The following is a 57,671-nucleotide window of genomic DNA, read 5'->3' as shown; positions in this document are numbered from 1 at the left end:
CGACAGCTTCAATACCAACCCCAACGTCTATGAAGGGAATCTTCTTTTCTTCTAACTTATCGACGATTAACTTTTTACTTTCCCCCTTGTCTACGCATATAAAAACAAAATCCATTCCCGATAATTCTTCAGAAACTTCGGCGGTAAGGTGGTACTCATGAGGCGTAATATATTTATGCATCTTTGAGTAAACGCCATGCAGATAAGCCACTTTCTTTGGTTGCAATTCTAACGTTTCGATCGCAGGCGCTCCGGGAGCGCGAAAAGCATTGTGAGAGAGGAAGCCGTCTTGATCAAAAATATGGATTTCCTTAACTGGCGTCTTAGAGACAAAATCCAATACATATGAACCCGTACCCCCTAAACCGATGATGGCTATCTTAAGGTTCTGAAGTTTAGAAGTGATGTTCTGAATTTCTGCCCTACTTGAATTTGAATCCAAATAATTAAAAACCTCATCCGGATCATTATCTGTCCTCACCGGCCTAAATACCTTGGCCGTAACGGAGTGATCAATTGATTCAGCGGGTGCAGAAATTATTTTTGCGTAGGTGGCTATTTTTTCATAGTAATCTGGATAGCCATCGGTCGGCTTATTAGAGAAAGAGTGGTCAACTTCGACTCCTTCTACCAGAGTTTTCTTTTCGCTCGAATGTTGGATCCCTTTTATAACCAGTCCTTCTTTATCACAAGGATGTTCGCCATGAAAATGGATCACGTGATCTTGTGGCTTGGTCGTTTTATCCCCAGCTAGATCGCCAAGCGGGGTGACAAGAACCCCGAAAGCGATCTCCTTTTTCGAATTGACATATGGAATATGATGAGCCAAAAGATGCCCGTTCTTTACCTCGATATCATACCCTTCACTTCTGAGCCTTAATAGGTCAGAATTACGATTTATTAGTCTGTGTGACATTGAATATCATACCTTTCTTAACTTTAACAACGTCCCCCCTTACCATCGACCCTTCGTGATGAGGATTTTCGCCCTTTGAGAATGTCACAGTATAAACAACATTCTCGTCATTGGAATACGAACCGAAGGCTAGTACGATGACCTCCTCGTACGATATCTCCTTCTTATTCCAGACCTTCTCCCTGGCGTTTACAATAATGATTGTGTCCTTATTGTCGCCCCCGTCGTGTTTTTTGTCTTCGCTCATGGCTTTAGTCCTGTGCTTTGCACGCATTGCGGCTTGGCATCGGGGCTGATTAGTTTGTATACTTGAATTCTACACCTAGAGTTGATACCATATCAAGGGAATTAGATGTACCAGATGTTACCTGAGATAACATAATGGGTACAATTAATAACAATCGGTATAATCTATAACAAGTTACCAACATCAGCCTATTAAAGATGCAAAAGAAAAAAGATATAATTAATCCTAAGGACGCCACAGACGCTGAAATCAAGGCAGATATTGCCAAGAGAGTACGCGAGATGCGCAAGAAGTTGAATTTGAGTGCATCACAAATAGCTAAGAAGCTTGGCATCTCCCGCGAAGCGGTGACTCATATTGAAACAGGAAGAAATAACATATCGGCTGTATCTTTATGGAAACTTGCGACATTATTTCATTGCGATATAAAAGATTTCTTTCCTGCTATACCGGATGGTTTTGCATTAACTAAGGTCGACCTCCATAAAGTAGCTCAGGAGGACAAAAATGCAGCCAAATGGGCAGCAATACTTTTTAAAGATTGAAAATAATATTATGATTTTAGAAAAAATTGAGTCAGAAGTTGAAAAGATACTGAGCGATTTAGAAAGTAAAACATTACCAATTCCCGTAGAAGATATCGCTACGCGACACGGAATAAAGATAAGTCGTGCACCAAGTAAAGATTTCTCGGGACTACTCATCAGAAAAAATGGACACGCTTTGATTGGAGTAAATAGTAATGAAGCTCCAGTAAGACAGAGGTTCACTATTGCCCATGAGTTGGGGCACTATTTTTTGCATCCAAGGAAAGATGCTTTTGTTGATTATAGAGACAATAAAAAAGAAATAATGAGGACACCCACCGAAAGACATGCAAACATGTTTGCGGCAGCACTACTTATGCCTCAAAGCTTACTATCTAAAGATTTTATAAATATTGCCAAAGATGGTTTTACTGAGGTTGAACTAGAAAAGCTAGCTGAGAAATATCAAGTGAGTGAAAATGCAATGAGATTTAGATTAATCAACCTAAATCTTCGAAAGTAAAAGCTATAATAAGGTTCCTCTAACCTTATTCTCCTTAACCCTAGCAAGCTCACAGATCTCTTCGATGGAGGCACTATTTTGCTTTAGGCTATAGAAGTGATTTTCCCCCAAAAGAATGTACGCCCATTCGCGTTCTGACCTATCTTTTGCGTCTAGAGAATTAATACGTTTTATCCAATCAAGAGTAGCCAGCTGTTTTTGTTTAACATTTTCATCATTAATATCTTTCTCGGCCTTAGTTTCAATCACGTATAGCTTGTCCTTAGTTTTAACTATAAAATCCGGAGAATACGTTGCCATGAGACCATCAGTTCGTATATATAGAACTGTTGCAAATGAGTGATAGTATTCATTGACCTTCATAATGCTTTCAACGGCAGTATCTCCATCGATATACTCCATAAAATCTTTCTCAAAACCGCCACGATTTGATGGATATGGCAGACGCTCATAGATAGTTTTTACAATTGGTAGCGAAAAGTTTTCGCGCATTCTCAACTCACTAATTCCTGAGAAATAATTATGGTTCACTTTTGCCTCAGTTGGCTGGACAGACTGTTGCATCTCAAAAATTGCTTTGCCAATTTCTTTTACGATATGGTTAGTGATGAGACCATTTTTTAGAAGCAGTATTTTCCAATTATTATCAACGAATGGGTCAAATGGCTCACCGAAAAGTCTTTCTCTTATATACCTGTCTATTGTTTTGGCGATAAGGACGTTATTAATCTGCATCGCCGGAAACACCTTATTTTTTCTCTGGCTTATTCTTGCCATTCTATTCACTACGCAATCGACTATTTTCTGAAGATATTCATTATAGCTCTGTGATTTAAAAAGATTGGCATCAACCACATACTCACCAAAACGAGTTTTGACGGTCATCTCCTCGGAAATAAATTGCTCCCCATCTTTACTGAAAAACTTCTTTAAGTCTTTTGTTTCGTAGGCAGTAAACTTTTCTAATTTATTTATATCAATTTCAGACTCAACTAGTTCTTCGTCGGCATCCTTAATAATCACCGGCCAAGACAAATCGTAGTCTTTGTAGTTTGATTTAAGGCCAACTCTGATAATATCGCCGAGGACTTGTCCTCCTTTGGGATCATGCTCCAACTCACCAAGAAGACCTTCCTTGAGTAATTCGTCATAAAATTGGATAAAGGCTGGATGCTCAATAATGGTGAGTAGGTCAATATAGCTATTTGGTTCTTTTTTCTCGACAAGAAGTCTTCTCCTGTTCTCTGATTTTATTTCCTCAAACTCTGGTTCACGCCACATAATACGCAAACCTCTACCAATAGTTTGTTCAAGCAAAATAGGTGCGGATGAAGAACGTAGAGGTACAATTACGCAAATATTATTTACATCAAATCCCTCACGCAACATAAGGACCGAGACAATAACTTTAGGTCTCGAGTGTTTATCTATATTAAATAAGCGTTGTTTAATTTCAAACCATTCCTCTTCTGATACTTCGCCTTTTCTATTAGAATCAACTCGCATCACATCTTCCTCACTAAGACCTTCACTTCTCAAAAAATCCTCAATGAATGGAGTAACTGACGTATCCTCACTCATAACAAGCATCTTGGGGTGTTTATTAGAAACCCCATTCTTATCAGCCGTAAAATCCACAAAGCTCTTTTCTAGAATACGCAACTTACTTAGTCCTGCTCGCAACATCATTTTCTGACCGTCAGACAATCCAATAACTTCTCCGTTTTCTCTTATGGCGTTAAATTCCAACGGCAAATCCGTGAGCTCTTTTCTCTTATCAATAGCTATCGTCTTAACGAGACCGGAACGTATCGCTGTTTTCAAGTCAAAATCCACAATTATATGTGGGAAATAATGCTTAACTCGATTTTGTCCGCTACCAGTTACATCATACGGGGTAGCAGAAAAATCCACTTGGATAAATTTGGAGCCCTTATTTTTTGCTATAGAATTAAGACTCTTCTGCCATTCAACTTCCTTTACCTCTCCATATGATTTATTTTCGTGGATGTGATGAGCTTCATCATTAAACGCAACCAGATCCGGCAAACTTGCAAGATATTCAATTTCTCTACCGCTTAAATACTGAGCATCCAAAGAATCTATAGAGTTACCTCCAGACACACCAGGTCTTATTGGAAAAACATCCTTTATGATGCCACTTACATCATCTAGTGGCGTGCTACTTTCTTCATGCTCCTCTTCTTCCATAAACAGATGCCAGTTGGCAATTGCAATGATACCGGCCCCAGTAACCTTGCTACCAATTTCTTGCTTGCGAGCCACATTATTTTGGATGAATCCAAAAATATCTTCACGGAAACTTAGTGGTGCGAATAAGTCTCGAAAGTTGTATATATCAGAAGTCTCAAATGCTCGCTCCCCGTTCTCGTCTTCTTTACCAAGGTATGCGTCAAGAAGTCGCTCATACACAATAAGCCCAGGTGCGACCAGCAAGAAATTTTTAGAATATCTCCCCGATGGCTGTTCTTCATATTTTGCATTCAAATATTGCCAAATCAAAAGAGCGTTCATAACTAACGTTTTCCCAGTACCCGTGGCCATTTTTATTCCATATTTTGGAATTTCATACTTTGGCTTCTTGAATTCAGTCATATCGAGCTCCGAGAGAAGCTCAAACTCTATATTTTCATAGATATCTTTGACTGCTTTAACACCCACAATCTCGTGCAGATAGATCGTATTTAGTATGGCTTGCCGTTGCCCTTGGTGAAAATTTATATTTCTAGTTTCAACATGAGACTCACTAAACCAAAAAGTCAGTAACTCTCTTGTTACTGGTGTAACTTTGGATAATATTTCTCCGCTCGCCCATGCTTCATTAACTTTTTCCGTCAGTACTTTGGCAAGGCGGAGAGGGACATCGCGTGTCCCAATGTTAAGTGGTGTTGGCATAGCTAAATTTCTTTTATAACAACACTTTCAAAACCAAAAACATCGACGGCTTTAACCGCTATGGTTCGTTTTGATTTTTTAGGCACAATAATTCTGGCTTCTCGGATAACATGAAGCTCATCTCTATCATTCTCTATATTGCCACGATAATCTTGCCATCTACTACGAAAAGTTTCGCCATCGTAATCAGGATCTACGCTCCAATACTCGATGAGAGCTAGTGGATCTTTGGCAATGATTCCCGATAGCTTCTCTCTATCTTTGTCATCAAGTGGTACATTATCTGGCGATAAAAGCACGTAGGTATCCAATGGAACTATAATCTGCTCTTCGTTTTCTTTGGTAGTATTTTCTTTTCTGATTGGCTTGAGAGACAAGTATTGTAGTGAGGAAAAACGCACCTTTCCACTATCTACAAGATTTTTATAACTAGCTTTTGTTTTCAATTTATCTAATAGATCTGGAGGGATGACCAAAACTTCTAATTTATCGTCATTAAGTGATTGGATTGCTTCTGTAATATCGTAAGTGAAATTCCAACCCAGAACTACCACTTTTTGCCAACCACCCATAAACGAATTGCGTAATTCTTGTGCACGTTTTAAGGTTGCGAGACCCGTCATCTTGTTTGGAGAATCTACTAAAATTAATGTTTTACTCTCCTTAATGTAGCCGAGATTCCTTTGGTGTTGCTCTACGTCAGCAAAAGGTATTGCACCAAATAACTGGAGAACAACATGGGATAAATCCCCAACTCTTCGATACATTTTCGAGCTTGAGAAAACCTCCTTTTGGTAGTCTCCGATGGCTTGGTATAAAAATGGCTTTGAGTTCTGGTCAATTAACCGTTTCCTCATAATCATTGCCGCTGGCTTGCCAAGATCAGAAATAATCCAATTACGATTAAGTTTTTCTGCTGCTGCGGCAGTAGTGCCAGATCCACCAAAAAAGTCGGCAACCACATCGCCTTCATTCGATGAAGATTTGATTAATATTTCCAACAAAGCTTCGGGTTTCTGGGTATCGTAACCTATGCGCTCAGAATTGGTAGATGCCATAGTTGGGACATGAGAGATAACGTCGTTAATCTTTTTACCATCCTCATTTGGGTAAGTTTTTCCATAGTATATAGACCCGTCAGTTCTAACTCTTTTTATTTCTGCGTATCTCTTCCCCTCCTCATCGATTTTATTATATCTTCCCAAACTTTCATCTTTGTATGGTTGCCCTTGCTGATTCCATATATAATCTTGAGATTTCCCATAAAAGAAGATCGAATCGTGGGAATGTTGAAAAATTTTCTTGGATTCAGTGCCTCTGAAACCTTTATTCCAAATAATCTCGTTTATAAGATTACTTTTCCCGAAGACATCATCTAATAATGCCCTAACATAACACCCAACATGCCAGTCAATGTGCACATAGATTGTTCCCTTATCAGACAAAAGTTCCCGCATTAATACAAGTCGAGGATAGAGCATCTTTAAGTATGACACTGTGCCGTCTTTCCAAGTGTCAGCATATGCAAATTGCTCGATAACCGTCGGCTTCTGCTCTAAATCAACACCAGGAAGAGTCACTTTCGTGCGATAGTCAGCCTTTGAATCAAATGGTGGATCTATATAAATCAAATCAATCTTGCCTCGCATACTAGGAAGTCCACTGGATGGATCGCCTGCAAGCAATGCTTGCATAGCTAAAAGATTATCTCCGTAGATAAGTCGGTTCATCCATTCTTTTTCATTTACTTCGGTTACTTGTCCTTGGAAAAGTCCAGCTGTATCTTTAGCGGGCAGAACAAGCTCATTTGTTTGAAGCCCGAGTTTACTGGTACTTGAAAGCCGTTCGAGAATCTCCTCAACCTCTTTTCTGCCATCAGCAACAATTTTAGGTAGTTCTTCTATGAGAGATTTCTTCATTAATACTAGTTTAGCTTAATTTCTCTGTTAGATAAAGGGCCTTTATGGCTGGAAATCCCATTCGATAATAATGAGTGCGGACAATGGAATGCCGCAAGTTATTACGCCTTGGATAAACTTTTCCTGTGCTTTGGTAAGACGGTCCTTTTTGGATCGTTTGGCTTCGCAAAATAGGATTTTGTCATCTTGCCAAACAACTACATCGAAACAAGCTTTCGTTTTACCGGCCATCCAGATTCTCTTAAGTAGTTTTTCTTTTTCTTCAGGTATAGAAATATGTTCTGGTTTAAGTGACCAGCTGGTGGGCATAGAATTTAAAAAATGAGTACCGCCATATGCTTCAACCCAAACACCCTGCCAGCCATTTTTCAAAAACATTCGTAATATTGCGAGCTCGGCAAAACAACCTTCGCCATCAAAATCAATAATCGGCTTTCGACCAAAATCAAAAACGGGCTTATCGCCCTGCCATGCTTTAAACTTGAGGATATATTTCTTTACCTCGACTGAACTCCCAGAAGGTAAAATAATTGTCTCCTTATCGGATGGATAAGAATCAAGAAACCCAAGAGCGTCGCCCTTGGGTTGAATATTGTTATGCATGCACTCTAGCGGGTTTTAAGTGCAAGACAGAGAGTCTGGACGCAAAAGACTCCCCGCCCGTTGCGATGAAACCTTTCGGCTTCACCCACATCCCTTTCGAGACGTGACCCGCTAGAGCGACTCCGGACGAGGAGTCTTTTATTCTCTAGCGGGATTTTTGACCATATCCTGAGACGAATCTTAGGGGTTAGGTCTGAATTGTTAAGGGTATTTTAGCAGTTTGAGAGCTAAATGACCACCCTCCCTTCTACCTTAGTATTGAGGGGTTGCGAAGGGGCCTTACCAACAGTGGCCCAATTTACGTTATTGACAGTATTTACACATGTGGTCTTATCCACAGTTAGGTATTGCTCATCTTTTGGGTGGATATATAATGAGGATAATTCTTAAGCAGACTCCCTAAATTGTATTGAGCGATCTGGTCGATCTCGCTCTATTCAATTGGGAGTCTTCTCTTTTTGAAGACCTAAACTGATACCTAAACGGACATATAAAATAACAACCTATGTACCGTCATGTCACAACTCAAGATAGTTTACGTACCGTTAGCATCGCTTCGTCACCCAGAAAAAAATCCAAGACGCTGGACGAAAGAAGCCACCGAACAACTTCAGGAAAGTATCAATCGTCATGGAATAATTGATCCACTGATTGTAAATGATGCCCCCCAATCGAAAGAACATTATTATTGGTGGTAACTTTAGAGCAAAAGTATTGAAAGAGATGGGAATCAAAGACGTTCCTGTTGTCTACATTACTGTATCAGACCTCAAAAAGGAATCTGAGATTATAATCCGACTAAACAAAAATGTTGGGGAGTTTGATCTTGACCTCTTAAAAGATTTTGACGAGGCATTTCTCGCTGATATCGGATTTGATAGCCAAAGCCTCGACAACATATTTGCCGTTGACCCCACTCCCGAGCAATTCAACATCAAGAAAGAATTAGAAAAGCTCAATATCATGGAGGTCAAAATACAAAAGGGCGACATCTATGAATTGGATGGCAGTCGGCTTGGGTGTGGAGATAGTACTGTAGAATCCGAGATGCTTAAACTGATGGGTAAAGACAAAGCAGACCTATGTCTAACTGATCCTCCTTACATTTTAAACTACCTCAAAGGCAAGACGAAAAATGGAAAGCCTGTGGAAGGCTTTGGGTTAAAGAAAAACCGTAAGTACTTAGAGACAGATACTCTGCCGGATAACTTCACTGAACTTTGGATGGCTGGTATAGCTAAAATACAGAAGCCTGATTTCTCCATTATCATCTTTGAGAATCCGAAGAATCTTCGAACTATCTGGAATGAATTGGAAAAGCATTGGCGCTATCGCAACACCATTATTTGGCATGTCCCTAATAGGGTTCAAGGCTTTAGTGCTAAGTATAAGTTCTTCAACAAAAGCGACATCGCTGTGGTGGGTACTTCTGGAGATGTTCCCCTGAATACCGAACCGGAAACAGATGAACTCTTCCAAAGCGAATACGAGACAGCCCTCTATGCCACTGCGGGCAAACCGCACTGGGAGGGGTACAAAAAAGGCGAACAGATTTGTCCGACTGACTTCATTGAGCATATCGCCGCCGATGAAAAGTCATCAGGGCAAGGTATCATCTTCGGTACCAAGCCACTTGAAGTTCTCATTCCTTATCTCAAGGTACTTACTAAGCGTGGCGACCTCGTGGTAGAGCCGTTTGGCGGCTCAGGCAGTACGCTGATTGCATCAATCAAACTTGGTCGTCGATGCTACCTCATGGAGAAGTCTCCGACCTATGCCGAGGTTATTAAGGCACGTTGGGAAAAACTAACTGGCAAAGTAGCTACAAAAATTAATTAACCTATTTATCCTATGGGTAAGAAACAAAAATCTACCAAAACGGATAAAAAAGCTGAAACCATTGCCGCTCGAATACTAAAACAAAAACAGGAACTAGTTATAGAGCTACGCAAACAACCCGTTCTCCAGATTGCGTGTACTCGTATCGGTGTAAGCCGATCAACGGCATACCGTTGGATTAAAGATGATGCTATCTTTGCAGATGTCTTTCAGGAATCTCGCAGAGAAGGTAAAGACTTCATTTCTGATATGGCTGAGAGCCAGATCATCAAGAAGATTGGTGATGGTAATCTTGTGGCTAGTATTTTTTGGCTTAAGACTCATAGGAAAGAAGAGTTCACCGAACACATGAAGCACGACCACGGCATCAGCGTTGATAATACATGGCATGACCTTACACCTGAAGAAGATAAGCAACGAGCCGCGGCTTTGATTCATATGTTCGCTCCGATGTTCTCCTTCAAGATGACTCCCAAAGACCTTAAAGAAGCCATTCGGAGAGAACACGAGAGGATAGATCGAAGGGTCAAAGAGTCCGAAGCACATAAAGAACGAGTACGGAAAGCCTTAGAGAGTGATCTTGAGGGTAAGTAATCTTAACTTAGTTATATTAAAACAAAAGAGCCCCGCACAGAAGATCGTACATTTCTGTACGGGATCTCTCTTGCGGGGCTAAGCCCCCTTACTGGTGGTTGCGAACCACTGCTGTGCCTGCGTGAGGTAGGACGACATCTTGATGATGTCGAGGTCGTCCGTCTCCTTGTCGCGCAGTTGACCTTCCGCATCGATGTTCAGATCAGGAAAGTCATCCAGCAACGGATTGAGCAACGCCATGGTGTCTGGGCCGAGACCGCCAGCGACGCCGAGATTGATGTCGAACCCTCGGCTGGCAATCTCTTTCAGGTAGCTGAGTGCTTTCTCGGCGTCGAAGGGCTGGCCCTTGCCGCCGCTCGGATCGATGAGAACGTCGTTGATCACTCTGACCGAACCGCCGTAGTGACTGATCATGTCAGCGAGCTTCTTTGGGTCGTGGTCGACTTTCTCCAGCGCATGACCACCGACCTGCAAGACGAGACGCTGTTCCCAGTGAGTCGACGCGTGGAACTTCTCGATCTCGCTCACGTGCGGCCACGCGACGTTGAGCTGGAAGCCGTCGAGATTCGGACCATACATGTGCGCGAGTTTGATGAGTTGTTCAGACAGCGTCTTCGGCTCATCCGTGTTGTAGTGAATGAGGTTGACCGCGCATTCGTGTCGCTGGAAGACCTTGTACGCGTCGAGCTTCTGTTTCTCGAACAGCTCGGTAATCCTGCTGTCGACTTTCGGATAACGGCCAGGCCACTTGTTGATCTTGCCGACGAGCGTCTTGGAACTGACGAGCACACCCACCATGAGCTTGCGGTCTGACGATGCCTCAAAGCACCGCAGGCCGGCACGGACTTCTTGTGGGGTCATAAACCCCGTCACACCGATATACAATGGAGCTCTCACGAATCACCTCTTTGAAAAAGGGCTACTATTGTTGAGATTTTAACAAATTTAGCCAACCTTGTCAATCGTAAAAAGATATGTTAATATATAGGTACGGTAGCCAACAGTGTCATGGAAGCACGGCTGTTCTACGGAGATTGAGGCCCCGCCTCTTCGTTTCGACGAAGGGAAGGCGGGATATGACCCCTTAACTGGGGACTGGAGAATTAAATGCCCTCCACGCTCAATTTCTAAGTTAGTATGGGTTCAATTCCCATTTGACTACTGCACATATGCCCGTGAAAGACCCACACAATCGTGCAAGTCTTCGCGGGCTCTTTCTTTACAATAAAACTTACCAACTCAGGTCTGGACGATAGAACAAGGTCGCGTCATCAATGTTGGTATGGAAAACACACAACAAGGCAATTTAGGGACTTATGGGGAGTCTTTGCGGTACTGTCTATATGCCCGCAAGTCGAGTGAATCGGACGAGCGACAGACGATGAGTATAGATAGCCAGATTAAGGAGATGCTCCAACTGGCTCAAAAGGATGGCTTGCAAGTGACAGATGTAAGACAAGAATCCCATTCTGCCAAAGCGGCCGGACAACGGCCTGAGTTTAATAGACTGATTCAGGATATTAAGAACGATAAATTCAATGCCATCCTTTCTTGGGCACCAGACCGCCTCAGCCGTAACGCTGGAGACTTGGGTTCAATAGTCGACTTACTGGATCAAAAGCTTCTAATAGAAATTCGGACATACGGCCAGAGATTCACAAATAGCCCGAGTGAGAAGTTCCTATTCATGATTCTCGGGGCACAAGGCAAACTAGAAAACGATCAGAAGGGTGTAAATGTAAAAAGGGGCTTGCGGGCTAAGTGTGAGATGGGCCTCTGGCCTTGTCCTGCTCCGACTGGATATCTTAATGAAATGAGAACGGACCGTAAGGGTTACATAATACCCGATCCTGAGCGTGCTCCGATTATCACACAGATGTTCGAAAAGGTTGGCAATGACGGTTGGAGTGGTCGAAAAGTATACCGATGGTTGCGAGAAATAAATTTCCAGACAATACATAACAAACCGATCTGGGTTTCTAGTGTTCAAAAAATATTGAGTACTTCTCTTTATATGGGTGAATTCCAATACCCTGCCGGTAGCGGTACTTGGTACAAAGGTCAGCACGAACCCCTTATCAGTAAAGAGTTGTACTTGCGCACCCGCGAGGCAATGAAGCGGGAAAGTGAGTTCCGCTACCTATCTAAGGACTTCGCATTTACCAGACTCATGCGATGCGGACATTGTAGCTCGGGAGTTACGGCCCAAGAAAAACATAAGAAACTCGCTGGCGGTGGCATAGCCACTTATATCTACTACGGCTGTACTCGGACGAAAGATATTAATTGCCCCATCACCTATCTTCGCGAAGAAGATCTTATTCTTCAACTCATTGGTCTGATTGATACGATGAGTCTGGATGAGTTGGGACTCCGAAATCATCTCAAAGAAGATATCGAACGGCATCAAAACTTTCAGGCAATGCTAGGCATTGAGAGGCAAGAATTTAAACTACAAGATTTTGATATAAAAAATTACGCCAAACACGTATTAAAATCCGGAGCAACAGATGAGAAGCGTCAAATACTCTCTCATCTTAAGAACCGGATAGTCCTTAAAGACAAGGTGCTAACGATAGAGTAATCTTAAAATTGGGGATGGGTTTTCTTGTGAACCCCTACCATACTGGGGTATTTTTCTACCATTTCTTGTTCCGAATAATATCTTTCAATATGACCATTCGGATGAGCTATAAAAATATCTTGAGTATTTGTTCCGTCAGGCTTTTTATAAAGCAAGCCTAGCCCCAGAGGTTTGTTCTCTTGTGTCGCCCAATTTTCTTTGTCATAAACAAAGTAGCTTGCCGCAAGATAATCATGGTCAGGCGAACGCTGATTTATTCCATTCTTCTTCAACAGTTCAACTAACTGGTTCGTCGCTTCATGGTCCGAAATCTTCCCGCCATACATGGCATCAGTGATAGCTTTCCATTCATCGTAAGGCATAGACATCGGGAATCATTTTAAATATTTTTCTATATTACTCAAATGCTCTTCGTATGTCTCCGCACAGTGGATTATTCCCGACTCTTCGTGGAGATAATATAGACACTTTGTCTCAGTTGAATTCAGCGTAGCGTTAATAGCGTCTATGCCAGGATTTGAAATCGGATGAGGCGGTAATCCTTTATTCAAATAGGTATTATATGCTGATTGGATCTGTTTATCTGCTGGTTTAATCGGTGTCCACCAACCCTGAGCAGTTTTTCCACGAGCATACTGTACCGTCGCATCCACTTCCAATTTCATACCTTTGAGTAAGCGATTCCAAAGTACCCCAGCAATTAATGACATGTCGTCTTTGCCCGCGGCTTCTCTTTGAACAATCGAAGCAAGTTTAAGGGCAGTATCCCATTTAATATTTTGTTTCAAAGCTTCTTGAGCAAATGGTGCAAACTTTTCTTCAAAGTGAGCTCGGAGACGATTTGCTACCTGAAGCGGTGTCTCATTGATGGGGATGAGATAAGTATCGGGGAAGTAGACTCCTTCCATATAATCATACTCCATTGCCGTATACGTGGTAATCCATTTAAGCTTATCCTCATCGCTCCACTTAAGAGTCATTGCGAGAATATCGGCTATCTCTTCTTTTCGTAGCCCTTCAGGAATCGTAACCCATTTCAAAGTCGGCTCTCCGTTTAATATCTTGGCAATCTCCCAAACATTCATAGATTTGGAAATCTGATATGCACCAGATCGAATTTCTTTATTCCCACGCAAAGCAAAAGCTATCTGGAACCCCAAAGAACTCTTAACAAAGCCTTTGTATTCCAAACTTTGAGCGACATTACCTTTGCTTGATAGATCAGCCTCAACCGAAAATATTTCTAAGCCAGTGTTATTTTGGGGTGCAGTAAATAAGGCCACATAGGAAATAAGGGCTAGAATAATTACTCCTACAGACAGGGCAGCATAAAATCCCTGTTTTCTAGTTAGACCAAGCGAGGTTAGTAAGTCGTTTAATTTTTGATTGATAACCTTAAAATTCATAAGTAATTATTATCATTATGACAGAAAGTGAGCAAATATAAAACCGCCGATATCGGCGGTTTTAGGTCTTGAATGCGGCGCTCAGCCAGTATGCCTCAATGGAATAGCAAGTGAGGCGAATATCGACGCACATAGGGCACCTCGATACTCCCAACCTTGGCTGCCGAGCTACGATTCGAACTAATTATAGATGGGTCGTTAAGTTACTTTCTTTTTGCTAAATATTGCACAAATAAACTTTTATCATCCTTGACTATCATCTCAATTCTTTTATCTATACTGCCTGCACTATATTTTGATTACGATCATTTAAATCCCAACTTTAGTTGAATTCTTTCTGATCTCAGGGATAACATATTTTTTAAAATAATCCGAAAGTATCTTACTTTTTACAGAGCCAGCTATATACCATTCGGCAGGATAGCCCATAACAAGCTCGTACCATTTTTGTCCAACCATATCACTATTGTCCCTAAATCGAAGTGAAAAATTATGTAATTTCAATTCTCCATCTACAACTCTTTTTACATCATCCTCGGCTATGGGACCCCTTTCGGTCGGTTTTGGAGTAAGAATTCCTGCCCCACCGAATAAACCCATGCTTTCGGCGTAATCGGTTTTATTTTTTCTAGTAGGCCCAAAAATATAACGATAGCCCGGCACGGCATGACCCCTCTCTAACATAAAGCGTGGATGCTCATCGTCTATAAGAGTATCTTTACCGGAATAATAATTAATATCATCACCGTGCGGAAATTCTGTTTTATTTGGCCCATCTACGTCATCCGGCCAGAATTGTTTCAAGGCTCTTAAAATATCATCATCGGTTCGCTCGCTAATTGGCTTTGCGTCACCGGGACTTACGCGTGGCTTTGTTTCATTGTAGAAATTAAGGGTTATTCTAATAAGATCTTTGGTTTTTCTTATGAGGCCATAAAGCATGAACGAGTCGCTGGCTACGCCCAGGCCAAATGATTCTATAATCGCTTTTACAATCTGGGGATTGCGCTCAAGTTCTTCGTCTAGCCCCTGGAGTCTGTCTTTGGGAAGAGTGGTTTTTTCTTGTGCCATTTCTTCGGCGATACGGCTATGCACGATTTTAGTAAAATCACCTAGTTGTTCTGGCAAAATTTCTCCCTTTAATCTCTTGTTTTCTATAACATTAACCAGCAAGCCATCTCTGTTTTCCTGCTTTGGAATAAGATTATCAATCGTTTCTGGTTTTTTCTCTAATATTGGTTCTGGCTGTTTGTTTGGAATTTCATTAGTCATAATAAGATGAATTATACACTATTTCTAAATTAAATATAACCATTTAGGCTACCCAGGTGCCTCCAACCCCAGTCATTCATCTCGAACCATAACGATTGGGTCGTCTATAGATCAATTCGATTATCAACAGTATAAGTTGTATTTGTAATACAAACGTAATACAATCGGCTTAATAACACCTAATCACTACCCATGGAAGACACAAACAAGGACTACATTATCAATCTTCGCGTATCTCGTGCTACCTACGAGAAGATAAAGCACAAGGCCAAAGAGAATAGCGAGAGCATCTCGACTCTTATTCGCAAGGCTATTAGCGACAGTGCTGAAATTATAGATGATTTATCGGGAGAACTATTTCAAAAGCAAGACAAGTTTAAAGATATTATCGGCTATCACCGCTTTAAAACGGCTCAAGAGTTGGAATGCTCTCAATGCCAATCGAAAATACCTGCCGGAGAAACAGCCACTGTTGGTGAAACTGAAAAATCTAAGAAGTATTTCTTCTGCAAGAATTGCAGGCCCTAGCATGGAAAAAATTCGTCGTTCATTGCAGATCTCATCCACGAGTATTAAATACTTAGCGCTGTATAAACTTACTAAGCATCGAAACAAGACCCTCGGTACTCGGCTTCGTCTTGCCTGTGAAGAATTAGGATTTGTATTTATCAAGATCGGTCAAATTTTGAGTACCCGTTACGAATTATTGTCTCGTGAAGATTGCACTGAGTTGCAAAAACTTCTAGATTCAGTTCCGCCTATTCCGTATGAGCAAGTGGAGAAAATCTTCCTTGAAGATTTTAAAGTCACTCCAGAGACCATATTCCAAAACTGGAACCCTATCCCCATAGCCTCGGCCTCTGTCGCCCAAGTTTATAAGGCGCATACTCTAAAATATGGAGATGTGGCCGTGAAAGTTCGTCGGCCTAGTGTAGAGAAAAATATACGATCTGATTTGGCGATACTTAAACGACTCGGCAAGATTGCTCAGATATTTTCAAAAAATCTGCGACGAATCAATCTAAACGAGATCTTCAACCAAGTTGAATCATGGCTGTTGGCTGAGATTGATTTCAGAAATGAAGCCAATAATCTAGATCGGATATCAAATCAGTATCATGGCAAGATGAGAGAAACTATTGGGGAATATGCCGATAGCATGATCTTCGCAAAAGTTTATCGTGATCTTTCGTCCGATCAGATTATCACGATGGAATTTATTGAAGGCATTCCAGTTAGGAATTTTAAATCAATCGAAAACAATCCTCTCTATAACATTAAGGGTTCGATTAAGTCATCTATGGGGGCAATTATGCGGACGTGGCTTAATGGCGACGAATTTGCCTTTCATGGAGACCCTCATCCTTCAAATTTACTCATTCTTCCTCATGGAAAATTGGCCTTCTTAGATTTCGGTCTTTTAGGTTATCTCAGCAAAAAAGACACTCGGGAGACTAGAGATCTTCTATTGGCTATTTATGCTCAAGATTTAGAGGCAACTATTCGGACTGCCCTGAAAATGTGTGGAGCATCATACGAGAAATACAGACCGAGAATTAGGGAAGACGTAAAAGAATACCTAGAGACCACGAAAGACAGTGCCATGGGATTCTGGTTCACCGGTATTGCTCGAATATTTATTAAACACAGGATTCCATTCGCATACCATGTCATTCTCATTGGTCGAATGCAGGCCATCGTCGAAGGCCTATTTGAAACCGTCATACCCGGGACCACCACGATTGATGCTTTCGGCGATGAGATGAAAAGAGGTCTTCGACAACAGATCTTCAATAATCTTCTAGAGACTGACCTGGGCCCCATTTTCTATGCTCTGAGTGAGCAGACCAAAAAAAGTCCGAAGTTAATCGCCGGATTGATTGATACGTATTTTAATGACCCAGCTCGAGCTCTGCGAGATTTTAAAACTATAATTAGAGCTTAGTATCCATTTCATCCATCTCCGCTATGATAGAGGCGTAAAGCTCGGTCTTTCCTTCATTATCGGCTTGAGTAGCGGCGGCACTTAAGCTGTCATAGGCTTCATCGATATATCCGGCCACAAAGAATAATCTGCCACGGCGGATATTCATCTCAATTCTCGAAACAGATTCCGGATTTTCATTAAATTCGCGCTCAGTGACGCGTACCCATGAATCTAGCATTGTCCTAGTAGCTGGGTCTTTTGGACCATGCGAATGTAGAGCATCAATTAACTCTTGATCGGGCAACTCTTTTTTGCTCAACGATGGAAATTCTTGAGACATATGTTTTTAAATAAAATCGCTTGAAACGTGTTTAATGTTGTACTTATTAATCTTGTTCCAATAGCTTTCTTTGCTCGAAAAGAATAAGCCGGCACATCTAAATTCCATACCGCACCTAGATACGTCATCAATTATCTTTTTGCTTACTTGAAAAGGAAAGACCGCCTCAAAATATTTATAATTCTTATCCTTGAGTTTTGCGAGGTCATAAAATTTACAGAAAATATTGCCATTCATAACTTTTACAAACTCTTCTGGCATATCATTAAAGCGTTCTAAAAAAGACACCGAGGACAACGAGGTGTTGCCGAGAATGACTTTTTTATATTTTTTGCCTCTTAGGGCATCTAAAATATCTGTCTTGGTAATGGATTTACTTTTAAGATCAAGGACAATAATTTTATCTTCCGGTATTACCCCTAATATTTCTTCAAGAGTGTCTACGTGGTATCTCTTCTTAATATCGAAAAATATCCGAGGGATTACAAGATAAAGCCAATATTGCATTAGAGTTCCATGATAGCAGTAAAGTATTCCATCCTTAGATTTTCTAACATCGATTTCAATAATGTGAATATAATCTTTGCGGACAGAAAGCGCACAGACTTCCTTAGAGTTTTCTCTATACATCTTCTCGCATTCTTTATTAAAACAACCCTTGTGAGCAAGTACAATTTTATCTTGTAAATTTATTGGCATAATTATTTTCCGGTAAATATCTCAATGGTCCATGTCTGCTCAAAATCATTCTTTATACGATCGCCCCAATACTTTACAATAAAATCTGGGTTTATCCAATATAAAAAGGCCCTCTGGGCCTTTATTTCTTTTTCATAGCGCGTATCCTCGCGCGAGATAACCTTCTAGCTTGAGCGACTCTAGCCCTACCAAGAGCCTTGAATCTTGGCACAAAAAAGTCATGCCACCATCTCTCAACAAACTCCTCTCCGCCAGTATGTTGGTCGACCATCTCCCATTGATTCTTCCAGTCTGCATGCGTTCTATCGAAAAAATGGATCATGGTCTTATCAGCGATAATTTCTTCAGTTTTTACCTGTTTCTCGAGTCTACTAAAGATCCGCTGCACCTTTTTTCGCAGACCACTCATCCTCGTGGGAACAATAAAGGTAACTGGTTCCTGAAACATACTTTTTACCCTTCAGTCAAGTAACTGGCCGTATCTTAACACTAACAATTTATAATTAAAAGAGCCGCGCAAAGTGCGGCTCTTTTAATTATAGTAGGAATTACGATGATTACTATGTACTAAGTCTGGCTTGTTATGTTTAGTCTGGGTCGACTCCCAGCCCTTTCAAATCTTCCCTATCAACTTCTCGTAAAAGAATCCTTTTGTAATTAATCAACCGTTCCTTCGCCATAACCGGAACTATTATACCGTAGACCTCTTTTAATTCACTGCTCGAAAAATCATTTTCTGAGACAATCCATTCTTTGCTTATACTATTAAATATTTTCTTGCCTTGTGCCCCGAGGAAATCAATCACCTGCCCCATACATTCTATGGTCATGCCAATGACATCCCATTTTTCATCTTTATAATTACGCAGTTCGTGAGTTATGCATGCTCTAACTTCAGGTACCAATTCGGGAAGTCTATTTGTCGGCAATGTTATATCTATATCATTAAGCTCCCTATTAACACCATAAATTCGTGCCGCAAATCCTCCACCTATCTGGAAGGATATGTTTCTTTTATTAAGGATTTCGACGATCCATTTTAGTGCCGACTTCGTGCTCTTCATTATATTTGCTGGCTGCTTGGTCAGACGTTGAAACTATCTCAAAATCTCCAACAACTCAGGAAACTTCTCATTTATTAAATTAAAACCTATACAAAAGTGGCCTTTATTAGTAAATCTATGCACTCGAACACCGTGGACCCTTTTTTCGATCATGTCGGCCGTATCTAATTCATCCTGTTCATCATCCGAAGAAATAAATAGGTGCAATTCATCAGTTTTAGAAACTAAATTTTCATCAACTTTAAAATCAAAGAAGCCTGGAACAGTGTCGTCTGCTTCGGTATTAATCCACGGTGCAACCAAGACTACCTTGCCAACTTTCACATTATTCTCGCTTAGCCATCTAACTAAAAAGCCGCCGCCACAACTATGACCAATTAAAATAGTTTGTTCATCTATAATAAATTGCTCAAATACTTTTTTCCATTTCTCGTAATCTGGCCTAAAAGGCTCAGGCATTTCTGGTGTTTGTGCCGCCACGCCTATTATCGAAAGTTGTTTTTGTAGCCACGGGAACCACTGATTATTTGAAGCGACTGGGGTGTTTACATCAAGGTACTCCTCTTTTGAAGGCATACCGTGAATAAGAATTGCAGTTTTCATATTTGAACTATTATTTCAACGCTCTTTGAATACCGAACCTGCCTCAACATCTAAATCGCTTATACCCCTTCACTTCGTTCAGGGCACTGTGCGCTCCTTTACCTTATGCTCCCCTTAGTCGTCTTAATGAGGGAGCGCTTGCTGCGGACCGTAGAGGCTGTCAAAACCTGGATCGATAGGAATCGTGACGATTACTACATCCCAGATCTTCTTCTAATATAACCCATCACCAAACTAATCTCAATTTACGTAATTATACTACTTTGAATATTTATCAGTAACCTCTCCCGTTATCTCTAATAGTTAATAAAAATAGCCCGATTAGGGCTATATATTAAGGATGGATTCCTTGTCTCGGGCAGTAGGACCACGAGAAGTTACAACTATCGGGACTGGAATATACTTCTCCAGATACTTCATATACTCTTCAAAGACGCCCTCTCGACGGAAGAGCCTATATACGGGGGTACTAGTGAATAACCCATCGGTCATCAGACGTCCGCTACCGATTATCCTGTCTTTTGTCAGGCCTTCTGCAGTATTGTAGGCAATACATACTCGCAACTCATCCAGCTCGCTGACACGGTCGAGATTGGTAACCACCACACCGTCCAGCTTGCCCAAAATATCGAAGCCTCGTCTAAGCGCAACGAGATCTAGCCAACCAACCCGGAAATGACCTTGCCACTCGTTCTGAACGTTATGTTCGCCGACTAGCACGCTAGAAGGCAGAGCAGCCTCGCTAACAAATGGGCCATTACCATGTCTCGTAGCGAAAGCCCTTGTGATACCAAGCTTCACAATACGACCATCGTAACCAGTCAGCAATTCATCTGCGTTTGCAAATGAACAGTTGGATCTGGTTATATACGGCTGGAAGCCTAACTCACGATCAAGCAAGGCACCTTGTGCACCCTCGAAAACTATATTACCCGACCTAGAAAGTAATTCGCTTAGATATCGGCCATCGTCGATGTTCGGAATAATCACTGAAAAAGCGGAATACGATTTTAAGCATCGCTCAAACAGTTTATCCGAATTAATTTCGGCGATTCTATCGGTGACTGCCTTATCGGTACTAAACTTGGCGACCATCTCGACGAAGCTCTTTTTCTTCGCTTGAAGAATTCTAAGCTTTCTCTCTAGCACCCAGGGATCTGATAGGTCGCTCATCGTCAGACAATCCACGGGATCGTTGGCGAAAGCCTTCATGGCGTCGCCGACACCCATCCCACAACTGCCAAGCCTGCCATCGCCGTTTATCAATTCCTGGATCTGTCCTGCTAACTTATGATACGGCGTAATAATCGGACAGCTACCGCTAATGATCAAGCGATCTAATGCGTCGCCAAAACCTTTCCCAGCTAACACATCGTATTCGGACATGAGTCTCATTGGGTCAATAAACATGAACCGACTGAGATATGTCCAGACGCCCGGCACCAACGTGCCAGAACCAAACTGAGCGAAGCAATGATGGATACCATCTGGCGTAACAACATTATGTCCGGCCTGCGATCCACCGTTATAGCGGATTACAACGCTGGCGTCATATTGTCGAACCAAGTAGTCTACGGTCGTACCCTTACCCTCGTCTCCAAAGACAAGACCACCAACAACAAAAGCTCGTTTCATGACTATACTTCCATCGATGGCTTAATCTCTTCCCAGAGCTTAATAGCTTCGGGAAATTTCTTGGCAATACCATCGGAAAACATAAAATTCCGATAACCGATTCGCGACATCAATATGATGTCTGCAATATCACCCATCGTAACGATACCGGTCGATTGGAAGCCGTGCAAAATACGTGAGGCCACAATAGCGCTTGGATCAACTTTGATGATCTGCTTCAGCCCTTCGTAGATTCCGACGGGATTCTCGCCAAAGCTGATAAACAGATCGTCTCGCGCTGCCATGAGTCGCTCATTGATGCGCCAATGCCGGCTCCGAATAAATGCCAATCCCTTTTGGGACTCGATTTTGAGAACAACCGACATCTTGCTTCGTTTTCGTCTTGGGAAGTGCACATAGAAATCATCCAAATCACTTTCATCTTCGACGAACGAAAGCATAAAGTTCGTTATACCTGATTGCTTAGCAGCTTCGATATATTCAAAGTCTAAACCGCCCAAATATCCCTGGACTTCGAAATCGCCACCAACAATGTGAGTGCTCTGGCTCTCGCCAAAATAGTACTGGCGTAAAGCTGGACCATTCTCAACATATACCTTTCTTTCTTTTGGTTTGGCCGCAACAAGATCGAACCAGCCGGCATTACGAATGAATATCCTAGCCGGTGGTTTCACCGAAAAATCTCGGTTGAGCACCACCATGCCCGATTCAAATGGAGTCCAGCGAGCAATTCTAAGCTGTCGGCCCTCAAGATCGACGTATAGCGTCTTTCCATATTTGTCCGTCATTTTCTTTACCATCGATAATATCTGCAATGGCGCCAGCGGACTGTCGCCACCAGTATTGTAACGAACTGCGGCGATAGCCGGATGAGCAATCATGTTCTCGGCCACAATCAATGTTGATGGGCTAACCAACGTCGGAAGCGTACCAATGAGCACGAAGACCTCCCGTTTTCAAAGACCAACTGGCATATTAATACTAATAATTTGTCGCTTTGTCAAGCCAATTAAATAGCCCCGCTTTTGCGGGGCTAACTATCTGTACAATCCCTTCTTGGCAATATATTCACCAACTTCGTCATCGACGAAATCACCGATATCTTTGCCATCAGCTACCATCTGTCTAATGGTACTCGATGATCCAAAGATGTCACTCGCCGCAAGCAGTAGAAAATTCGGCGGCATGTTGTCGGCTGGAATAGCCACGTTGCTTCGAGCAATCACTGCCCAGTTTAACTCTTGCCAGATTCTCTTACCCTGACGCCACATTCGCTGAATAAGCGATAGGCCATCTGAACCCTTCAAAACTATATCACTCCCGACCACGAACCATATTTCGTCGTCGGGGAATTCTGCTTTGTAGATCTCCTGCAATTGATAGGTTGGAGTGAAGTCGCCCGACTTCAAATCTCGCCAATCAATCTCTACGCCAGGTACATCGCCAAAAGCCATCTCGATCATATTCTTGCGGTCCACGAAGGTTACCGTATTGATAGAATCCTTATCCCCTCTGGGACCACACGGCACAACGATAACTGTGTCGAATGATTTAAGAGCACTTTGTACGACCTGGAGATGATTCAATCCGGGCGGATTGAAACTTCCACCATAGATCGCAATTCGTCTGGGCTCTTTAGGCAATACGAATGCCTTTAATCGTCGATACCTTCCAGTAAAGTGGGGCGTCACCATTGACCTTCGCAGATCATAACCGAATGCGCGCTTGCTCACGATGAGAATCGGCGGCATTTGATTTGTCTTGAAGAATGCTCGTCGATACAAAGCCCAGTGTTTTTCGAGATCAGCGACGAACTTGCCAGCTGAAGGAAACAATCGATCGATCGTCCCAGCTTCAAGCTTCAACTCTATCTCAAGTTGCTTCGACATATAGGCTTCAATGAACCATTCCGGACCAAGTCTGAATTCAGTGAATGCCCTAACCATCTCGTCGTGATAACCTCGGCGAAGCAGATTCCCATAATCGAAGGGGTCTTTCTGATTCAGGCCCAACTCGGCCGTGGGCGCAATGTTGAAACAATCGGCAGGAATTACTTGCCTACCAAAAACCTGCTCATTGTAGTAATTACCCAACTGATAGACTTCGCGCTTCACCATATCGGCCAACAACGCGAGAGCACCAGCGATATCGCCATACATCGTGCCGTAGCCAAATGCGGCTTCGACTTTGTTTGTATTGCAGACGAACACGCCACCCTCTCTCTGAGCAATGGCTGCTAGGACTTCCATACGAGCCCGAGCCTGTATATTCTCATACTCAAGAGTTCCCTCTTGTGTAGAAAGTAATCCCGCAATCGAATCAACGATTGCATCGATGCTCACGACTCGGAATTCAATACCGAGACTTTCAGCTATAGCACGAGCCCTTACTTCGCTCTCGGTAGAACTATATTTACTAAAAGGCATAAAGACTCCGAGGACCTTATCTTTGCCCAGCGCATCGACATATGCCGCAGCGGCGACAGCTGAATCAATACCACCACTGACGCCAATGATAATCTTCTTGAATGATGAACAGAATTCCTTGATGGCGTTATGTACCGCCAGATATAGCTCCCGCGAATCATCTTGTTTGTTTTGAATAACAACGGGAAGTTTTTCCGTAAATTCGAAATAGTGATTACCAACGGCATAGGGAGCAACTTCGTAAACAACTTCTCCGTTCGCGTTGTATACTGTTGAGCTGCCATCAAACACGATCAAATTCTTGCCATTGTTCTGCAAGCCGGTGTTATTTACATATACCATCGACACCTTACGTTTGGTCAAGAGCTCCTTGACGACGCTGTGGCGTTTACGATTCTTCTGCCAACCCCATGGTGACGCCGATATATTGATAATTAATTCGGCACCATTATTCATGAGCGCCTCGCTCGGATCAATATAATAGTCATCAGGCCATCCATCTTCGCAAAGCATTACACCGGGACGTATTATCCGACTGTCTCTTAACTTTATGGCAAATACGTTATTGATCATATTCAGATCTAGGCCGTTCTCCTGTGCCAATTTTCGCTCTGAATAGAAATGACGATCATCGTCGAACATTCGATAGTTTGGCTGCAACGTTTTGATGGCCTTACCAATATACTTACCGTCGCTATATACAACAGCTGCATTGTATAATCTTCGACGTCCGTCTTCGCCACGAAGACCGTTGTCATAGACGGGCACACCGACAATCGCCGTAATGCCGTCTTTCGTTACTTCACGCAACATAGCATCACACGACTTGTATGCATCGAGAATGAATTCTTCACGCTCAAACATATCGCCGATAATATACCCAGTTACCGAAAGTTCCGGGAAGATAATAATGTCTACGCCCTTATCTTTCGCGTCAGAAATCTCCTGACGCATATACCGAACGTTTAGGTCAGGCCTTCCGACCACGACTGGCATCTGGCATATTGCCAGCTTGACTCCGGTCAAACTCGCCATGATTTCCTCCGTCTCTTACTTGTAAAGGGACCAAAATGTTGTCATTATCCTACATTATTTCCGAACCAACGTCAATCGTTGACAGCACGGCATTTGTCTAATATGCTCTTTCTGGTTAGGGACAGCGGACTTTTACATGAAAGGAACAGGCTCATGGGCGGATCTACCTATCGTGACGAGGATTTGACTGCAAGAAAACAGGCTATCAAGAGTTCTGGCAAAGATACCTTTGCCTATACGGCGGATATGCGAAAGGCAACAAAGACCAGCGATATCAAGTGCCATCCCAATCTTGCTATCGACAAGAAAAAGATCAGGGAGAGTCGAGATAGTGCTACTCACCCGCAATCAAATGCTCTGGCTGTCATTTTCGACGTCACTGGTTCTATGGGAACCGTGCCAGTTGAACTCGAAGTTCGTCTCAAGGATTTGATGGGGTACTTCCTCAAGAAGGACTATCTCCCGAATGTGCACATCCTATTCGGTGCGGTCGGAGATTCGAAGTGCGATAAGGTGCCTCTCCAGATCGGTGAATTCGAACCTGGCGCCGAGGAATTGATGGATTTCTTCCAAAGAGTGTATCTCGAAGGTCTAGGCGGTGGCAATGGAGGCGAATCATACCCGAACGCCATCTACTTCATGGCCCGGCACACTTCCATCGACACCTTCGAAAAACGAGGTAAGAAGGGCTACCTGTTCTTGATCGGCGACGAGCTTCCTCACGAACCGGTCAGCGTCGACGAGATCGCAGCCTTGATGGGCAAGGCCCCATTCGAGACAGATATCCCAGTCGAGCAGATTGTCAAAGAAGCCCAAGAAAAATACCAGGTGTTCTATATCATCCCGAGACTGACAGATAATGCCCGAGACCCTCGAGTCTGGAAACGATGGCGCGAATTGCTCGGCAATGAATTCGTCGTCGGCATGGATAAGACCGAACAGGTCTGTGAATTGATCGGCACGCTCGTCGGCGTCTGCGAAGGCAAGATCGATGCCGAGAAAGCCACCGAGAATCTCCGCGGCAAGGATTTCGAAGCCGAATATCTAGGCATTGCCAAAGCTGCCTTCCGAAAGCTGGCCGGCATCAACGCCACGAAGGTCAGTGCGAAAGATACACCCACAAGCAAGAGCAAGAAGGGCAATCCAAAGACATCCCTCAAGATCTGACCGCTTAACAGCGGTCTTTTTTATTGTCCTTGACCGATCTTCAAATGATTGGTATATATTATCCGGATCATTAACAAGGAGACTCACATGGGTGGAGGCGGTTCATACTACGATCGAGATGTTACCAGCAACGTGTATCGAGGTAGTAATGGCGTAACTAGCGTCGCAGAGACAGCCTTGCAACAATCGTATATGGATCCGGCATTATCGCCAATGAATCGACGCCTCGTTTGTAATGCGGGGAATCCACTCGTCTATGATTTCGATGAGACTGGTTCAATGGGCATTTTGCCGAAGATTATCTGGGACAAATGGCCCGGCATCGTCGGCCAGATTGTAGCCCGAAAATATCTGCCTGATCCGATGATGAGTGTGGCAGCTACGGGAGACATTCGATCCGATGTCTCGCCTCTTCAGATGGCCGACTTCGCGGCACTCCGCAATTTGGACAGGTGGTTCAAGCGAATCCACTTCGAAGGCAATGGCGGTGGTCAAGGCAGTGAATCCTATGCGTTAACCGCGTACTACTACGCCTATCTCGTCAAAATGCCCAAGGCCGTAAAGCCCATATACCTAATTACAGGCGACGAAGCATTTGTGCCTGACCTCTATGCCAGCGACCTAAGAGATCACTTCGGTGGCGAGCATAAGAATATCAGTGCAAGAGAGGTCTTCACTGATCTCATTGAGAAATTCAAAGGAAATGTTTTTCTTATTCATCGTCGATATACCGGTGCCACCACCCGCGAAGGCTGGAACAATACAAGTATCGTCGGCCAATGGACTGAGGTCCTTGGCAGTGAGAGGATTATCATTCTGCCAGAGGATCTGGCAATCGGCGACCTCACACTGGGCGTATATGCCTTAGTATCCGGAGCCCGGACGCTAGAGCAGTATCTCGAAGACATGCGAACGAGACCACTCGATCTCGCCGAAGGTGTCGAGTATAAGCCGCAAAGCGAGAAGAGAATCAAGCAAATCGGGACTGCACTCAAGGATCTTGATGAATGGGTACGAAATCGCAAACCCACGAGATCTAAGGCAAAAAGTACTGCCAGGGTCAAAGAACTTCCCAACGAGACATCTTCGTCGAAAAAGAAGCCAAGTACCCTGAAGATCTAATAAGATATACGCTCCAAACGGAGCGTTTTTTAGTCTTGCCAAGTCGCGATTTATGTGATAAAACAATGACGACTCATTCGCACGTTTACAACCGAGAGGAGACCCCATGCCTTGCAACATCGGGTACAAGAACATTACGAGAATCCGCGTGGCGCCAAAGTTGCCACAAGAATTCAAGGAGAAGGTCAAAGCTCCGAAAATCGACAAGACCCTATTGGACAATATGGGCGTCGAAGATACTGTATTCATTGATTGGCTTACTGGACTAGATATCAATCCCCTTTTTGAAGAGGCCCTGAATCGTACTCTTCGCGCTATCGGCTATACCGGCAACGCCAAGTTCCAGATTTCTAATGGCGAGTTGGCTATCAAGGCTCAATTCATGACACCAAAAGAAAAGCAGCAACTTGAAACTGCTGCCAAAAACGTCGGCGAGCGCTTCCAAATCGAGGTCCTTGCCATCATCGCCCAGCTTCTAGATTACACCACGATGACTAGCAACAAAGTTATCGGCGGTAAGAAGACGACTATCGTTGAAGGCGAGAAAAATGAAAGTGCCGACGTTCACAGATATCTGAGCGTGGCTGTCGGTAGCAATGGCAATGGTGTTCTAACTTTCGAACATTTCGAATCAAAATCCGTATTGAAGGAAGAACGGGCCAAGCTTATGTTGCTTGCTCAGAAATTCGGTATCAAAATCCGATTTTCGGAAGAGCACGAATCTGGCCAACCAATCGCCACCGGCGTTGAACATCACGACTTCCTAAAGCAGAGGTAGGATCATGAAAACTCCCAAGGAAGAAACACTAACCAACGTAATCGAATACAAAATGCCCGAATGGCTGGAGAAGGACTTTATTCTTCCCTTAAAATCAGGCATGGCACACTTCTTTATCTTCCACGGTGATACCGATGGACTAGTTCTTAACCCAAAGTGCGAGATCGAACCCGATACCGCATACATCCCTTTTAGGGAGTTCTTGCGGCAGGTCTTCGATACTCGCCAGATTGTCATCTTCTACGACGTTGCTTCGGGAATGAGATTTCTAACATCGGCCATGGAAAAGGAATTCAAGAAACTGGCTGGCCTTGAAACAGATGCCGCGACTGGCGCCGATCCTATCGCCGCCGCCAAGGCAGACCTAGCCGCCAAACGTGGACTGCCACAAGATCCAAATTCTTGTCTACCACTTATCGAAAAGGTAATGTACAAATCCGAGAACATGGCCGTCGTTATCAAATCGGCACATTTCATTGCCCCCAACCCTGGCGCCAATGCGATGTTACCGGCCAACGAAAGAGTAACTATCCAGACACTGCGTAATTGGAGCCAGAGCGAAAGACTGAGGTCTAAGAATAACCTCATCATTCTTCTCACCGACGAAATCACAAAAGTTTCCTCGGAACTAAGAAATAACGGCTCAGCTGCGAATCAGGTATTCATACCTAAGCCTGACAAAGACGAAAGGATTGACTTTATCTCCAATACGACCTATCGGTCAAGACAGAAGCAGGTCCTAGAAGGAGAAATCGCGCAATTGGATAAGCAGTCCAAAAAAGCCGACACAAGTGTCGACAAGAAGATCGCAGCCGAAGTTAATGAGAAGCGCGTCGAGGTCGAAAGCCTTGGACCAGTCATTACCTTGCCGTCAGATTTCGAAGTATCGGTCTTTGCCCATGCCGCACAAGGCATGAGCTTTAGACAAATTTCTGAAATCTTTTTGCAGGCACTGAAAACCGGGCAAACGCTCGATCTCAATTTCGTAAAAAATAGAAAAAGAAATATTCTCAATAGCGAATATGGCGAGCTCATGGAAGTCGTGGACGCCCAACGTGGCTTCGAGGACATAGGTGGTCTCACGTATATCAAAAAATATCTCCAATCGGTTCTCGATGCCATCAAAAACGGAGAATACCGACTAGTGCCAATGGGCATATATTTCATGGGCCCGCCGGGAACCGGCAAAACCGCCCTGGTTGAAGCCCTGGCTAAAGAAGCCGCCTTCAACTTCATCAAGACGAAGAATATTCGTTCGATGTGGGTCGGAGAATCCGAAGCCCGAATGCAGAAATTCATCTACGCCTTGCGGTCTCTGGCGCCGGTTGTCGTCATGAACGACGAAGCCGATCTAGCCGACGCACAGCGCGACGCACCCAAGGGTGACTCTGGAGTTGCCGAGCGTCTGATGAAAATGTGGATGGAGTTCCTCTCCGATCCAAGAATTCGTGGTAAAGTCGTCGTCATCTCCTGCACCAACAGACCGGATCGTATCGATCCAGCCCTCAAGCGCAGCGGCCGTGGTGACCAGAGAATCCTGATCCCGATGCCGTCGATGGACGAACTGCCTGATATCTTCCGAGTTATGTTCAAGAGATACAATATCCCGACTGATATCAAGAACTTCGCGACATTCGCCAAGAAGACAGATGGTCTGTCTGGCGCCGATGTCGAGGCCATTATCCTCGCGGCCTTCCGCTTTGCCTCTGGCAAAATAGTTGATAGCAATGCCTTGAATAGCGCCATAGATGACTTCATCCCGAGCGCTTCTCAGTCAGCTATCGACTTCATGACAATGGTCGGACTACTAGAGTGCTCGTCACGACTACTCCTACCGCCCAACGTCGGTCAGATTGTCCAAGGCATTGCCAAGCGCAATCTGATCGAAGATCTAGATGGCTACCTGGCCCAGGTCCGGGCAAGAAAGATTGTAAACATCTGATTTTCGAAGACACAGCCCCGCTAACGCGGGGCTTTTTATTGTAGATATAGATACTTCCCCTCCTCGGTCTACCTCGATACTTTCAATAGTGGCTGCGGGACCTGGATTCGAACCAAGATACCATCCTCCAGAGGGATGTGTCCTACCATTAGACGATCCCGCAATGTCCATACTTTACAACAAAACCCAACTTTTTTCAAGATAAAAAGGCCTAATGGCCTTATTATTTCTTAGCGTGCCTCCTCATCCGTCTGTCCTGGGCTACCTTAGCTTTCTTAAGAGCATCGAACCTTGGGACAAAATAGTCGTGCCACCACCTTTCGACGAACTCTTCGCCACCAGTATGTTGATCAACTCCTTGCCACTGGATATTCCAATCTCTACGAGTATCCATAAAAAATTTGTCCAGATCGAACCAATTGACCCGCTTACTGGTTTTCACCATCTTCTCAAGTTGCTCGAATCTTTTCTTGGTCCTTTTTCGCAGTTCCCACATCCTAGATGGCACCATGATAGTTACTGGTTCAGTCCACATGGTTACACTCCTCAAATAGCTGGCCCAATTCTAGCATTAAAAATTTCAAATTAAAAGCCGCGCTTCACGCGGCTAAATATACCTTAATTACTCATCCTCCGCGGCTCTTTGCGCTTGAAGAAGATGAATACCATCAAAAATCTCTCTTACGTCATCAAAGAATTTTTCGGCTTCCTCGACTTCCTGAGGCGACACAGACGCCCCTCTTATAGCCTTATTAACGGTAGCTAGACAAGCTTTGTGTCTTAGTCGATAGGCCTTGAGTCTTTCTGCTTCATCTTCGACAGAAGACAATCCGGGCCCAAATAAGCGAGAGACTCTTCGGGCGATTTCGTGACCGTTGAGAGCTCCTATAATATTTTCCACATGGAAGACGTCTCTAGGCGTAATAATTATTAAGAACTTCCGAGCGCGTCTTAGCTCCTTCTCGAAGTCGCCACTATCTCTTGAATCGCGACTCAGGGCCAGACTGAATTTAATCATTACCATGCTGCCAACCAGGCCATCCAAATCTTCTAGAAATTCACGATTAAGAGATTCTGGAAATGACCTACTCTCTGGCATAGCTATCCTCCCAACGCCGAGAACTAGCCACAACTTACAACAAAAAAGACGTTTATTCAACGTCTCAAAGAACTTTCGAATTATCGACGAGCCAGAGCAAATCCGCTGTACGCTGGATCATCGGTCACTTCACGACCGAGCCATACCGGCGGAGAAAAACTATTGGCGGCTTCTTCAAAGTCAAATTCGATCTCGGCAAGGATCAGTCCATCGTGACGCCCAGCGAATTCGTTGATTTCAATCACTACTGGCAGTAAGCCCCCGTCGCCACCCTGATAATATGCCCCCAACTTCCAACGCATTTTCTCGACGTAGCGATCGCATAGTCGAAATAAGTGGTTGAATTGTTGGACAGCTAGGCCAATCTCTATCTCGGTTCGTGTCAGGCCGTAGCCAGACTTCATGTTCAATGAAAAGGTCACGGCCAGCTGACCATTAGACTGTCGCGCAAGTTGATATCTAACACGAGCTTGCAATCCATCGAAAGAACTTCCAGGCAAGTAGCCTTGGATAAGCCTGGCCTTGGTTGGCAAATCAGTATTAACGGGAATGTCCGATATATCGTTGACAATAAAACGCCTCTCGATTTCAAGGTTCTTCGACATGTAGTATGCTCCCCCAGAATCTTCGCCTATTATACCTACAACAACGGGAATGTCAAAGCTCCCGCCCATTCGGCATCCGGCGATTGCCGGAGCCGTGGGCGGGAGGCTCACTTAAATCACTATTAAATCCTAAACCTTCAAGAACTTTCTAATCGCGATATAGCTAGAAGCTACGCCGATTAGAACCCCCACCAATAAGAGGAGGAAGATAAAACTAAAGAAGTTAGATCCAAAATATCCGATCAGACTTACGCCCGGAATTAAAATACTTATTTTCGGCGAAAGGAAGTACGCGATCGGATAGAACAATGCACCGGCTATTACTGCCGCAAAAACTCCGTAGATAGCCCCCTCCACTAAGTATGGCGCCTTCACATGCCAATTTGAGCCACCAACCAATCTCATAATTTCAATCTCCTGCTTCTGATTAAATATCGTTAACCGAATAGTATTGAAAGTTACCAAAATGGCGATCAGGGCCAAGAGTAGAGTCGCGATGAGACCCCAAGTTTTTATGCCTCCAGAGATTCCTTCAACACGCTTAATAACCGCTTCATTCTCGTAGTAATTGATCTTGTCGATAAGACTTCTGAATTTATTAGCTTCTAAGAATTTAACTATCTCCGCATAAGTATCGGGATTATTAGCTTTTATATTTAAAGACGCCTGCAGAGGATTCTCGTCTAATTCTGCCAATGATTCTTGGATCAGCGGATCGCCAGCATGCCTTTTTTTGAAATCAGCTAATGCCTGATCCTTAGATATATAAAGGACATTCTTAACCAGCTGATTTTTCTCTAAATCAATCTTTACGCTAGCCACCTCTTCTTCACTAGCCGAAGACTTGAAATAAGCGCTTACGTCTACTTTGTCTTGCAGGCCTTCTACGACTTTTGTTGATAAAAAGTTAAGACTCATAAGACCGGCGAACAACAATAACACCAAAGTCATGACGCCAGTAGTGCCAAAGCTCACATAACTATTTCTAACGAAATTTAACCAGCCAGTATTGAATATTCTCTTTAATGTCTCTTTGAGATGATAATGCATGATAAATAATTTAAATTATGTATTTGCCCTGCTCAATTTGATCACGAACAATTCTACCATTCTCCATGCTTATGACCCTTCGGCCGATAGCATTTACCACATCTCGATTGTGAGTAGCTAGAATTATAGTTGTGCCAAGCTCGTTGATCTTCAAGAGTAGCTTTACCACATCATACGTATTCACCTGATCCAAGTTACCGGTCGGCTCGTCGGCCAAGATTATTCTCGGACGATGAATTAATGCTCGAGCTATGGCCAACCTTTGTCTCTCTCCGCCAGACATTTGATGAGGAAAATTATTAGCCTTATCAGACAAGCCAACAATATTTAAAAGCTTAGGCACGTCACGATCAACATCCTCTTTATCGGCGCCACATACTTCCATGGCGAAGGCAACGTTCTCAAATGCATTCTTGGCTGATAGTAATTTAAAATCCTGATAGACGGTGCCTATCTTCCTCCTAAGATGCGGTATGTCTCTAGCCGAAAGCTCGCCTAGATCAATCCCATCAATTAGGATTTCTCCATCCGTGGGCAGTACTTCGCGAGTTAATAGTTTTAGTAGAGTTGATTTTCCAGAACCTGATGGTCCGACTAGAGAGACGAATTCGCCATGCTTTATCTCCAGATTTATATCACGTAAGGCCTCAAATTCGTCATCATATATAAAAGATGTATGGTGGATCTTTATCATTCCATATCATTATGCCCCAATTTTGCCTTGGCTTCAATCAACTTATCAAGGTCACCATCAAGAACCTTGTCTGGCTGAGAAATCTTTACGCCTGTCCTATGGTCTTTGACCATTTGATACGGATGAAGGACATACGATCTAATCTGACTTCCCCATTCAATTGATCCGGGCTCGGCCCTTAGATCAGATATCTCTTTGGCATTTTTCTCTTCAACTTTTTTTGATAGCTTAGAATATAACACCTGAATTGCCTTCTCTTTATTTTGAGCTTGCGATCTCTCCGATTGGACTGCTACTGAGATGCCAGTCGGAGTATGGGTTACCCTGACTGCCGTCTCTAGCTTATTTACATTCTGCCCGCCCGGGCCAGATGATCTGTAGGTATCTATTCGTAAATCTTTTTGATCAATCTTAATGTTGTGAGCTATTATCTCAGGCAATGCTTCCACCAATGCAAACGAAGTGTGCCTTAAGTTCTTCGCCGAGAAGGGCGAGATGCGTACCAGACGATGAACACCATTCTCGTTTTTTAAAATTTCATATACATCTTCACCTGTTATCTCAAACGAGACCGACTTAATGCCTTTTTGCTCGCCAAAAGATTCTGACAACAAAACAAACTTCCAGTCTTTCTTCTGGGCATAGCGCTGATACATTCTCAAAAGCATTGAAGCCCAGTCCTGAGCATCAACACCGCCAGCGCCAGCATATATGTTTAGAATGGCCCTATTCTTCTCATATTCCATCGTGACTAATCTTATGCTTTTCCGACTATTTTTTCAACAAAAAAGCGGCCCCTTCGGGGCCGCTACGCCGCACTATCCAAATTGATGATATGAATTCTGTTTAATATATCCACCGCATCTGCTCGATGAATCGAGAAACCAAAATGCTCCTTGAAGTGTGCCCGCAATTTATCGCGCGTAATCTTTACAAATTTAATACTAAGACCATTGAGTTCTCCGGCCAAACCGGTGGTCAAATAGGCTATGGCCTCGTCAACCAACACATTATTATCGTAACCCATGGCCCTTAGCTTCTTGAATAGCTTTTCCCAATCTTTCGAGAAAACTGAATCCTTCCAAGATGACACAACATAGCCGTTTACGACATTGTTGAAATCACGCGGACCAACATACTGCAAACCATGAACAACTTCATGTCTTAGCGTTCCAATCTTTATGCCCTTTGCGGTACTCATGCCAATAAAGTATGCCCGACCAGTTACATTCGTTAAATCGAGAAAATGTTTTTCCTTCTGGCTAAGTGGATCGAATAAGCCCGCACGAAACTTGTCTACCACCCACGACGGGACATTAAATCCACCCCAATCATCAGAATAGCTAAAAAAATCATCGTGCTGACTGGCGTACCAATCGGCAAACTCCTCAAGAGTAAATACTTTACCAGCGAATTCAGGAGACTCGAAATGCTCCTGAAACCTGACGAAGGTCATGGCCAGCTTGTGCTGACTTTTCGATGTAACGAGGTATATTGGAAATACATTGTCCTTCTTTGAAGCTTCCACCGTTCACCTCCAAGTAAAAGAACGTTGCCAAGATCATACATTAAGATATGGAAGTCGTCAATATAAAAGCCCGACTACTTGTCGGGCCCTGTATCTATATCGTCAGCAGAGACATGGCGAATATTGAAATTAACGAAATGGATGAACGGAATAGCTACAAAAACAAAGAATAAAATACTAAAAGAGCTGATTGAGCCTCCTACCAACTTTAGTAGCAAATACCAACCTGCAAATATAGCAGGAATATCCACGGCATCACGCCTGACAATATCCCACACCAGAAATGACTTAAGAAACTGGACCATGTATATACCCTGGCTAGATCGTGTCACGATTGTACCTCCAAGGGACAGATAACGCACAATACCACAGTAGCGTGGTATTGGCAATATAAGTTTCACTATTTTTTGGAGCCACCTCCCGGAATCGAACCGGGGACCTCCACTTTACGAAAGTGTTGCTCTACCAGCTGAGCTAAGGTGGCGAAAGCCTATCTACTCGCCTACTATCATTAACTGGATCGTTCTCGTTCTTGGCCTGTCTAACTCTGCGAATAGTATCCTTTGCCATTGGCCAAGTTGGAGCTTACCATCAATTATATTCATAGTCACGTTACTCATTAAATGGGCCGCGCGGCAATGGGCATAACCATTGGCACACTCACCCTCGCACACGTTTACAGTCCTTACGGTCATATTGTCGTGATTGTACTCAATAGTCTTCGGCGATAACTTGTCAAAATGCGTGGCCAAGTCCTTGAGTAACAGTGGTTCGTTTTCGTTTACTAATAGCGCCGCCGAAGTGTGCATACTCTGGACATTAATCAAGCCATGGTTAACCCCAGATTCTTTAACAAAATCAGAGACCTGGTCGCTTATGTCAATAAATTCCGGTTCCGACTTCGATTCAATAGTTATAGTTGTGTGTTTGATCATATATCATTATACCTCAAAAATTGACTTATCAATTTTGAGCGGGTGAGGAGAATCGGCCTCGCCTCTCGCCGCGCCGTCGCACGTCTCGGGCTGGCCACCGCCTCACGGTTGCGCCTACTGGCGCAACATCGCTCCGGCGTTCGATTCTTCAAGCCCAAAATTGACTTATCAATTTTGAGCGGGTGAGGAGAATCGAACTCCCGTTCTTTGCTTGGGAAGCAAGCGTACTACCACTGTACTACACCCGCGATATTATCTGCCCATCAACCAATTCCACCACCTCTGCGGATTGGACATGGCCGCTATCGACTGGACATCATCCACTCGATCCTTGCTCTCATTGTTCATATATATAAAAGCTACGTTCTCATCGGCTGACTTATAGTTTAACTTAATCCTAGCCTCTCTTTCAAGGAAAGCTGGCGTTTTTATATAAGTCATGATTCTTTCTAAATATTTGTTGCTCTTCTCAATCTCGCTGGCTTTGTTCTCTAGGTCGACTATCTTATCCTCGACATCTGATCGTCGCATACTCGCACCGATGATCAAATACGCCGCCCAGAATAACAAAAGCACGACTACTACTGTAAAATATTTAGATTTAAAAACTTTCTGGATCATATCGGCTTGCCAAAAGCGGCAGTATATAATAAATTTATATTACAATGATGAGTAAAAAATCAATTCAAGTAGTCTGGACGATCGTCTCCCTTTTGGTCGCCATATCGATGGTCTTCTTCTTGATCCTACCAGCATTTTACTAGTTTTTTAGTTTTTCACCAAAAGGCCCCCTTCGGGGGCCTTTTGCGCACTTATCTTTTTAGCATCTTCAAGAATACTTCTTGGGGTAAATTTACTTTGCCACTTTCCTTCATCTTTTTCTTGCCTTTCTTCTGCTTCTCGAGCAGTTTCATCTTTCTAGTTATGTCTCCGCCATACAAGTAACCGGTTACGTCCTTCCTGCGAGCTCTAATATCTTCACGGGCGATTATTTTACTCCCAATAGCCGCCTGTATCGTTACTTGGAACCACTGAGGCGGGACAACCGTCTTTAGTTTGGCCACCAGATAGCGACCTTCGTAGAATGCCTTTTCCTTGGCCACGATTTTAGAAAATGGCTCGACTATGTCTCCAGCAATTAGAATATCGAGCCTTACTAGGTCGCCCTTCTCCATCCCACTTGGCTCGTAACTCATAGATGCGTAACCGGAAGAAACGCTTTTTAGCTTGTCATAAAAATCAGTAATAATCTCGGCCAAAGGCATGCGGTATTTAATTAAGGCCGTCTCTCTTCCTATGTAATCAGTAGCCTTGTAAGTGTTGCGATAAGTAGCCACAAGCTCCATAACGCTACCCAGATATTCTGCTGGAGCAATGATCTCTAGATCAACCACCGGCTCGGACAGCTCAGTAATTCTAGAAAAATCTGGCAACATGGCGGCGGAACGAACTCTTATTCCTTCGCCGTTTGTCAATTTAACCGCGTACTCTACAGACGGCGTTGAAATAATTAAACTCAAACCGAATTCACGCCTGAGTCTTTCAGATATTATCTCCACATGAAGCATGCCCAAAAAACCAACTCTAAATCCTCTGCCTAAGCCGGCGGACGCTTCTGGCTCATAGTTAAGCGACGCATCCGTAAGTTTTAGCTTTGAAAGCGCATCCTTAAGCAGATCAAAATCGTCGCTCGATTCTGGGAAAAAACTAGCGAACACCATGGGCCTCGGTTCTTTATATCCAGCCAGTGGAATAAAACTGGGATCATCTGCCTGTATAGTAATCGTGTCCCCAACTCTAATCTGTCCCGGATCTTTCAGACCAGTGGCTATGTAGCCCGTCTCACCATTGTGTATCTCCTTACCCGGGACGAAAGATGGCGAGAAATAGCCAGACTCCAGAACTTCAACGTGTGCCCTTGTAGCATAGGCCATCACCTTATCACCCCTTTTAACCGATCCGGCGAAGACTCGAATAAAAGCTATCACGCCCTTATAGGCATCAAACGTGGAATCGAAGACTAGGGCTCTTAGCTTCTCACGATCATACTTTTTGTCTGGCGCAGGCACGTCCTTAATAATCTTCTGCAGAATGAGCTCGATGTTCTCACCGCTTTTACCAGATGCTTCTATTATTTCTTCTGGTTCGACTCCCAATAGATACGACAGTTCTTCTCGAACATGTTCGACTCGAGCATTCGGTAAATCTATTTTGTTTATAACGGGAATTATTTTTAATCCCTGCTGTTGGGCTAAATGTAGGTTAGCTAATGTTTGAGCCTGCACACCTTTAGTGGCATCAACTAGAAGAACTGCTCCCTCCACGGCCGCAAGAGATCGTGAAACCTCGTATGAAAAATCTACATGCCCGGGCGTATCAATAAGATTTAAAATGTAATCTTCGTTGTTATATCTATAATTCATTCGCACTGGCTGGAGCTTGATGGTAATACCCCTTTCTCTCTCGAGATCCATCGTATCTAGATACTGCTCGTGCATCTTTCTTTTCTCGACGGTCCCGGTCAGCTCTAAAAATCGATCCGCAAGGGTCGATTTTCCATGATCTATATGAGCGATAATGCAGAAATTACGTATATTATTCATTCAATTCAGCTATTACCATAGGGATAAGCTACATTAAATTAGCTACTTTTTCAAATCTTCTTTATCTTTGAATTGAACAGATACCAGAGTATTAAAAAGTTTAGATTTCCAGATATGGAAAAGGCTAGCGCCAACCCGCGGACGCCCCAATGAAAAACAAAAGAGAAGACTAGGCTAAGAATTATATTTAGAGATATGGTAATAATCGCTGCGATTACGGGGGTGCGAGTATTCTGGATTGCATAGAATGCCCGCGACAGAATCGGCACTAAGCTTTGGGCAACGACTCCAATCATAAATATACTCAGCACGAATGCCGTCTCTCTGATGTTGACTCCGCCGAATGAGCCAGTACCAAAGAGCAATTTTATGATCGGATAGCTCAACGCGGCCATCAGGACGGCCAGCATCGAAACGATATAAAACGTTTTCTTTAGTGTGTCTCTGAGCTTATACGTAAAATCTCTCTTTTCTTGGCCAGAAGCATGAGAAGACAACGCCGGGAAAACGGCTGTGGCCATCGAAATACCTATGACCGATATCGGGACAAATTGAAGATTATTAGCTAGGTTCAAAATCGTAATACTACCCGCGGTCATGGTCGTAGCGATCGCATTAGTGATCACGGCGTCTAGGCTATAGGCGCCAAGGCCAATCGTGCGTGGCAACATTAATCTGAATATTTTTCTCAACCCTTCATCGGCCCAGTCAAAAATAAGTCTAAATCTAAATCCAACATGGATAGCCGACGGCAATTGCACCGATAGATGTAGTGTCGCACCCAAGATCACCCCAAAGCCAAGACCGTAAACCTCGTTAATCCCACGGCTGGCGAGCATGGGCACAAAAAATATCGCGCCGACGATAATGCCCAAGTTATAGAATACTGGCGCAAGAGCATAGGCCCAGAATCTTTCCAGAGCCTGGAGTACTGATCCCACGACCGTGCTTATAGAGAATATTATCGGACTCAACAGCATCAATCGCGTAAGAAGCATAGCCAGCTCTCGATCAGCGCCAGCAAAACCAGGCATCAATATTGAGGATAAGGGCCTGATAAATACGAACACCAGGCAACAGAATACAACAACAAGGCAAGCTATTGCCGACAGAAAGTTCTGAGCCAATCGCCAAGCCCTGATCTTGTCGAGCCTATAGCTTTCGATAAATACTGGTATAAAAGCTGACGAAACGGCACCTAAAACTATTAGATTAAAAATGAAATCTGGAATTTTAAAAGCACTGTAGTAAATATCAAGTGATCGCGAAGCGCCAAAATCTGCCGCCAAGATGCGATCCCTCAAAAGTCCGACCAACCTTGAGGCCAAGCTAAAAAAAGCCAGAATTGCTCCGGCTTGATATATCTTACCCGTAGAACCCTTAAATATAGCAGTTAGCCTATTCAAAATTCACTTTAATTGATAGGTCATTTTCCAGTTCACCGTTTAGAATATATTTATCGCCAACCTTATTCAATACCGGTTGCGATCCCACCACCTTAGCTCCTTCAGATCTATCCAAGGAGAACTCAAAACTATCAACTTTTAAGCCAGGCTGCTTCTGAATGAATGTTTCGTAGCCCTTGGCGCCTGCCTTTCTCGGTACAGAGTACTCAATATTTATTGTCTCGGTTTTTTGAGGATCAATGATCATCCAAAAAGCAAAAACTGTTTTACCCGCTTCTTTGGATATAGTTACGCCTTTCTCTTGATCCAAATACTGAGAAGATTCCAAAGCGAACAGATCGTCATCTCTCTTAAATTGTGCCTTTGAATAATCGACTAAGGGCTTAAAATCCGGCAGCTTGTTCCCAGATATACTAATCAGCTCAGAACCCTCCGGCACTAAGACTCTGACATATGCTGGATTTTGCTTATTATAGAAACCAAATTCGCTCTTTCCGCCGTTATGAGTTCTGGCTATTGTTAGCATGTGCGTAGAGACATCTTCGGCTAGCTTCGTATTCAGCTTGATAGACGTATCGGTTACAGCATCAGTCTTCGATCCTTTTACGTTGGTGAAGTTAACCATCAAGTAGTCTCCCTCGACTTTTTTGATTTGCCCGCTGAAACCCTTGTCAAAAGCGAATGACTGAAGACTTAGACCCTTGAAATACATGAGGATATCTTTTTTCTCCATGCTCGATACAAAAGTATCGAAAATATTTAACCACTCCTCCTTGTCGGATAAATATATTTTAGCTAGAAGACGAGGGGCCATATCCATTAATATCTTCTTGGGCTGCGCCCTATTCTCGCCATATTCAACTTCACTCTGGATTGCAGTCGCAAAATTCTTACTATCGATCTTCATGTTGTATTCAGGCATATCGATTGGGCCAACGATCTCAAGTATCTTCGATATTATATTGGGGCTAATCGTGATTACTCCATCTACATCTAGCCCATTACTTTCTTTTTTATAAAACCACGCAACTTTTTTAGCCGAAGTTGGAAAATCTACAAACCAGTTAGCATCACGCATACCCCAAGTCGGAGTTATGTGCTGCATCTGTGCTGGGGGTATAATATTTTCCTTCAGCTGACCATCTAAATTGTATACGTCATCCACTATAAACTGCTTCAATGATCCGTCCTGGAACGTAACCGTGGCGTAACTGCCCGGGAAACCACCAGTAGCTCTTAACTCGGCCGGGTTCTGGAATAACAACAGATATCTTTTTATGCCTTTGAGCCCAACTAATTCTTCTAGGAAAGCGGCATAGTCAACGCTATTGCTAATTAGATTGTTGAACAACGGCAGCTCAGACTTCATGCTAATAAACACAGTCCTTTTTTCTTCTGGCAAAGCGCTGGGATCTACATCTGCCAATAGAACTTCAGCCTTCTTTAAATTAGCGGCCGAGACGGCTAGGCCGTTCTTGAGTGAGCCAAGCATCTTCCCGATTGAACCTCCACCCTGAGTAGTCGGGTTCAGAATAAGGCCAGTCTGGGAGATAACCTCCATGGCCTTAGACATAGCCTTGCCCGAATCTGCGATTAATTTGCCGGCTTCAATCAAATTATTTGCCGATTTAATTTTCTCAGCACCCGGTAAATCGGCTATAAGAGAACCAAGACTCGCACCCATGAAATTTAGACCCTCACCAGCCTTAGTAAATTCTTCATAAGCATCCGCGAAGCTGTCAGAGGCGCCCAGGAAATCCATGCTTGCAATTTTATCCTTGGCATCTTCTAAGTTCTTAACCGCCGCATTGCCCTCACTAATAATTTCATTCTTAAGATTAAAACCGTGCCTAGCGACAAAAAAGATGACTACGGCTATCCCCATTATGATCAGGAGATTCTTCCATGATAGAATCCTACCAAAGGAAATAAATCTGCTCCTCGATGGTCTTGTGTAATCAATTTTAGTCCTACTATTTTGTAAGTTTTCTAGCCACAAATCTATTTCGGCTTTTCTNNAAGTCAGAATTTCTACTGACTGGCTTCGAAATTTCGTTTATGATCCTCTCTTGCTCAAGGATTTCTCTTGGAGTTTCTGTGCTTGTATTTAGAAGGTTTTGTATTGGCCTAAGTCGAGGCTTAGAGATTAAATCATTGCCGTGGACAATGCCACCAATGCTAGCCAGGGTCACTATTGGTTCCATCTCATCGTTTATAGTTCTCTCTAAATCAGATGCGAATCGAACACGCTTGGGGTCCAAGCTATCATGTCTTGGAATATTTTTTTTAATTACACGCACAGTCACCCTACCAGCAGCTCCGCCATCCCATTCGCGAATGAAAAATCCATTTTCTAGGGAATTCTTTTTTAAATGCAAAACTGGCCCAATCTGGGACATTTTGGATAAATCAACGCGGCCAGTATTATCGACTGGTTTTACGTCAAACATCGCCCCAATTACTTTATTCTTTTCTAGGGGCATACATAGTCATTATACAACTAAATTGAGTAATTTATGCGTGGATAATTATATCTAGCGTTTCTTCGGCAGCTTTTTGCCAAGTGAACTGAGCGGCACGCTTAGCCCCTAGCTCAACAAGGCTAGCTCTCAGCTCACGATCTACTAAAACTTGCCGTACACTAAAGGCAACCTCATCTACGCTTCTAGGATCGACCATTATACTGGCATCGCCCGCTACTTCTGGTAACGACGAGTTATTGGAGACGACAACAGGGGTTCCGCAACGCATCGCTTCAAGCGGCGGAAAGCCAAAGCCTTCGAATAAAGATGGATACACAAAAACAGATGCTAAGCTATAATAGAAACTCCTGTCATCGTCCACTACGTGTCCGGTAAGCACTATTTGGCTTTTATATGGCGAAGCCGCAACTTCTTTGAAAATCGATTGAGATAACCAGCCCCTTGTCCCAGCGATGACAAGATTCAGATCTTCGAAACCCGTCTGTAATTTAAGCATATTAAAAGCCCTGATTAAGGCCACAACATTTTTCCTCGGTTCAAGTTTCCCCAAAAATAGAATAAATTTTTCCGGTAATCCCTTATTAAGCCTAAATTTCTCTAGATTCTCATCGGTGGGCCTAGCGATATTGTCCGAAATCCCAGAATGCACGACATTTATCCTGGCGGGATCAATGTCGTATTTACTAGCTAAGTCGTCTTTAGTAGATTTGGATACAGCGATAATCTTATCTGACGATTTAAACTGTTTAGATGGCGACATTTCAATTCTATGCCATATATTCTGCCTAGCCGAAAAATATTCTGGGAAAGATGCGAATGACAGATCATGGATAGTCGTAACCCTCTTGCATCCTTTAGATAACGGGGCAAGGAAAAAATGAGGCGAAAAGAATACGTCCGCTCCATCCATAAGCTCATCCATAAATGGCCAGTTAAAGACTCTAGCAGAACCGAAAAGTAGATTATTTGGAATTTTGTAGTCTACAAGATCTACGTTCGGAAGATTAAGCCACGAATAATCTCCTATGTGATCGCGGAATGAGCTATAGAATAATTTAAACTTAATACTCGTATCGATAAAGAGCATGTGCGAAAGCAGATTCTCGGTATATTCTTCGATACCACTTTTACGCTTATTGGCCAGCATACGAATGTCTATTCCAATCGTCATATGCCTAACTTATGTAAAACATTTTTCCTGAAGATACCAGTATCGAATTCTTCTGCCCTAGATCGACATACCGCTGGATCAAATCTCATGTCATTAAATTTACGAATTGAATCTATAATAGATTCTTCGCTCTGCTCGTCAAAGAATACGCCCGTCTTGTCGCCAATAACAGTCTCAACAGCCCCGCCGCCTCTGAAAGCAACGACTGGGCGACCAGAAGCCATAGACTCCAAGGGGACAATGCCGAAATCTTCCTCTTGCGGAAATACTAAGGCCCTAGCTTCGGAATAATATTTGGCCAGAATCTCGTCCGACACAAGACCAAGAAACTCAACATTCTTTTTGGAAATTTTTTTCAGTTTGTTCATCTCGGGACCAATCCCAATTACCTTTAGCGGCAAACCGAGCTTATTAAAGGCACGCACGGCAAGATCAAATCTTTTATATGAAACGAGCCTGCCGACCATAAGGAAATAATCTCCGACTTCATTCGAAATATTAAATTTAGACACATTAACCGGCGGATATATTAGTTCGGAGTCCCTATTGTAATATTTCCTGACCCTATCCTTTACGAATTTAGATATTGACCAAAAATCATCTACCCTACACGACGCTTCCTTGTCCCAGATTCTCAAATAAGTTATGAATGGCGGAATAATTCTTTTAATAAAAGATGGGTACCCAAATTCTTCCATGAATTTTTGGCTATTATCCCACAGAAATCTTGGAGGCGTCAGGCACAAGCAGATATGTCGAGTCGCTGGCTTAGTTATAATGCCCTTAGCAAATGACGCAGATATCGAGATGACAACATCAAACTGCGAAAAATCAAACTGCTCGATGCCCAAAGGCATCAGCAACGGGAATAAGTGGTGATGCTTCTTGGCAAAAGGAAAATTCTGGAGGAAAGATGTCCTGACTACTTTGCCATCGAATATGCCCCCCGTCGCCTCACGATCATACATTAACGTATAGATTGGCGCGTTAGGAAATATGGAACACAAAACCTGAAGCATTCTTTCGGCTCCACCAAACTGATTGAGATATTCATGTACAAAAGCTATTTTCATCCAGCTAGAAGTTATCAGCCCCACAATTTTAATTATACGACCCCGCAGACACATTAGGACGACTTCTAACAAGACTCGTCTTATGCCGCCGATCTATCTTTAAAAACTTTGAAAATCGTCTTAATCGCTATCTTTAGGTCTAGTAACAATGACCAATTCTCAATATAAAAACTATCAAGCGCCACTTCACGATCAAACGGCAAATCGGAACTGCCAGAAACTTGAGCTAAACCCGTTGCTCCGGCCTTTATCGCCAGAACCTTTCTATGCCTTTTCTCATACTTAGCTATCTCGTCTGGTTGATGTGGCCTAGGACCAACAAGGCTAATATCGCCTTTCAATATATTCCAGAACTGTGGCAATTCGTCTATCCTGTATTTTCTAATAAAACGACCGACACTAGTCACTCTTGGATCTTCTTTTATTTTAAACAGCGGCCCATCGCTTCTCTCGTTAAATTGCTGGAGGTATGGCTTTAATTCTTCAGCGTTATTCACCATAGATCTGAGCTTGTATAAATCGAAGCTTTTATTCTTACTTATTCTCTTAAGCTTCACAAATACGGGGCCCTCGGTACCCCATTTAATAGCAAAAGCAAATACGCCTAAAACTGGAGATAGCAATATTAAGCCAAGCACGCCGGAGACTATATCTAAAGACCTCTTGGCTACCTTGCCCCAGCCATCCATCGGTGTTCTCTTTAGCTCTATGATGGGATATTTATCTATGATATCGATGCTAAAATTTGAAGTTAAAGTTTGATATAAATTGGGGACAAATTTGAAAACCAGATGATTCTCGTGGCAAAAATCAACTAGCTCAGCTATCCTTTCTGTCGGATAGTTAGAATCGGCTAGAATAATCTCCTCTAATCCCCTATGCATATAATCGCTGACTTCTAGGATCTCTGGGCTAGCTAGCTGACCGATTATCCTGTACCCACAAGCCGGGTCACTCCTTATATTCTGTCCGATATTATTAGCCACTTCGTCGCTTCCAACTATTAACACCCTGTGAGTGCCGAATCCATACTTCGAAACTGAATATCTTTGTATTAGCCTAATGATTAGCCGCCCGATAAAAACGAAAATGATAGCTAGAAACCAATAGCCCATAACCAGGAATCTGGAATTAAAAAGCTCCTGCCTCAAGAAGATGGCAACTATAACCGCCATAATTCCAGCTGAAGAAGCTATGGCAATTTTCGAAAGCTCTTCCGCCTTACCCATTTTTATCTTCATTGAGTAAAGGCCAGACATCGCATAAGCCGCTAGAAACAGGATTGATACGAATAAGACTAGATATATATACTGAGAAAGAGGTAGATTGAAAGTAAAAAGAACCGGCCTGAAAGCAGATAAGATTCTAGTTCTTAAAACATACGTGGCCACGCCAGCACCTACGAGCATCAAGAAATCAGCCGGTAGGCGCGTTACGTTAAAAAATAGATCTGATTTTTTCATGGTTTATGGCCCAAAATTACCACAATCGGTCTTTTATTTCAATTTAAGGTTTTGGTTACTAAAAATCCGCCTCTGGCGGATTTTTAGGTGTCCCCGTAAACAGTAAGCCGAGTTCTGTCGAGAGCAATCATTTATCTGGGCTCATTGTTACCAATAAGCTCGAGCGATCTAACTTTTCGAATCCGGCTCCAGCGGTTGCCGAAGCCGGAAACGCTGATCTTGCACCCCAGTAAGGATTTAGCCGTTTCACCCTTGATCTTATTCACCCGAATCAAGGCTAGACATTAGTTTCTGACAATTTGGCAAAAACTTGGGTTTAATCTTCCGCCCCTTTCGAGGCAAGACGTCTCTGCTCGCACCTCTACTATTACTAGCGACGGGCGTTACCCGCTACCGTTTTATCCGCTCGCTTACGCTCGCGGAGTAGTGCTCGGACTTTCCTCCCCTATCTTGCGATAAGAGCGATTGCTTAGTTTACGAGGACATACATATTATAGCACACTTTTTCGGATGAAAAAAGAGGGCTTTCGCCCTCAGAATTGATACTTTACTTGGAATGAACAACAGCTGCCGGACCGCCCCGAAGAGCGTCAGCCGCCAAACGAGCTTCCCTAGCCTTTAATCTGTCAGAAGCATTAAACAACATCACCCTGTCGGTGGTCATCTTTTCTCTCTTCAGTTTACAATCGAAACACACTATGGCTCCCGCTAATTCGGCCAATGCCTCAATCTCGCTTCTTAACTGATTGAGCTTCTCGCGCGTCTCGGAAATAACATCGCCAGCTAGTAGCTGATCAAGCTCTTCTTTCATTTTATTAAGAGCGGCGATTCTTTCGCTTATCTCCTTGCTGATAACCGTAGTCTTCGCAACTGCGGTTTCAACTTCGATCTTGTCACCAACTTCAGCCATCAATTTCGTAACATTTTCGCTCGTCGGAGGCGTTTTGTCGATGACGAGCAAGCCGATTGGAGCTTCTCGAATGAACTTCGCCACGAATGATCTATTCCTCTTGTCAATACTTGAGCTCGCTACAGACACCAATCCCTTCCCCATCATCCTAACCACGACCTTATACACCGACTGAGTCGAAACATCGAATAGGTTCTGCTTAAGAAGCTCCCTATTGGCCAAACCAGTTAGCTCGGCGATGGTGAATTTCGATTCCGGCAATAGATTTTTCAAAAAACCGTAAAGTCCATCAGGTCCCAGATCTTTTCTTTTACCCGTCTGCATTTGAGCCACCTCCAAGATTGAGACACTGTCCAACATTCTACGCTAAATTCCTTATACGTCAAGAGGCAGCCATCAGGCCGCCTCTTGACTCAACTTGTCTTCGAATTATATTGCCAATTTATTGTCCTCGCGATCCAGAACCCGGTTGACCAGTCTATCGGCCTCTGTATTTTTCTCTCTGAAAACATGCCTGAATGTCACTTTACCAAAATCGATTTTCAGATTCCAGATTTCCAAGAAATATTCTTTTATGCTCTCGTCCTTAATTTTGTACTCGCCGTTCATCTGCTTGACTATCAGCTCACTATCGAGAAAGCATTCGACGGTTACATCCTTGCACTTATCAGATCCGACCAACTGCTTTACCTTCTTCAACGCAAATATTAGCGCCTGATATTCGGCCTGATTATTAGTAGCACGCCCAAGATACTCTCCATATTCCTTTTTCCCAGTAAGCGGGCCATCAATAACCACGCCAATCGCCGCCTCGCCAGGATTCCCTCTCGACCCACCATCTGTGTGTATAATAATTTTATCCATATATCTTTTTATTCATTAATATATTCCCACGGAAATCTTTCGCCTAACTCAAAAGTAAAACCAGCAGAAGCCCTATGCCCACCGCCGCCATATTTGGCAGCCATAGCAGATACATCAACGGTACCATCCGATCTTAGAGAGACATAGCGCCTATGTCTTTTCTCGTGCCAAATTAGAGCCATCGGCGGTAGAATTTCTGCCAATCTCGCGCCAATCCTCGAATGATATACATGCGCATTGACGACATAAGTCTTAATGCCCTCAAAGATTGCAAGCTGAGCATTGTTACTCACGGCTCTATCTACTTGTTTATTTTCGTACTCTAATAAAAGTTTGCCTTTTTCTATAAATCCAGCGACCTTTTTATCGTCTTCAAAGTCTTCGATTAATTTCGAATAGATATCGAAATTGAAATCATATAAATCAAGGAAGGAGACTATGGCATCAGTTCCGATCAATCTGAACCTCCAGAGATCGAAATCCTCCACTCTAGATAAAAGTTTTGGCACCGGTTTCTCAGGATGGAAGTACTGCCAAGCCAACACACAACCTGAATGTTCTAAGTCAAAAGAATAATCTTGAGTCATTGGTACAGAATCTTTTCTACTAACATGATGATCAATCGATGTCAGCCTTATATTATTGGCCATTAGCACCACATTCTCTTCCGCCAAAAAGCCGACATCAATAGTGTAGATTTCCTTATCATTTACTAGGGGAGCTTTAGCATTGGGCTCTATGCCGACATACTCAGCGGTATCGCCAAATTTCATCCAAGCCGCCCAGGCTCCACAAAATCCGTCAGTACAATCCTTGTGATAAAAAACTATAATTTTCTTATTATCACCAATCGCCCTATCGATATCTCTATTTTCTTTGAATTTAGTCATTATTTATTTAAGGCCACAATCCCCGGAAGAACATTACCAGCCAGAAATTCTAACATGGCACCCCCACCGGTTGATATAAATTTATATTTATCAAATAAACCATATTTATCAACGGCCGAGATCGTATCTCCGCCGCCAACTATCGTTTCACTAATGGTAGCCACCGCTTCGGCGATTCTTCTCGTTCCTTCGCTGAACCTGTCGTCCTCGAACATGCCCACCGGACCATTCCAAATGATCATTTTTGCGCTCTTAATAATGGAAGTGAACTCTTCGATCGTCTTCGGACCTATGTCCAAAATTTTCTTATCACTTATTACAAAATCCCTAGGTACTAGTATCTTGGGATCATTCAAGTCCACGCCGATAAATAATTTGGCAACATCGGCATCAACCTTCGACTCGCCCACCTCGAATCCCTTGGCTTTTAGATAATCGTTGGCGATTACTCCACCAATTAATATCCTGTCAGAGCGCCTGAGAAAGGCTTTTATCACCGGTATTTTTGATTCAGCCTTGGCTCCGCCCATGATAATTACCTTCCCGGACGTTGGCGCATCGAGAGATTCTCTCAAGCTCAATATTTCTTTCTCTAGCTGAAAACCAGCAAACGATGGCAAAAATTTAGTTATCGCAGATATCGAGGCCTGATTCCTATGACAGACAGCAAAGGCATTGTTGATATATATATCGAAACCGAGCCCTAATCTTTTGGCAAAATCTTCGGAGTTCTCTCTTTCGCCTTCAAACTTTCTGATGTTCTCCAGCAGTCCTACCGGCAAAGCACTATCACGAAGAAAGCTCTTAATGGCAGCTAAATCTTTAATTAAAACAATCTTACGTCCAAGTATTGTTTCGATCTGCCCGATCAATGTTCCAAATGAATCAATATCTGAGATATGACCAGCCATCACCACCTTGCCACCGTTATTTACGATGTAATCAATGGTCTCTTTTTGTTTCTCCATTCTAAAACTCTCAGATATCTGGCCGGCCACAACGGCCACGTCTAGATCCGCCCTAACCAGGATCCTCTTGCCCCTAATATTTCCGATCTCTTTTATGGTTTTCATTATTGCATCGCAAATAATTTGTTGAGTATACCAGAGAACTCTTCCTTCTGAGTACTCGCCCTACCGATGAGCACGCCAGCTATATTCTCTTTACTGATAAATTCTACGACATTATCTGACGATACTGAGCCACCATACAGAACCATCACGTCATCTTCTAAGTCCCAATCAGCTCGAATGTAATCTCTGATAATTTGAATCTTATTCGAGGCATCTATGGGATTATCGGCTTGGGCATCGGGATTTCCGCTTATAGCCCAGACTGGCTCATAGACGATGATACAATTTTGCACCTGATCTGGAGTTAGTCCAGCAAAGGTTTTATTTATTTGATTTTTTATAAAATCTTCGGCATCGACACCCTTGTCTTTTTCGCCAATGCATACTATCGGCGTCAACTCCTTCTCGAGCGATCTTTTTATCTTGGAATTAATCGATACGCTAGTCTCTCCGTCGCCGACAGTCGGCCACCGCTTACTCGAATGCCCCAAGATCACGTATTGCAGCCCAGCTGGATAATCGTCCAATAAATCTTGAACTCCTAAAAATGCTGAATTCTCAAGATGAGATTTTTGGAGCAGCTCTGAGGTCGAAACAATCAAGCTCTCATCGGGACAGAAAACTAGAGAAAGCTCTCCGTTCTCGCCTCGAGATTCAAGCAAGTCGTTAACGGCGTCCAATATTTCTTGGGCTTGGGCCTGATTCGCAATGTAATTTTTCCAGTTAGATACTATTAACTTTTCTTTGTTCATATTTTTTATATAAAAACCACGATAACAAGATTGCTGACACCCCAACAATCGCATAATCAGCTTTGTGGAAATACGCTCTTAGTATATTCCAGTTGGCACCAGCCTTGAAGCCAACATAGGCAAGCAGTAAATTCCACGGGAACGCTCCAGCTAAAGTGTAGGCAGAGAACTTGCCAAAATCCATCCTAGCCATGCCCGCCGGTAAAGAAATAAAAGTTCTGACTATGGGCAGTAATCTTCCCCAAAATGCCACCTTAGCGCCGTGACGATAGAACCATTTGTCGCCAACCTCCAAATCGTGGCGCGATATTAATAAAAACTTGCCATATCTTTCCAGCAACCAGCGGCCCCCGCTTTTGCCGATCAGAAAGAGGATGACTGAGCCGAAATAATTAGCCAGAGTAGCGATGACTACTACGGCCAAGAAAGAGAATCTACCGGAATAGGCCAGGAACCCAGAGAAAGGCAAAACAACTTCAGACGGTACCGGGATACCAGCGCTCTCAACCAACGACAAGATAAAAACTCCGACATAGCCGGTTTTATCTATAAAAGCCAAGGCCCATGAGCTAACTACGGAAATAATATTTGAAATCATTTTATATTTGAGTTTCTCTTAGCAGCTTAGCGGCGTCGTCTGGATCTATCACATTAACGTATACACTTATGCCCAATTCTAAGGCTCCAACTTTAGTCATCCTAGGAAGAATTTCCACGTGCCATTTATAATAATCGTAATTAACTCCGTTCTCTTTAGTGACCGGGGCCGTATGAATGACAATATTATAATCCGGATTGTCTAGGGCCTTGGCGAGCTTAGCCATAACGATATTGATCATCTCCGCCAATTGCGGAAGATCAGATTCTAAGATATCGCCAAAACTAGAGCTGTCGAATTTAGGGAATATCTTAATCTCGTAAGCTTCCTTAGATACAAATGGACATAGAGCGATGAACCTCTCGTTCTCAACTATAATTCTCTTGGCCTCGCTCTTCTCCCAGTCGATTATCTCATTATAAATTTTCTTGCCATGATTTTTGAAGTATTCATCGGCGCCTCGCATACTCTTTCTAACTTCAGTCGGAAGAACTGGCAGTGAAAAAATTTGTGAATGATTATGATAGATCGTAGCGCCAGCACCCAAGCCGTGATTATGGATTATCTGGATATAATCACCACAATCATCTCTGGCAATCTCGTTGTAGCGAATCTTATAAGCTTCGAGCACTTCTACAGTTTCTTGGGTCGTAAAATTATGGAAACTTTTATCGTGATCTTTGGTGATCACTAATTCGTGGAAACCGTGAGCCTCATACGTGTTAAATGGGCCATACTTAGACATCGGTCCACATAACCCTGGAGTTAGGGCTGGATTTTTATTCACCAACACCTGAGTCGTCCAATCGATTCCAGCTTTATATTCCACGACTTCACCCCTATTAATAATCAGCATCGGCTCCTCATTCCCGGATTTTTGTGGATCTTCGAAGGGACAGCCCTCGATCAACTTATTCATTTGTTCCCCGCCACTCTTAAAATGACCCTTGGCCCTTGAAGTTGCAATCAAAACCCATTCTCCCGTTATCGGATCCTGCCTGAATTGATTCATTATTTGTATTTACCAGTTATTAAATTGAATCGCACCGACATAGTTTCCACTAGAACCTGAACATACGCCTTTAAGCCTACATGCGAGTTTGGATCATTCTTCCATATGACTGGAACCTCTTTTATTTTGTGGCCGAATTTCCTGGCCAACGCCAAGACTTCAACATCGAAGCCCCAACCAGCGATTGTAATTCTTGGGAATATGTCTTGGGCCGCCTTGGCCGTAAATATCTTGAATCCACGCTGAGTATCATGAATGCCGGGAACAGCCATAATCTGTATGAATATATTGCCCATCTTGCCAGCAACCCTTCGCCACATAGGCTCGCTTCCTGCTGCTACCTTGTGACCTTTGGCCGCAATCGAACCGATGACAACCCCATATCCATTCTCAAAATATGGCATCATCTTCTCTATGTGATCAATCGATGTCGAGTTGTCAGCATCAGTAAATAGTCTGCAGTCTCCATCAGCATGCAGCATACCTTCTTTAACCGCAAAGCCCTTGCCTCCGACAAGACGCTCGATCAGCTTTAAAGTTGAGATCTTTGGCAGCAAAGACTTCACTAGCTCAAGAGTCTTGTCTTTAGAGCCATTAACGACTACGATTATTTCGTGATCAATCTTCTTATCCTCTAGATATCCATTTATAGTATCGACTGTGCCGACTATATTCTTCTCTTCGTTATGGGCCGGTATTATAACTGATAATTTCATATTTTTCCCTTAATCTTTACTAATTATAACCATATAAAAGCTTTAAAATCAAAATAATTGCACACCAATAAAAATTGACAGGTGGCGTGATAACAAATATTTTTAATGCAATGATTAAGCCAACCATCGAAAAAATTAAGATCGGCTCCAAGGATTATCCGCCGCTACTGGCCCACATACCCGATCCACCGAAAGTTTTATATTGTCGTGGCAACAAGACGTTGCTGAAGACGGACTGCTTTAGTGTGGTCGGCACCAGAAAATTAACTCCATACGGTCGCGAAGCGGCCGAGTTTTTTGTCCGAACTTTGTCTCAGAACAGTTTCACTATAGTTAGTGGGCTTGCCCTAGGGATAGACGCCATAGCCCACAAAACCACGTTAGATGTCCACGGAAAAACCATAGCCGTTCTAGGCTCAAGCATCGAAGATAGGTACATCAGCCCAACCACGAACTTCAGACTCGCCATAGACATACTAAATAATGATGGCTTGATTATTAGTGAATATGAGAGTAATATTGCCGCTGCTGACTTCACTTTCCCACGTAGAAATCGGATCGTTAGCGGTTTGTCGCTAGGCGTATTGGTTATCGAAGGGAACGAGAGAAGTGGCACTCTAATCACGGCAAGACTGGCAGCGGAGCAAAGCAGAGATGTATTCGCTATCCCAGGTAATATATTCTCCCCCAAATCTGCCGGACCAAACAGTCTAATTCAGAAAGGTGCTAAGTTGGTCGTTCATCCCGACGACATCTTAGAAGAATATCAGAACTTAAAAATATGCCTTGATAAGACCAAGATAACTGGTCGCAATCCCTTAGAAAATATAATAATAGAGATGCTTAATATCAACAGCCCCCTCTCAATTGATGCTATTATAGATGAGACGGGGAAAGAAGCTCAGAAAATTGTGGCTACTATGTCCTTAATGGAGATGGACGGCCTGATAAAAGAAGTCGGTCCTGGTAAGTATAAAATAAACACCAAATGAATTTAGTCATAGTTGAGTCGCCAACTAAAGCCAAAACCATATCCCGTTTCCTTGGCGGAGATTTTATCGTTAAATCTTCCTACGGCCACGTTAGAGATCTGCCCAAGGGAGATCTTGGGATTGACCTAGAGAACGATTTTGAGCCTAAATACGTTATCCCGACTAAGGCCAGAAAGAACGTAAGCGAGCTGAAAAAACTAGCCGAGAAAGCTGATGAGATTATTCTGGCTACTGACGAAGACCGCGAAGGAGAAGCAATATCCTGGCACTTAGTAGAAGCACTAGGGATCAAGAAGCTCAAAAAAGCTGATAAGGACTTAAAAATCCAAAGAATAGTTTTCCATGAAATTACTAAACGTGCGATCGAAGAGGCGTTAAAGAATCCTCGAGAAATCGATCAGAATTTAGTAGATGCCCAACAGGCCCGAAGGATTCTCGATCGTATCGTTGGATACAAGCTATCTCCGTTCCTTTGGAAGAAAGTTGCTCGAGGGCTATCGGCCGGTCGCGTACAATCAGTCGCTGTTCGTCTTGTTGTCGAACGAGAAAGAGAGATAGAGAAGTTCAAAGCCGAAGAATATTGGGATATAACCGCAAAGTTAAAATCAGACAGCCAAGAGTTCGATGCCACTCTAAACAAAATTGATGGCAAGACGGTAGATAAATTCGAAATCAAAAACGAAACAGAAGCAAAGAGAATATTATCCGACTTAGACGGAAAGAAATATGTCATAGACGCGATAGAGAAGAACGAAACCACCCGAGCGCCGATGGCGCCGTTTACAACTAGCACTCTCCAACAAGATGCCGCCAGGAAGTTGCACTTCTCGGCAAAGCAAACCATGATGATCGCCCAAAAACTCTATGAGGGCATAGAACTTGGCGGAGATGGTTCGGTCGGATTAATAACTTACATGCGAACAGACTCTGTTAATCTATCCGAGGAATCACTCACCGGAGCTCAGGAATATATAACGAAGACTTTAGGCGAACAATATTACGAAAGAAAAACATATCAAACTAAATCCAAATCAGCCCAGGAAGCCCACGAGGCTGTTAGACCAACCGAACCAAATCGATCACCAGAATCAATAAAGGATCATCTGTCCGCTCAAGAATATAAATTATACAACTTGATATGGCGCAGATTTATCGCATCTCAAATGCCTAAGGCCGTTTTCGACGCCACGGCCATCGATATAAAAGCGGACAAATACAATTTTCGCTCAAATGGGTCTACTATAAAATTTGATGGATTCCTTAAAATTTATCCCATAAAGATCGCGGAGAATACTCTCCCCGTAGTCAAGGACGGCCAAGAAGTGGATCTGATCAATTTGACTCCGGAGCAACACTTTACCAAGCCACCAGCACGATACAACGAAGCCTCCCTAATCAAAACCCTCGAGAAAGAAGGCATCGGCAGACCGTCAACGTACGCTCCGACCATATCCACGATCATCGCCAGAAATTATGTTAACAAGGATCCTAATCGATATTTCCATCCAACCGAGATCGGCACCCTAGTTAACGATGTTCTAGTCGCGCACTTCCCAGAGATAGTCGATATGCACTTTACTTCAAAGATGGAAGACAATTTAGACAGTATCGCCAATGGCGACATTAAGTGGGTGCCAACTCTACGAGAATTTTACGATCCTTTTGCTAAGAATTTAAAAGATAAATATGAAGAAGTGACCAAAGAAGAAGTGACCAATATCGAAGATGCTGGCGTAGATTGCGATAAATGCGGCAGTAAGATGATTTACAAAATGGGTCGTTTCGGTCGCTTTGTCGCTTGCTCCAACTTCCCAGCTTGTAAAAATATCCTGAAAGAGAAAAAAGACAAAGAACCAGAAGAGAAGACGGGCGAAGTATGCGATAAATGCAGTAGCGAGATGGTCTTCAGAAAGGGTCGTTTCGGTAAATTCATAGCCTGTTCAAATTATCCTAAATGTAAGAACACCAAGAAAATAATGCGCAATCCAGCATTAGAGAAAGCTGATAAAGCCGCCGAGAAAGAAGATAAAGACAAAGCCTGGGAGGCTCCAGATGAAAAAGAAGATTAAAACATAAGACCGCCAAAAGGCGGTCTTATGTTTTAATCGGCCTCTTTAAAAGAATCGGCAATATTGCCACGCAAGCCCGATAATAATACAATTCTGATATCTTTACACCCCGATGATCGATACCCTTCAAAAACTCATATCTAATCCCAAATACAGCGAAGAAGAGAAGGCTATGGTACTCCAAGCTTTTGAATATGCTCAAAAAGCGCACTTTGGCCAAAAAAGGAAATCAGGAGAAGATTACATTACTCACCCGCTACGAGTAGCGGAAATATTATCCGAATGGAATCTAGATGCTCCCACGATAATTGCAGCCCTACTTCATGACGTTGCCGAAGATACGGATTTCACAATTGAAAAAATTAAAAAGGATTTCGGCAAAGAGATTGCCACCCTGGTTGAAGGAGTGACCAAGCTTAGAAAAATCGTTAGGACTGGCGACCTCGAAGATCCCACTCATGCGGCCTCACTCAAAAAAATGTTCTTCGCTATGGCCGAGGATATTCGCGTTATAATTATCAAACTTGCCGACCGGCTACACAATATCAGCACTATGGAATTTATGGCTCCAGAGGATCAGCAAAGGATCTCCATGGAAACTTTAGAAATATATGCTCCTATCGCCGAGAGACTCGGGATGGGAAATCTCAAGGGAGACCTGGAGGATCTGGCATTTAAATATGCTCAACCCGAAGAATACAATTGGTTAATTAGGCAAATTCAGGATAAGCGCACTAATCGTAAAAAATATATCGACGAGATAATGCCAGAAGTGAAAAAACGAGTTCTCCTGGCTGGCATCAAAGTAATAAACATCGACTCCAGAGTGAAGCATCTATATAGCCTCTACCGCAAACTTCTGAAATACGATAAAGACCCCAATCGCGTATACGATCTTGTGGCCATGCGCATTATTGTTCCAGATATTAAGTCCTGCTACGAAACAATGGGCATAGTACACAAGCACTATAAGCCACTCCCCGGCCTGATCAAAGATTACATCTCATTCCCGAAGCCAACAGGATATCAGTCCCTACATACAACAGTATTCTGTGAAGGCGGTAAGCTAGTAGAAATTCAAATTCGTACACCAGAAATGCATGACTACGCCGACAAAGGTATCGCCGCACACTGGCTCTACAGCGAAAGCGGGAAAAAAGATGTGTTTAAAACTAACCCTAAAGAAGTCCAATGGATTATAGAGTTAAGGAACTTCCTAAGAGGTGTTATGACCGGAGAGACACTCGATCAGGTGAAATCAGATTTCCTTAAGTCGCGTATTTTCGTCTTTACCCCTCAGGGTCAGATTAAAGATCTGCCCCGAGGAGCCACACCTATTGATTTTGCCTATTCGGTTCATGCCGGATTAGGAAACCGCGTGAAAGGCGCTCGCGTCAACGATAAAATGGTACCCATAGATTACGAACTGAGAAACGGTGAAGTTGTCGACATCATAAGAGGCAAGAACCCTAAGCCGTCTAGGGATTGGCTAAGATTCGTAAAAACAAATGAAGCCAAGAGAAAAATAAGAAGTTGGTTTAGGAATAATGACGAAGACAAGGACCTCGGCAAGAAGGATAAAATAAAATAATGGCCACGCT

General features: G+C 43.2%; 56 protein-coding genes, 3 tRNA genes and 1 other RNA gene (1 of these 60 running past the window's edge). 14 read left to right on the top strand and 46 right to left on the bottom strand.

The features are described from left to right. On the bottom strand, positions 1-916 hold the 5' portion of the coding sequence (locus DEG18_00300) for a hypothetical protein (GenBank protein ID HBX58040.1). It extends 266 nt beyond the left edge of the window; only the first 916 of its 1,182 coding nucleotides appear in the window; the start codon lies at positions 914-916; the stop codon falls past the left edge of the window. Then, positions 891-1,163 (bottom strand): hypothetical protein, encoded by a 273-nt coding sequence (locus DEG18_00295; GenBank protein ID HBX58039.1) that lies wholly within the window; start codon positions 1,161-1,163, stop codon positions 891-893. The genes DEG18_00300 and DEG18_00295 overlap by 26 nt, the downstream gene beginning before the upstream one ends. Before the next feature lie 197 nt (positions 1,164-1,360). Between DEG18_00295 and DEG18_00290 the strand changes: the two genes are divergently transcribed. Next, positions 1,361-1,708: a hypothetical protein gene (locus DEG18_00290; protein HBX58038.1), complete on the top strand. Its 348-nt coding sequence runs from the start codon at positions 1,361-1,363 to the stop codon at positions 1,706-1,708. After that, on the top strand, positions 1,671-2,213 hold the full coding sequence (locus DEG18_00285; GenBank protein HBX58037.1) for a hypothetical protein: 543 nt from the start codon (positions 1,671-1,673) through the stop codon (positions 2,211-2,213). Before DEG18_00290 ends, DEG18_00285 begins: the two co-directional genes overlap by 38 nt. 3 nt (positions 2,214-2,216) lie before the next feature. On the opposite strand, the gene DEG18_00280 is transcribed toward DEG18_00285, so the two are convergent. Genes DEG18_00280 through DEG18_00270 form a run of 3 tightly spaced genes read right to left on the bottom strand, consistent with a single transcriptional unit; the run spans position 2,217 to position 7,651 of the window. Further along, positions 2,217-5,129: a restriction endonuclease subunit R gene (locus DEG18_00280; protein HBX58036.1), complete on the bottom strand. Its 2,913-nt coding sequence runs from the start codon at positions 5,127-5,129 to the stop codon at positions 2,217-2,219. Between the two features lie 2 nt (positions 5,130-5,131). Next, positions 5,132-7,048, bottom strand: coding sequence for a site-specific DNA-methyltransferase (locus DEG18_00275; protein HBX58035.1), 1,917 nt, complete (start codon positions 7,046-7,048; stop codon positions 5,132-5,134). 42 nt (positions 7,049-7,090) lie between these two features. Next, entirely contained in the window at positions 7,091-7,651 is a 561-nt protein-coding gene (locus DEG18_00270) for a hypothetical protein (protein ID HBX58034.1), read from the bottom strand. A 515-nt stretch (positions 7,652-8,166) separates the two neighbouring features. Here DEG18_00270 and DEG18_00265 point away from each other — a divergent pair. The 3 genes from DEG18_00265 to DEG18_00255 are packed head-to-tail and all read left to right on the top strand — an operon-like array spanning position 8,167 to position 10,084. Then, positions 8,167-8,349 (top strand): hypothetical protein, encoded by a 183-nt coding sequence (locus tag DEG18_00265; protein HBX58033.1) that lies wholly within the window; start codon positions 8,167-8,169, stop codon positions 8,347-8,349. Beyond that, positions 8,309-9,490 (top strand): hypothetical protein, encoded by a 1,182-nt coding sequence (locus DEG18_00260; protein ID HBX58032.1) that lies wholly within the window; start codon positions 8,309-8,311, stop codon positions 9,488-9,490. Before DEG18_00265 ends, DEG18_00260 begins: the two co-directional genes overlap by 41 nt. 12 nt (positions 9,491-9,502) lie before the next feature. Further along, positions 9,503-10,084 (top strand): hypothetical protein, encoded by a 582-nt coding sequence (locus tag DEG18_00255; GenBank protein ID HBX58031.1) that lies wholly within the window; start codon positions 9,503-9,505, stop codon positions 10,082-10,084. 78 nt (positions 10,085-10,162) lie between these two features. On the opposite strand, the gene DEG18_00250 is transcribed toward DEG18_00255, so the two are convergent. Next, positions 10,163-10,981: a hypothetical protein gene (locus DEG18_00250; GenBank protein HBX58030.1), complete on the bottom strand. Its 819-nt coding sequence runs from the start codon at positions 10,979-10,981 to the stop codon at positions 10,163-10,165. A 385-nt stretch (positions 10,982-11,366) separates the two neighbouring features. On the opposite strand from DEG18_00250, the gene DEG18_00245 reads away from it, so the two are divergent. Further along, positions 11,367-12,668, top strand: a complete 1,302-nt coding sequence (locus DEG18_00245; protein ID HBX58029.1) for a hypothetical protein — start codon at positions 11,367-11,369, stop codon at positions 12,666-12,668. A 2-nt stretch (positions 12,669-12,670) separates the two neighbouring features. Here DEG18_00245 and DEG18_00240 read toward each other — a convergent pair whose 3' ends face one another. The 3 genes from DEG18_00240 to DEG18_00230 form a co-directional block, all read right to left on the bottom strand. Further along, complete coding sequence (locus tag DEG18_00240; GenBank protein HBX58028.1) at positions 12,671-13,036, bottom strand: hypothetical protein; 366 nt, start codon at positions 13,034-13,036, stop codon at positions 12,671-12,673. A 6-nt stretch (positions 13,037-13,042) separates the two neighbouring features. After that, on the bottom strand, positions 13,043-14,074 hold the full coding sequence (gene mltG / locus DEG18_00235; protein ID HBX58027.1) for an endolytic transglycosylase MltG: 1,032 nt from the start codon (positions 14,072-14,074) through the stop codon (positions 13,043-13,045). A gap of 309 nt (positions 14,075-14,383) precedes the next feature. Continuing rightward, positions 14,384-15,346, bottom strand: a complete 963-nt coding sequence (locus DEG18_00230) for a hypothetical protein (GenBank protein ID HBX58026.1) — start codon at positions 15,344-15,346, stop codon at positions 14,384-14,386. Positions 15,347-15,683: 337 nt separating this feature from the next. Between DEG18_00230 and DEG18_00225 the strand changes: the two genes are divergently transcribed. Further along, positions 15,684-17,291: a hypothetical protein gene (locus tag DEG18_00225; protein HBX58025.1), complete on the top strand. Its 1,608-nt coding sequence runs from the start codon at positions 15,684-15,686 to the stop codon at positions 17,289-17,291. On the opposite strand, the gene DEG18_00220 is transcribed toward DEG18_00225, so the two are convergent. From DEG18_00220 to nadE, 8 genes are all read right to left on the bottom strand, one after another. Continuing rightward, a complete protein-coding gene (locus DEG18_00220) occupies positions 17,281-17,613 on the bottom strand; it encodes a hypothetical protein (protein ID HBX58024.1) in 333 nt (110 codons plus the stop codon). The genes DEG18_00225 and DEG18_00220 overlap by 11 nt on opposite strands. 6 nt (positions 17,614-17,619) lie before the next feature. After that, a complete protein-coding gene (locus tag DEG18_00215; protein ID HBX58023.1) occupies positions 17,620-18,312 on the bottom strand; it encodes a hypothetical protein in 693 nt (230 codons plus the stop codon). A gap of 121 nt (positions 18,313-18,433) precedes the next feature. Then, on the bottom strand, positions 18,434-18,760 hold the full coding sequence (locus DEG18_00210) for a hypothetical protein (protein HBX58022.1): 327 nt from the start codon (positions 18,758-18,760) through the stop codon (positions 18,434-18,436). Between the two features lie 139 nt (positions 18,761-18,899). Next, positions 18,900-19,376 carry a hypothetical protein gene (locus DEG18_00205; protein HBX58021.1) on the bottom strand — a complete coding sequence of 159 codons (477 nt, stop codon included), beginning with the start codon at positions 19,374-19,376 and terminating at the stop codon, positions 18,900-18,902. A gap of 33 nt (positions 19,377-19,409) precedes the next feature. Beyond that, on the bottom strand, positions 19,410-19,979 hold the full coding sequence (locus DEG18_00200; GenBank protein HBX58020.1) for a hypothetical protein: 570 nt from the start codon (positions 19,977-19,979) through the stop codon (positions 19,410-19,412). A 327-nt stretch (positions 19,980-20,306) separates the two neighbouring features. Further along, positions 20,307-21,614: an adenylosuccinate synthetase gene (locus DEG18_00195; GenBank protein ID HBX58019.1), complete on the bottom strand. Its 1,308-nt coding sequence runs from the start codon at positions 21,612-21,614 to the stop codon at positions 20,307-20,309. Between the two features lie 2 nt (positions 21,615-21,616). Then, positions 21,617-22,555, bottom strand: a complete 939-nt coding sequence (locus DEG18_00190; protein HBX58018.1) for a hypothetical protein — start codon at positions 22,553-22,555, stop codon at positions 21,617-21,619. A 96-nt stretch (positions 22,556-22,651) separates the two neighbouring features. Continuing rightward, positions 22,652-25,075 (bottom strand): NAD(+) synthase, encoded by a 2,424-nt coding sequence (nadE, locus tag DEG18_00185; GenBank protein ID HBX58017.1) that lies wholly within the window; start codon positions 25,073-25,075, stop codon positions 22,652-22,654. A gap of 102 nt (positions 25,076-25,177) precedes the next feature. Here nadE and DEG18_00180 point away from each other — a divergent pair, with 102 nt between their 5' ends. The 4 genes from DEG18_00180 (at position 25,178) to DEG18_00165 (ending at position 30,084) form a co-directional block, all read left to right on the top strand. Further along, positions 25,178-26,242 (top strand): hypothetical protein, encoded by a 1,065-nt coding sequence (locus tag DEG18_00180; GenBank protein HBX58016.1) that lies wholly within the window; start codon positions 25,178-25,180, stop codon positions 26,240-26,242. An 87-nt stretch (positions 26,243-26,329) separates the two neighbouring features. Further along, positions 26,330-27,364, top strand: a complete 1,035-nt coding sequence (locus DEG18_00175; GenBank protein ID HBX58015.1) for a hypothetical protein — start codon at positions 26,330-26,332, stop codon at positions 27,362-27,364. 148 nt (positions 27,365-27,512) lie between these two features. Continuing rightward, positions 27,513-28,142 (top strand): hypothetical protein, encoded by a 630-nt coding sequence (locus tag DEG18_00170; GenBank protein HBX58014.1) that lies wholly within the window; start codon positions 27,513-27,515, stop codon positions 28,140-28,142. A gap of 4 nt (positions 28,143-28,146) precedes the next feature. Further along, positions 28,147-30,084: a hypothetical protein gene (locus DEG18_00165; GenBank protein HBX58013.1), complete on the top strand. Its 1,938-nt coding sequence runs from the start codon at positions 28,147-28,149 to the stop codon at positions 30,082-30,084. Positions 30,085-30,173: 89 nt separating this feature from the next. Here the strand turns inward: DEG18_00165 and DEG18_00160 are convergent. The 29 genes from DEG18_00160 to DEG18_00020 all read right to left on the bottom strand — a co-directional run bounded on the left by DEG18_00160 (position 30,174) and on the right by DEG18_00020 (position 53,009). Beyond that, positions 30,174-30,247, bottom strand: a tRNA-Gln gene (locus DEG18_00160). 60 nt (positions 30,248-30,307) lie between these two features. Beyond that, positions 30,308-30,619 (bottom strand): hypothetical protein, encoded by a 312-nt coding sequence (locus tag DEG18_00155; protein ID HBX58012.1) that lies wholly within the window; start codon positions 30,617-30,619, stop codon positions 30,308-30,310. An 87-nt stretch (positions 30,620-30,706) separates the two neighbouring features. Then, positions 30,707-31,216, bottom strand: a complete 510-nt coding sequence (locus DEG18_00150; protein ID HBX58011.1) for a hypothetical protein — start codon at positions 31,214-31,216, stop codon at positions 30,707-30,709. A gap of 47 nt (positions 31,217-31,263) precedes the next feature. After that, positions 31,264-31,899, bottom strand: coding sequence for a hypothetical protein (locus DEG18_00145; GenBank protein HBX58010.1), 636 nt, complete (start codon positions 31,897-31,899; stop codon positions 31,264-31,266). Positions 31,900-31,917: 18 nt separating this feature from the next. After that, entirely contained in the window at positions 31,918-32,838 is a 921-nt protein-coding gene (locus DEG18_00140) for a hypothetical protein (GenBank protein ID HBX58009.1), read from the bottom strand. A 10-nt stretch (positions 32,839-32,848) separates the two neighbouring features. Beyond that, positions 32,849-33,532, bottom strand: a complete 684-nt coding sequence (ftsE, locus tag DEG18_00135; GenBank protein HBX58008.1) for a cell division ATP-binding protein FtsE — start codon at positions 33,530-33,532, stop codon at positions 32,849-32,851. Beyond that, positions 33,529-34,278 (bottom strand): peptide chain release factor 2, encoded by a 750-nt coding sequence (locus tag DEG18_00130; GenBank protein HBX58007.1) that lies wholly within the window; start codon positions 34,276-34,278, stop codon positions 33,529-33,531. Before DEG18_00130 ends, ftsE begins: the two co-directional genes overlap by 4 nt. Positions 34,279-34,340: 62 nt before the next feature. Next, positions 34,341-35,060, bottom strand: a complete 720-nt coding sequence (locus DEG18_00125) for an ABC transporter ATP-binding protein (GenBank protein ID HBX58006.1) — start codon at positions 35,058-35,060, stop codon at positions 34,341-34,343. Between the two features lie 74 nt (positions 35,061-35,134). After that, positions 35,135-35,365, bottom strand: coding sequence for a hypothetical protein (locus tag DEG18_00120; GenBank protein ID HBX58005.1), 231 nt, complete (start codon positions 35,363-35,365; stop codon positions 35,135-35,137). Positions 35,366-35,468: 103 nt separating this feature from the next. Beyond that, positions 35,469-35,544 (bottom strand) — tRNA-Thr (locus DEG18_00115). A gap of 10 nt (positions 35,545-35,554) precedes the next feature. After that, positions 35,555-35,995, bottom strand: coding sequence for a hypothetical protein (locus DEG18_00110; protein HBX58004.1), 441 nt, complete (start codon positions 35,993-35,995; stop codon positions 35,555-35,557). Between the two features lie 174 nt (positions 35,996-36,169). After that, a tRNA-Gly gene (locus DEG18_00105) sits at positions 36,170-36,243 on the bottom strand. Between the two features lie 4 nt (positions 36,244-36,247). Further along, a complete protein-coding gene (locus DEG18_00100; protein ID HBX58003.1) occupies positions 36,248-36,616 on the bottom strand; it encodes a hypothetical protein in 369 nt (122 codons plus the stop codon). A 191-nt stretch (positions 36,617-36,807) separates the two neighbouring features. Beyond that, positions 36,808-38,598, bottom strand: a complete 1,791-nt coding sequence (locus tag DEG18_00095; protein HBX58002.1) for an elongation factor 4 — start codon at positions 38,596-38,598, stop codon at positions 36,808-36,810. A 50-nt stretch (positions 38,599-38,648) separates the two neighbouring features. Beyond that, the gene (gene mviN / locus DEG18_00090) at positions 38,649-40,007 is read right to left on the bottom strand and encodes a murein biosynthesis integral membrane protein MurJ (protein HBX58001.1); all 1,359 of its coding nucleotides are present in this window, start codon (positions 40,005-40,007) and stop codon (positions 38,649-38,651) included. Next, positions 39,997-41,889 carry a hypothetical protein gene (locus DEG18_00085; GenBank protein HBX58000.1) on the bottom strand — a complete coding sequence of 631 codons (1,893 nt, stop codon included), beginning with the start codon at positions 41,887-41,889 and terminating at the stop codon, positions 39,997-39,999. The genes mviN and DEG18_00085 overlap by 11 nt, the downstream gene beginning before the upstream one ends. 88 nt (positions 41,890-41,977) lie before the next feature. Then, a complete protein-coding gene (locus DEG18_00080) occupies positions 41,978-42,487 on the bottom strand; it encodes a hypothetical protein (GenBank protein ID HBX57999.1) in 510 nt (169 codons plus the stop codon). A gap of 31 nt (positions 42,488-42,518) precedes the next feature. Next, complete coding sequence (locus DEG18_00075; GenBank protein HBX57998.1) at positions 42,519-43,658, bottom strand: glycosyltransferase family 1 protein; 1,140 nt, start codon at positions 43,656-43,658, stop codon at positions 42,519-42,521. Further along, positions 43,655-44,785 (bottom strand): glycosyltransferase family 4 protein, encoded by a 1,131-nt coding sequence (locus DEG18_00070; protein ID HBX57997.1) that lies wholly within the window; start codon positions 44,783-44,785, stop codon positions 43,655-43,657. Before DEG18_00070 ends, DEG18_00075 begins: the two co-directional genes overlap by 4 nt. A gap of 26 nt (positions 44,786-44,811) precedes the next feature. Further along, complete coding sequence (locus tag DEG18_00065) at positions 44,812-46,194, bottom strand: hypothetical protein (protein ID HBX57996.1); 1,383 nt, start codon at positions 46,192-46,194, stop codon at positions 44,812-44,814. A gap of 88 nt (positions 46,195-46,282) precedes the next feature. Further along, an RNA gene (rnpB, locus tag DEG18_00060) (RNase P RNA component class A) lies at positions 46,283-46,675 on the bottom strand. A 66-nt stretch (positions 46,676-46,741) separates the two neighbouring features. Continuing rightward, on the bottom strand, positions 46,742-47,464 hold the full coding sequence (locus DEG18_00055; protein ID HBX57995.1) for a hypothetical protein: 723 nt from the start codon (positions 47,462-47,464) through the stop codon (positions 46,742-46,744). Positions 47,465-47,533: 69 nt separating this feature from the next. Beyond that, positions 47,534-47,968, bottom strand: a complete 435-nt coding sequence (locus DEG18_00050) for a hypothetical protein (GenBank protein HBX57994.1) — start codon at positions 47,966-47,968, stop codon at positions 47,534-47,536. A gap of 8 nt (positions 47,969-47,976) precedes the next feature. Then, positions 47,977-48,858, bottom strand: coding sequence for a hypothetical protein (locus DEG18_00045; GenBank protein ID HBX57993.1), 882 nt, complete (start codon positions 48,856-48,858; stop codon positions 47,977-47,979). Continuing rightward, a complete protein-coding gene (gene pgk / locus DEG18_00040; GenBank protein HBX57992.1) occupies positions 48,858-49,931 on the bottom strand; it encodes a phosphoglycerate kinase in 1,074 nt (357 codons plus the stop codon). Before pgk ends, DEG18_00045 begins: the two co-directional genes overlap by 1 nt. Further along, on the bottom strand, positions 49,931-50,737 hold the full coding sequence (locus DEG18_00035; protein ID HBX57991.1) for a hypothetical protein: 807 nt from the start codon (positions 50,735-50,737) through the stop codon (positions 49,931-49,933). The genes pgk and DEG18_00035 overlap by 1 nt, the downstream gene beginning before the upstream one ends. Continuing rightward, a complete protein-coding gene (locus tag DEG18_00030; GenBank protein HBX57990.1) occupies positions 50,655-51,281 on the bottom strand; it encodes an alkaline phosphatase in 627 nt (208 codons plus the stop codon). The genes DEG18_00035 and DEG18_00030 overlap by 83 nt, the downstream gene beginning before the upstream one ends. Position 51,282: 1 nt before the next feature. Further along, the gene (locus tag DEG18_00025; protein ID HBX57989.1) at positions 51,283-52,293 is read right to left on the bottom strand and encodes a hypothetical protein; all 1,011 of its coding nucleotides are present in this window, start codon (positions 52,291-52,293) and stop codon (positions 51,283-51,285) included. Continuing rightward, positions 52,293-53,009, bottom strand: a complete 717-nt coding sequence (locus DEG18_00020; protein HBX57988.1) for a hypothetical protein — start codon at positions 53,007-53,009, stop codon at positions 52,293-52,295. Before DEG18_00020 ends, DEG18_00025 begins: the two co-directional genes overlap by 1 nt. A 110-nt stretch (positions 53,010-53,119) precedes the next feature. Here DEG18_00020 and dprA point away from each other — a divergent pair, with 110 nt between their 5' ends. From dprA to DEG18_00005, 3 genes are all read left to right on the top strand, one after another. Continuing rightward, positions 53,120-54,001 carry a DNA-protecting protein DprA gene (dprA, locus tag DEG18_00015; protein HBX57987.1) on the top strand — a complete coding sequence of 294 codons (882 nt, stop codon included), beginning with the start codon at positions 53,120-53,122 and terminating at the stop codon, positions 53,999-54,001. Next, a complete protein-coding gene (locus tag DEG18_00010; GenBank protein HBX57986.1) occupies positions 53,998-56,070 on the top strand; it encodes a type I DNA topoisomerase in 2,073 nt (690 codons plus the stop codon). Before dprA ends, DEG18_00010 begins: the two co-directional genes overlap by 4 nt. A 112-nt stretch (positions 56,071-56,182) precedes the next feature. Continuing rightward, positions 56,183-57,661, top strand: a complete 1,479-nt coding sequence (locus DEG18_00005; protein ID HBX57985.1) for a hypothetical protein — start codon at positions 56,183-56,185, stop codon at positions 57,659-57,661. The last annotated feature ends 10 nt before the right edge of the window (positions 57,662-57,671 follow it).

The organism is Candidatus Yanofskybacteria bacterium, assembly GCA_003514055.1.
Lineage (GTDB): Bacteria > Patescibacteriota > Minisyncoccia > 2-02-FULL-40-12 > GWA2-44-9 > UBA12115.
Note: the sequence above shows the minus strand (reverse complement) of the source record. Positions and strands in the feature narration are given on the sequence as shown.

Bases quoted from the DNA above. Each gene is read 5' to 3' on its own strand.
- DEG18_00050 (HBX57994.1), bottom strand. From the start codon at position 47,968: ATGGATAAAATTATTATACACACAGATGGTGGGTCGAGAGGGAATCCT.
- DEG18_00270 (HBX58034.1), bottom strand. From the start codon at position 7,651: ATGCATAACAATATTCAACCCAAGGGCGACGCTCTTGGGTTTCTTGAT.
- DEG18_00155 (HBX58012.1), bottom strand. From the start codon at position 30,619: ATGTGGACTGAACCAGTAACTATCATGGTGCCATCTAGGATGTGGGAA.
- DEG18_00045 (HBX57993.1), bottom strand. From the start codon at position 48,858: ATGACTAAATTCAAAGAAAATAGAGATATCGATAGGGCGATTGGTGAT.
- DEG18_00200 (HBX58020.1), bottom strand. From the start codon at position 19,979: ATGAAAACTGCAATTCTTATTCACGGTATGCCTTCAAAAGAGGAGTAC.
- DEG18_00100 (HBX58003.1), bottom strand. From the start codon at position 36,616: ATGATCCAGAAAGTTTTTAAATCTAAATATTTTACAGTAGTAGTCGTG.
- DEG18_00055 (HBX57995.1), bottom strand. From the start codon at position 47,464: ATGTTGGACAGTGTCTCAATCTTGGAGGTGGCTCAAATGCAGACGGGT.
- DEG18_00165 (HBX58013.1), top strand. From the start codon at position 28,147: ATGAAAACTCCCAAGGAAGAAACACTAACCAACGTAATCGAATACAAA.
- DEG18_00295 (HBX58039.1), bottom strand. From the start codon at position 1,163: ATGAGCGAAGACAAAAAACACGACGGGGGCGACAATAAGGACACAATC.
- DEG18_00070 (HBX57997.1), bottom strand. From the start codon at position 44,785: ATGTGTCTGCGGGGTCGTATAATTAAAATTGTGGGGCTGATAACTTCT.
- DEG18_00095 (HBX58002.1), bottom strand. From the start codon at position 38,598: ATGAATAATATACGTAATTTCTGCATTATCGCTCATATAGATCATGGA.
- DEG18_00285 (HBX58037.1), top strand. From the start codon at position 1,671: ATGCAGCCAAATGGGCAGCAATACTTTTTAAAGATTGAAAATAATATT.
- DEG18_00220 (HBX58024.1), bottom strand. From the start codon at position 17,613: ATGTCTCAAGAATTTCCATCGTTGAGCAAAAAAGAGTTGCCCGATCAA.
- DEG18_00230 (HBX58026.1), bottom strand. From the start codon at position 15,346: ATGACTAATGAAATTCCAAACAAACAGCCAGAACCAATATTAGAGAAA.
- DEG18_00010 (HBX57986.1), top strand. From the start codon at position 53,998: ATGAATTTAGTCATAGTTGAGTCGCCAACTAAAGCCAAAACCATATCC.
- DEG18_00210 (HBX58022.1), bottom strand. From the start codon at position 18,760: ATGTTTCAGGAACCAGTTACCTTTATTGTTCCCACGAGGATGAGTGGT.
- DEG18_00195 (HBX58019.1), bottom strand. From the start codon at position 21,614: ATGAAACGAGCTTTTGTTGTTGGTGGTCTTGTCTTTGGAGACGAGGGT.
- DEG18_00130 (HBX58007.1), bottom strand. From the start codon at position 34,278: ATGGAATATGAGAAGAATAGGGCCATTCTAAACATATATGCTGGCGCT.
- nadE (HBX58017.1), bottom strand. From the start codon at position 25,075: ATGGCGAGTTTGACCGGAGTCAAGCTGGCAATATGCCAGATGCCAGTC.
- DEG18_00215 (HBX58023.1), bottom strand. From the start codon at position 18,312: ATGCCAATAAATTTACAAGATAAAATTGTACTTGCTCACAAGGGTTGT.
- DEG18_00020 (HBX57988.1), bottom strand. From the start codon at position 53,009: ATGAAATTATCAGTTATAATACCGGCCCATAACGAAGAGAAGAATATA.
- DEG18_00290 (HBX58038.1), top strand. From the start codon at position 1,361: ATGCAAAAGAAAAAAGATATAATTAATCCTAAGGACGCCACAGACGCT.
- DEG18_00175 (HBX58015.1), top strand. From the start codon at position 26,330: ATGGGTGGAGGCGGTTCATACTACGATCGAGATGTTACCAGCAACGTG.
- DEG18_00280 (HBX58036.1), bottom strand. From the start codon at position 5,129: ATGCCAACACCACTTAACATTGGGACACGCGATGTCCCTCTCCGCCTT.
- DEG18_00205 (HBX58021.1), bottom strand. From the start codon at position 19,376: ATGAAGAGCACGAAGTCGGCACTAAAATGGATCGTCGAAATCCTTAAT.
- DEG18_00085 (HBX58000.1), bottom strand. From the start codon at position 41,889: ATGGGGATAGCCGTAGTCATCTTTTTTGTCGCTAGGCACGGTTTTAAT.
- DEG18_00265 (HBX58033.1), top strand. From the start codon at position 8,167: ATGTCACAACTCAAGATAGTTTACGTACCGTTAGCATCGCTTCGTCAC.
- DEG18_00120 (HBX58005.1), bottom strand. From the start codon at position 35,365: ATGGTCCAGTTTCTTAAGTCATTTCTGGTGTGGGATATTGTCAGGCGT.
- DEG18_00030 (HBX57990.1), bottom strand. From the start codon at position 51,281: ATGATTTCAAATATTATTTCCGTAGTTAGCTCATGGGCCTTGGCTTTT.
- ftsE (HBX58008.1), bottom strand. From the start codon at position 33,532: ATGATAAAGATCCACCATACATCTTTTATATATGATGACGAATTTGAG.
- DEG18_00255 (HBX58031.1), top strand. From the start codon at position 9,503: ATGGGTAAGAAACAAAAATCTACCAAAACGGATAAAAAAGCTGAAACC.
- mltG (HBX58027.1), bottom strand. From the start codon at position 14,074: ATGAATTTTAAGGTTATCAATCAAAAATTAAACGACTTACTAACCTCG.
- DEG18_00245 (HBX58029.1), top strand. From the start codon at position 11,367: ATGGAAAACACACAACAAGGCAATTTAGGGACTTATGGGGAGTCTTTG.
- DEG18_00075 (HBX57998.1), bottom strand. From the start codon at position 43,658: ATGACGATTGGAATAGACATTCGTATGCTGGCCAATAAGCGTAAAAGT.
- DEG18_00180 (HBX58016.1), top strand. From the start codon at position 25,178: ATGCTCTTTCTGGTTAGGGACAGCGGACTTTTACATGAAAGGAACAGG.
- DEG18_00140 (HBX58009.1), bottom strand. From the start codon at position 32,838: ATGCATTATCATCTCAAAGAGACATTAAAGAGAATATTCAATACTGGC.
- dprA (HBX57987.1), top strand. From the start codon at position 53,120: ATGATTAAGCCAACCATCGAAAAAATTAAGATCGGCTCCAAGGATTAT.
- DEG18_00260 (HBX58032.1), top strand. From the start codon at position 8,309: ATGATGCCCCCCAATCGAAAGAACATTATTATTGGTGGTAACTTTAGA.
- pgk (HBX57992.1), bottom strand. From the start codon at position 49,931: ATGAAAACCATAAAAGAGATCGGAAATATTAGGGGCAAGAGGATCCTG.
- DEG18_00065 (HBX57996.1), bottom strand. From the start codon at position 46,194: ATGAAAAAATCAGATCTATTTTTTAACGTAACGCGCCTACCGGCTGAT.
- DEG18_00110 (HBX58004.1), bottom strand. From the start codon at position 35,995: ATGATCAAACACACAACTATAACTATTGAATCGAAGTCGGAACCGGAA.
- DEG18_00035 (HBX57991.1), bottom strand. From the start codon at position 50,737: ATGCGATTGTTGGGGTGTCAGCAATCTTGTTATCGTGGTTTTTATATA.
- DEG18_00240 (HBX58028.1), bottom strand. From the start codon at position 13,036: ATGTCTATGCCTTACGATGAATGGAAAGCTATCACTGATGCCATGTAT.
- DEG18_00275 (HBX58035.1), bottom strand. From the start codon at position 7,048: ATGAAGAAATCTCTCATAGAAGAACTACCTAAAATTGTTGCTGATGGC.
- DEG18_00025 (HBX57989.1), bottom strand. From the start codon at position 52,293: ATGAATCAATTCAGGCAGGATCCGATAACGGGAGAATGGGTTTTGATT.
- DEG18_00225 (HBX58025.1), top strand. From the start codon at position 15,684: ATGATTTATCGGGAGAACTATTTCAAAAGCAAGACAAGTTTAAAGATA.
- DEG18_00005 (HBX57985.1), top strand. From the start codon at position 56,183: ATGATCGATACCCTTCAAAAACTCATATCTAATCCCAAATACAGCGAA.